We start from the raw sequence: 57,671 nt of genomic DNA, 5'->3' as shown, positions 1-57,671 counted from the left end.
GAATTACCAAAACAGTGCCACCGCTTACCACGATGAAGGCATCGCTCAGCTCATTCTTAGTGGCAAGTTCATCGGTTACCTGCCCAAACACTATGCCCAATCTTGGGTCGACAAAGGCGTATTTAAAGCCGTTATGCCTGAGAAATACTCGTATCAAATCCCCGTTGTCCTGATAAATACCAAAAACAGCAGCGGCTCAAAATTAGCGCAAGCGTTTATTGATGAAGTAAAGCGGTTTCACTCTCCAGATTTACCAGCCAATGAATAAACACAATGCAGCTATTACCCTCAATACGAAAACTATGGTAGAAGTATATTTAAAAAAATCGATTAAGGAATGAACATGGCAAACGGATGGCAATGCCCAAAATGCAACTGTACGCATTATGAAACCGATACTATTGCGACTACGGGCAGTGGCTGGTCAAAAATCTTCGACATGCAAAACCGCAAATACACCGCGGTCACCTGCAGTAAATGCACCTACACGGAGTTTTATAAAGGCTCTACGAGTACACTGGGCAACATTTTCGACCTCTTTACCAACTAAATAACACAACAGAACAACAGGGATAAATTATGACAGGGATCAAGCGATTCACATTGCTCGCAACGGTTCTTGCTGCGACAGCAGGTTGCTCAAGTACTCAAAGTGAAATAATCGAAGAAACAAGTGACGTAGTCAGGTATGCATCACGTTGTGATTTTGATGCACAACGTGACAATCAAGCAGAAGCACCGTCTATCAACAATGCAATAAAACGCGTGGCGCCTCTTTACCCAATTGAAGCTGCGCGCGAGCGTATCGAAGGTTGGGCAGAATTAGAGTACGATATCTCTGAAGACGGTGCGCCGATTAATATTAATGTCATCGCCTCCGATTCAACAAAGCTATTCAATAAAGCCGCAAGCAAATCATTAAGCCAATGGCGTTATGAAAATGGCCCCCAAAAATGCAGGAAAATGACATTAGAGTTTGCTCTTGCAAAATAGTAAAAAGCCGCATAGTGCGGCTTTTTTAATCGTGTTCAGCTGAAAGAGAGCAGCTTCACATCCACTATCATCACAGAGTTAGGTCCGACTTTGCCGCCATTACCGTTAATACCCCATGCCAGTTCTGGCGGAATAATGAACTCATAACGCGCGCCAGTTGGCATAAGTTGTAGTGCTTCTTGTAAGCCATCAATGGCTTCGGCAATCTCATATTCTTCTGGTAGGCCATGGCGGTAGGTATCATCCACCAAAGTACCATCAGCGAGCGTGATACGTTGATGCACGCACACAGTGTCATCCCAGGTAGGTGCCTGACCATCACTCCCTTTAACCACACGATACATAAGTCCAGATGGAAGTACGATGACATCCTCTTTATTCGCATACTTGCGAATAAATTCACTGCTGAGGTTTTTGTTAAAACCGGCACTACCCTTTGCTGATTTACGTCGCTCTTGCTTATTCATAACTGATTTCCACATTCACTATTTTGCCAACAAGCGCACACCATAAATGCCGCCTGCAATTGACTGAGATTTTGCCGCAAAACGCACGGTAAGCTCTTTGCTACTAGCCATACCTTGCGTCAATGGATAATCCACCATGTAAAATCCTGAGCTTGACGCGGCATTAGCATGTGGCAAAGACTCTTTTACCAGCAGCTCACCATTTACAAGGATTGCAAAATGGCGGTCGACATCGCCTTTAAAATAGCGGATGCGTAAGGTGTTTGCGGTCAGAGATTCATTACTCAGTTGATACGAAAACCAACCGTGTGCGTCGCGCCAATGCTGGCCATTATTGACTCCCGCACGGGTGTTTTCACCCGCGAAATTATGTTCAACTTCAGGTTGTTGTTCGCCAGGGTTTACGGCATCGACCGTAATAGCAGCAAGTTGTGCTTCGCGCTTTGCTTGCTCATTAGCGCTTCGTACAAAGTCTGCCAAGTTTGCAGAATCAATTTGTGGCCAATACACCTGATAGCGCGCATCATGGATACGAAAAAACGGTACTAAACGTGTTGGCTTGCCTGCTAATGCCTTATCAACAATAGCTAGATTATCGGTCGCAACAAATGCCAACGAGTCACTAGGCTCTCGTACTAAAGCAGCGATGAAGTCTGCAGGTTTATCAAGCATCATTGGCAAGGCCTCAGGCGGACAAGTTGGGCCTGCAGCGATATGCCCCATACGGCTGTCATCAGCGATGAAATCAAGTTGCTCGTTTTTAAAGGCCGTCACGGGCGTTGCTAATACAACGGGACCATAGAGCACTGAATAATAGTCTTGACCATCCGGTAATTGCTCAGAGTAGAGTGTTGTATCGAGCGTAAAACTCAACTCATCCCCTTGGTGCCAAACACGGTTCACACTCAAGTAGCCATTTTCATCTGCCTCAGCGTTAATGCGGCTCCCGTTGACTTGCAAGGTCACTGGCGTATTTAACCACTTGGGCTGGCGTACTTTTACAGTGAACGATTGTGTATTTTCAAGGTGTTTAATGCGCAGCGTGACATGTGTGTCATCGGGGAATTCAGTGACTTGCTCAATAACTGCCCCTTTTTGCTCCCATGTGACTTCGCTTGGCATAAATAGGTTAACAGCGAGCTCTGTATTTGTGTGAGTAAAGACTAACTCACCATATTTACTATGATTTTCGATGCCTGAACCGACGCAGCACCACATTGAATCATGCACCGATGAATACATGCGATAATGCCCAGGGCGCATCGATGTAAAATACACCAATCCGCCATGCTCGGGATGCTGCGAGGACAAAATATGGTTGTAAGTGGCACGCTCGTAATAATCTATGTAGCGAGTATCGCCAGTTTGCAAAAACAGCAACTTAGATAACTTCATCATGTTGTAGGTATTGCAGGTTTCAGGCCCTTCGATGTCTTCAATCATCGGTGAAAAATCGTCACTGCCATGGAAGTGCTCACGCACACTGTTACCACCGATAGACACGCTGCGCTTTTGTGTGACCGTTTGCCAAAAAAACTCTGCGGCTTGTTGCCATGCTTTATTATCGGTTTGTTGCGCTACTTTGAGCGCACCGATGATTTTGGGGATTTGGGTGTTGGCATGTAGGCCTGTTAATTCATCTTTTCGCTGAGTCAACGGTTTAACAATGCGCTTGTGGGTGAAACGCTCGGCTAAACGTAAATAGCGTTGGTCGCCACTGATACGTGCCATATCAGCAAATACGTCGTTCAGTCCACCATGCTCTGAATACAACATGGTTTGCACTTGCTCATCAGTCAGGTTTTCTGTGATGCCTAACATCCACTCACCTAGCGCGAGCAGCATGCCTCTAGCCTGTTCTTTCCCGGCGATTTCGTATGCATCGCGCAAACCGTGAAAAGTTTTATCTATGTTATATAACGGCACCCAACGCTCGTTGAGACTAAATAAGTCTGAGCGCACATCACCCTTTGCGATTTCTTGCCACATGGCCAAACCATTGGGAATACCACTGAGGTAGCCATTATTTATTTCCTGCGCAAGCTGTAGCTGCGCCAACATATAATCTAGGCGCTGCGCAAGCGCTTCATCACCGGTGGTGGCAAAGGCCAAACTAAGTGCTGTTAGATAATGACCACCAATATGACCATCAAGGCCCGTATTTTCCCAATTACCATAAGACCCAGATTGAGTTTGCAAGCCCGCTTCTCGCAAGTAAGGAGCAAGCAATTTATCTGGCTCAAGCGCGAGTAAATATTGCACGTTAACCTGTTGTGCATGCGCAAACGGCCCCGCGGTCAAACGCACGTCCGCATAAGCAAATGCCTGCATCGATTGTGGTTGCGCCACATTGATAGATGGCGCCTTTGGGTTTTCTGCGTGTTGGCACCCAACCATGATTGCCGAGATTGTGAGCGCAGCAAGGCTGAACGCCCATTTTTTAAAATGTCGCACTGTAAAAGCCTCTAGTTGTTTTGTAGCTGGCCGGAATGAGGGTTCTGGCCAGCTAAATTGCGGGTACCCTTAGCTCGGTAGGCGCTGAGCGCTTACCATATCGGTGTAATAATCGTCTGAAATTTTGTATTTGAAGAGAATAAAACCCAACATGGCGTGGAACACACCTGGGATTACCGTGAGCATCAGCGCTAAACCATTTAGGGTATAGGCTGTTTGCTCAATGTTTGGCTGGTATTGGTAGTACTCGAGTAATAAACCACCCACTAAACCCGCCAAACCAGCACCGGCCTTTTGGCAAAATGAAATACCACCGAATGACAAACCTGATGCTCTCACTCCGTCTTTTATTTCACCATAATCAACGGCTTCAGCAATCGCTGACCAAAATACAGGCGCATGCAAATCGACCACAAATGACAACAAGATATATAAAATAAATGCCAACATGATGTCGCCAGGTTGCACCGCGAAATACATTGCGACAGAGATGAAAAGCACTGCGATTTGCGACCAACGGAATAACTTAATTTTACAAAAACGCTTGGTGATCCATGTGCTGGCGACCATGGCGACAATAGACGCAGCAATCCCTGCGCTGGTAAAGGTGCCCGCTAAGTCTTCTGCGCCAAGATAATACTTGGCGTAATACATCGCCACACTGCCGCGGATTGCGTAACCTAAGGTACCGAGTACGCAAGCCGTACACAGCAGCAACCACTGGTCGTTTTTAAGTAACACTTTCAATTGTGCGCCAATGCTTTGTTGTTCTACCTTGTGCTCTAAACGCTCTTTGGTGGTGGCAAAACAGAACAGGAATAACGCCATGCCACAGACAGAAACAAAGGCCATAGCAAGCTGATAACCATAGGCAGTATCACCATTGCCCCAATATTTAGCGAGAAGCGGCACAGAAAACACAATAGCGACATTGGCGATTTTGGCGAAGAACATACGGTAACCATTCGCTGACAGCCGCTCTTTGGGGTCTGCCGTTAAGACGCCTATGTAGGATATATAAGGAATAGCCACCCCTGTAAACATGAGGGTTGCTAGAAGGTAAGTCGCGTAAGCCCACGCCAATTTCATGTTGTAATCAAAATCAGGAGTGGTAAACAACAGCATGACTGATAAACCATACGGCACACTTAAAAACAGGAACCAATGGCGGAACTGCCCCCAACGCGTTTTTACCTTATCGGTTATTACGCCCATAAGTGGGTCGGTAAAGGCGTCTACAAAGCGAGCGACGAGAAATAAGATCCCCATGTCAACCGGCTTTAACCCAAAAACATCGGTGTAAAAAAAGGACATAAAGTAGAACAAGGCAGCAACCATGACGTTTACCGCCATATCACCAGCACCAAATCCTACTTTCTCTATTGTTGAAAGCTTCTGTGTGTTGTTCATAATTCACTGCCCAAGACCTAATGCGCATGCCTTTGGTCTAAAGTAATTATAGTTATGTGAGTGCAACCGCAGCGCGGGAAAGTAAACACTCTTATTTTTAGGTAATGCTATTTATTACTCATGAATAATATTATCATACAAATAAATTAGCAACTGCTGCGAGCAAATTATCATGCCGCGAATGTCGACCTAGTTACAGCAAAAACGTCATACGCCCGTTGTAGTATGCGCGAGTACTAAACGTGTTGAAATTGAACAAACACAGACCAATAAAGGTACAAGGTCTAGTTATTCAAATTCAAATAAGCACACACTCGTTTTGCACTGCAATAGTTAATCAGGAGATAAATCTGCACTATTGCTGTGCATAGGCTTTGTTTTCTCTGATGTAAATGCTGGATTTACCTGCATTTTTGGCTTAGAACATACTATAATATGACTGGCTTAATTATTGCTACATTCATTTATTTAGACACAAAATCGACTCATGCAAACACCGATTAGAGGGCTACGCGCATTTTGTTTCGCAGCCCGATGCTTAAGTTTTAAACAGGCTGCTGAACAGCTTTATCTTACGCCTTCAGCTGTCAGCCACCAAATCAAGCAACTCGAAGAACAGCTAGGCTTTGCCCTGTTCCAGCGCCGCACTCGTGCGATTATCTTAACCAATGAAGGTAAAAACTTCTTTGATGCCATTGAGCCCATCATTACTGATTTAGAACAGACCATTCGAACTTTCAGTCACAAAGACAATAACGTGACAATTAGCATCACCTTACCTGAATTTTTCGCCAGTGAATTATTAATGCCGAAGCTGGGCGATTGGACCAGCGCCAACCCAGATGTGAATTTAGAAGTGGATACGTTGCGCACAAGGACGCAAAAGGTCAGAAGCACCGATTTGTCGATTGTGTTATCACACGATAAACCGGTGAGTGGCATCGCGACCGAGCTATTTTCTCTCGAATACGTGCCTGCTTGTAATAAAGAGCTGTACGAGCAATGGCACGATAAAAGCGCCGAAGCGCTGAGTGAACTGCCGCTAATCGTGCATCAATCTCGTCCGTGGTCATGGCACCAATGGGCTGAATACCATTACGATGGTGATTTCGCTCCTAAGCAAATCATTCAGCTCGACAGTATGTTTGGTGTGGCCCGTGCTGCACAGCAAGGAATGGGCATCGCCCTTATTCCTATGCCTATCAGTCGTAGCTGGTTAAATGAGGGGTTATTATGGCCTTTGGTAAACAAGCCACTGTGGACCAAGGACAAATACTACCTTGTTGAACATGAAGTCGCAGAACAAAATTCTCCCCTTGCAGACTTCACAAGCTGGGTGGTGAATACTTTTAGAAGTTAACTTTTATTAATAAGTTCAAAAAGTTAACTCTTAGCTAATTTATAGACAAATTTTTTTCACGTAACGCTGAGATTTATATCGTTTGTAGAGTAAAAGCTTTAATCCTAAAGTTAATACCGAAGCAAACACACAACCCAAGAGGATAGCAACGTGAAAACGCTCAAATTAGCATTAGCTTTATATTCAGCCACTTATTTTACAAGTAGTTTTGCCGGCGACTACAAACTAGCCGTTATCAACGATGAACTTACATCTGACGCTGTTGTGTCAGGTCAATACGCTCAAGCACTGCAGCTTGGCCAAAACGCGTCACAAAATGTAGCGAGCGCGTTTGAAACATCGGTAAACCAGTGTGCAGCGAATATCCAGCTTGGTAAAGCGGATGAAGCGATTTCACTGTGCAATACCGCACTGCAACTAATTAAAGAAGTAAGAGTAGACAGCACAAAACGCCGTGAAATGACCGCATATGCTTACAGCAACCGTGGTATCGCCTACTCACTTAAAAACGAATTTGACGCTGCGTTATCTGATTTCAGCACGGCTTATGGTACCAACAAAAACACCATCACTCGTGCTAACTATAAACTCGCTAAAACGAGTGCAAAGTAATAACAATAACGTAGCACCATAACCTTCTCATAGTGTGTTGTTCCTGCTAAGGAACCCTAAAGCGCCTTTTATAGGCGCTTTTTATTTTAGCTTCCTCTTAAAATATGCACGCGACCATGGTTCAACAATCCTTAGCCATAAACAAATAAAACGCGGCCAACTTCTCTATAGGTCAATTTTTTTCATCTAACGATGCGATTTATATCGTTTGTAGAGTAAAAGCTTTAAATCTAAAGTTAATACCGAAGTCAACGCACAACTAATACCAATCCACTTAAGGTTGTGATCCTATATAGCGACATTGAACTCGCTGGATTGAGCAGATATTTATGCGGGTTGGTATAACAAGGGGAAACACGGTGAAAACGCTCAAATTAGCTCTGGTATTATTCTCTGCCACAACTTGTACACACGCATTCGCAGGCGACTACAAACTTGCGGTGATCAACGATGAACTTACATCGAACGCTGTTGTTTCTGGCCAATATGCGCAAGCGCTTAACCTTGCTCATGACCAAGTTCAAAGCGTAGAAAGCGCGTTTGAAACCTCAGTAAACCAATGTGCGGCCAATATTCAACTCGGTAATGCAGACGAAGCAATCTCACTTTGTAGCACTGCTTTGAAATTAATTAAAGATGTAAAACTAGACGGTACTAAACGCCGTGAAATGAGTGCCTATGCATACAGTAATCGCGGTATTGCTCACTCACTTAAAAACGAATTTGATGCTGCGTTTTCTGACTTTAGCACTGCATTTGGTAAGAATAGAAACACCATTACCCGTGCAAATTACAAGCTAGCTAAAAACAGCCTACAACAGGCCAATGCGAACGTAGCGCCATAACTTTTCTCATAGTGTGTTGTTCCTGCTAAAAGGAACCCCAAAGCGTCCTATTAGGGCGCTTTTTTTATGCCTGAATAGTTTGAAGCATGAATTTTTACGCTAGGTACAATTTAGTACAAAAAACAATTCAGTGAATTAAGTCTTTATACACAACAAGTTATATTAAACTGTATTATTTTTAGTGACGAAAAAGCCCTTTAAATACACTGACCACCATTATTTATACTTCTCACTGTGCATATTACGCGCTAAATTACCCTACAACTAATATGGATATATTTTTTAAATCGAGTATTCATGCGATTTTATATCACCTTTTTTGCGGTGTTCTCTTTTCTGTTTGTGAGCGTTGGAAATGCGCAGATACTTATCGGTGTATCTAGCGAGAATGGTGAATCACTAAAATATTCGCAGCATGCTTTTGTGGGCCACCTTCAGTCAGCTTACAATTGCGTTGTAGATCAATTGAGTAATGATTATTCAGTCACCACTGTGCCACAAGCTCGATTAATCAAGATGTTAGAAAACAACGAAATCGACATCGCTATGCCTCTGCTTTTGTTACCCGAGAGAGATTCATTCGCGCAGCGTTCAGAAACAATATATGAAGTGGATTACGAATTGATCACTCAACCTCACCGGTTGCAACTCGATGTCGACACATTACGGACTAGGGTGATTCAGCAAGGTATAGTGTACAAAAGAGGCACAGGCGCACGCACGCTGCTATTTCGTTATTTAGGTCTCAACACCGACACCAACCACTTCAGTGAACATCAAGTCAATACTTGGGAGCAAGCTGTCAGTTTAGTGAAGCTCAATAGAGCGGCAATTACCGCTATTCCCTCAGTTATTGCTAAAGACATTCCCATCGAGCATTTTTATGGCCTAGAACGCATAAAAATGCCCACACCAGAATTAGGCTTTTACATGTCTAAGCGTTTTTCACAAACCGCATTGGCAAACAATATTAACGCTCTCGCCAAACAGTGCGCTCAGCAAAGCTAATTCGTGCGAGATTGTGCTGCGTTCCCTAATTTATCGCCCCTTTGTTAGACGCAACAAGCTAAAGCAGGAAACGAGCGTCAATGGAGCGCCAAGTGTTTCGATAGATCAGATGCGCTTATGCTGTGTTGGTACACGAAAATTACAGCGTCGCAATGCGAATACTTTTTACATAAATCAACTCACATGCACCACTGCCTGTGTCTTGACGAGACTGTGAACTTCTCCAATACCAATTATCACGCGTGGAATTTACATTAACCAAGCTCCCTGATATTTCGACGATATCTCCCTTTCGAATTTCGTCGATGAGACCTTCGACATACTCGTTTGCAGGGATAAGGTGCATGTTTGCACTGTGAGTTTCAATTTCTCTCCTAGGTATTGGAAATAACTCTACCCGCCACCTATAAAATCGCCCTGATTGGGAAATGCTTATGTCTTCGAGAATCGTCTCATCAGACATTCGGCCCCAACCCAACGCCAAATCTGTGGGAGAAAGATCTGCTTCGCGACCCGAAGAATAATTTTTCTTAGCTAATACCTTAGCTTTGATATCAAACTGCGCAACTTCCGTAATATCGTACTCGCCAAAGCTAAAACGAGTGGGCGAGTCCATTTTTTCCTGTTGCGGTGTTGCTGGAGCCATTACACTAGGCCCAAGCGATACCTCTGATGAGCGATTGTAAAAAGTCCAGATCACACCCATTATCACAAGTAATAGCGCTACCTTTTTCATATCTATTACCTACAGGTTAAATCATATATTTGCTATAGAGCGATTCGTTGTTGGTTAAACGTTGCCATGTTGCCAAACTAAAACGCAACTCTCCCAACAAGCGAAGGCAAAGCACATACATAACGTGACGTATGTTCTTTACTTAAGCGCCTCACCACACTTATTACAAAACTTAGCAGGTGAGAATAAGCCCTGACTGACGTTGGTTTTGCCACAGGCATCACAAAATTTTGTAGAGCGAATGTTTACAAAGGAAGTAAATACGACCATTGGCACAATAAGGTATAAGTGCTGGCCACCAAAACCCATTAGATAAGCAAACCCAATAAACGATGCGCCTGTAACAATGATAAAAGGTATCCAAAGCTTTTTCTTACGTCCCGCATTGTTACTGACGAAAAAGATAAAATAACTTATTAGTCCTAAAACGACCCAAACACCTATAAACATAGGGAACAATTCTTCAGAATTCACAACGACTCCTTGTATGTAAAGTCCCCTAATGGGGAGAATAATGCCCAGCTAAAATTGGGTAGCTCAGCTGATTTTAGTAATGCCCACCTAGTAGGCTTGTTATATTTTTTAAGGCTCTTCACAAAGCTTAATTCGCGGCTCCGTCACAAGAATATGCTCAAGTTCTTTATCTATTTTATCTAATGGCTTTGTGGTGTCGAGCTGACCAAGAAATTGACGAATGAATGATTTAAAATAGAAAAAAGGAACCTCAACAACTGGGAATACGTGCCATGTGACATCTTTACCTAGAGGAAGGTTTTCCGTTTCATACTCCTCTGCTTGCTCACACATTGAAGCGCAGCCAACCCATAGCAAATAGTCGTCACGTTTACACATGACACACCAACCCCAATCTTCAGGGATGACTTCTTCTACTTCGTACCCAAGCGCACTGAATTTAGCTCGAAGCCACTCACTTAATTCTTTACCAAAACAGTGAGGGTTAGTGTCACTATCTTCGCCTTTGTGGATAGTGAATAAATCCGATGTAAACCAATACCCTCGCTCCATGCGGTCTCACTCCTAAATGAATAACAGCTAATCAGCTCACATTTCTAACAAAGCGATGAACGCGAAATTGAAAAGTAGCGAACTCATCGTTTTTAATTCAATTATAGTGATAAATTATCAAGGGGTTTACTCTCTTGCAACCAATATAGGGTCACGTAAAACGTAACACAGAAAACTGTGACTACGTATTGGCTTATGTTAATCCAGCGTCTTAGCAAATCGCCTAGAGGCAAAATACACGCCAAATACCGTAAATGCACCAAGCCATAAGGAGTCTTTCCATAACGTGGTGAGTTCAGCGCTACGCAGTACTAAGCCACGGATCAAACGCATAAAGTGCGTTGCAGGCAGCACTTCTGAGATCCATTGCGCCGCGACAGGCATGCCTTCGTAGGGAAACATAAAGCCAGACAACAAAATAGAGGGGAGTAATACGAACAAGGTCATTTGCATGGCTTGCAATTGGCTTTGCGCAATTGTCGATATTAGCAAGCCAAGTGTTAAACTCGCGGAAATAAACAGCAATGAGCCAAGCATGATTTCATGTGGCTTGCCATTGATGGGCACATCGAACATCACATAACCTAAACCCAATACAATAACGACTTGGATTAACCCCACGAAAATATAGGGGACGATTTTGGCAATCATTAATTCTATTGGGCGCACTGGGGTGTTAATAAGCAGCTCAAGATTGCCCCGTTCTCGCTCGCGTACAATGGCGATACTGGTAAATAGCACCATGGTCATACTGAGGATCACGGCCAGCAGGCCTGGCACGATATTCACCGCAGTTCGCCGGCTCGGGTTGTAATACAAGGCGATTTCAAACGTGCTGGTAGAGCTTAACTCGCTCATGCGGCTATTCGCTGATTTAGTGTCTAGCGAAAATGGCATATTCTGCAAACCGGATATCGCTCCGCCAATCACACTGTCGGTGCCATCCACCATCCAATGTGCCAACACTCGCCCTTGTTCTAGTCGCTGATTGACATCGTGAGGGATCACCAACACAGCGCGGACTTCACCAGCTTGAATAGCCGCTTTTGCCTGCTCTGGTGTGTCAAATGTCTTGGTAAAATCCACTATCTGTGAGGCTCTAACGGTTTGGGTGAGCAAGCGCCCAGTCTGGTTGTTGCTGTGGTCAACTAAAGCAACGGGGATATGACGCACATCGGTATTAATGGCAAAGCCAAACAGCATCAATTGCACCAGCGGAATGATTACTATCATGGCAAAGGTGAGGCGATCGCGCGAAAGCTGCTTGACCTCTTTGAACATCACGGCACGAATACGGGCAACAGAAATCATTCTCGACCCTCCCCTGTTACGCTTACGAATACATCCTCTAACGTCGGCCTTGCGAGTGTCAATTCAGCGTTTTGCAGTTCAGGAAATTCAGTTTGTAGCCACCGCACAGGGTCGCTAACTTGGCTGTAAACCAGCACTCGCAAACGCACACCTAATTGCGCCGCGGAGCGAACATGGCTATTGGCAATGAGCTTGGCTTTTAAAGATCTTAACCCACTGGTTTTCACTTCAACGATGTTCACGCCCATGTTTTGCATCAGTTCTTCTGGGGTGCCATCGGCGCGAATTAGCCCTGACTCCATAATCGCCAAGCGATGGCACCGCTCCGCTTCATCCATATAATGCGTGGTCACCAAAATGGTGGTGCCTTGCTCTGACAAATCGAACAATTTCTCCCAAAAATCGCGGCGGTTTTCTGGATCTACAGCGGAGGTGGGCTCATCCAAAAATAGCAGTTCAGGCTTATTGATGGTGGCGCAGGCCAAGGACAAACGTTGCTTTTGGCCACCACTCATACCGCCAACCATCTGCTTCTGTAGCGAGTGCAGCCCATAGGTTTTCATTTGCAGGGCGCAACGAGCTTTAAGTTCGGCGCCGCCCAGGCCATAAATCTGCCCCATAAACAGCAGGTTTTCTTCCACCGTTAAATCTTCGTACAGTGAGAATTTTTGCGTCATATAGCCTATGCGTAATCGCAGCGCGTCAGCGTCTTGGGGGATGCGAAGCCCGAGCACTTCTACGTTACCCGAAGTCGCTGAGAGTAAACCCGTTAGCACCCGAATTGTGGTTGATTTGCCACAACCATTAGGCCCTAAGAAGCCGTAAATATTACCTTTCTCTACATTCAGTGAAATATCGTCAATGGCTTTAAAGTCACCGAATTTCTTGGTGACATTGTGCGCTTTAATGACTAATTCGCTCATAGCGCAGTCAACTTAACTTGCACAGGAATGCCTGCTGGCAGTGATTGCGTGCTCTGGGGAAGATCGATTTCAGTTAAGTAAACCAAACGCGAACGGTCACTTTCGCTCATACTGCGATAAGGTGTAAAGGCCGGCTCAACAGACACCCAACGTACCGTGCCGGTTACTGCACCTTGCACACCATCAATCATAATAGTGACTTTTTTACCTGGGGCGATTTTTGCTTTGTACGGCTCGGGCACATATATGCGTGCATAAGGGGTGGTATTTGCTTGTAAAATGGCCACGACAGCGTGTTCACTCACGCGTTCACCCAGATTGTGTGGCAATGAATCTAATATACCGTCACGCGATGCCCGTATCGTTAAATCCGCCAATACGTTTTGCTCGAATGCCACTGTTTGCTGCGCTGCTTTGAGGGATTCTTTGGCTTGCTCGATGTCTTCAATACGCGAACCACTTATCAACTTTTTCACATTCTGCTGCGCCACCACAACAGCCGCTTTGGCTGCATCGTTGGCCACAATTGCATTGTCGAGTTCAACCTGAGACGCCAATGATTTGGCCACGAGTTCCTGAGCACGTTTTAACTGTAACAAGGCTTCATCAGCTGTGGCTTTGGCCGACTCTAACGTGGCCCGCGCAGCTTCGATATCTTCAATGCGCTCGCCATTGAGTAATTTTTGCAAGTACGCCTGAGCTTGCTGCTCAACAGCCTTGGCTTTGTTAAGTGTCGCCAGCTGTTTGGTATTATCAAGCTCGACCAACACATCGCCTTCTTTAACCTGCGTGCCTTCGTGTACTGGCAAGGCAGTGATCACTTCATTGGCAGTGGCTAAAAGCGTAACCCTGTCGCGCTCCAAAATACCAAATGCGGAGTCCTCTTTAGTGTCAGTACAACCAATCACTGTAGCAAGTAAGCCAATAAATAGCGGTATATATTTAAATTTCATAAAATTAGCCTAGCGTATAAATGCAAATAGGGACAACGGACATTTAGGTTTAGTTTAAATTAAATTTAATTTAAACTAGTGGCGGTTATATTTCAATCAGTTTGGTTACACTACTATGCCAAAGCAAGAAACGTCATCTCGAAAAGATGGTGCCCTCACCCATCAACGTATTTTAAATACCGCGGGAAGGCTCTTTGCTATTCAAGGACTTGGGGCGACAAAAAACAAAGACATTGCCACCGAAGCACAAGTGGATTTGGCCCTCATTAATTACCATTTTGGCGGTCGCGAGGGTTTGTATCAACAAGCCCTCAAAGAAGCACATGCGCATATTATTAAGCTCGAAGACTTGTTAAATATCACCGAGCAAACCGACTCCCCCGAGGCACAGCTCAAAAGTGTGATTGACTTACTCACCACTGCGGTGTTGTCACCCAGCGACTGGCATTTTAAGTTGTTAGCAAGGGAGCTATTGTCACCGAGCGCCAGCTTAAAAGTCCTTGCTGATGAAGAAGGCTTGCCGAAAATAAACATCATCAAAACCATTCTCAGCAATTTAACGGGTATTCCTGCCCAAAGCCCTGCGATATTCCCCTGTGTAATAAGCGTAATGGCGCCGTGTTTAATGATTTTGGTGGCGGGTGACAACTTACCCGGACCACTGCAAGCCATCCGCGCTATGGAACAACAACAACTCTCTAACTACCTATTTAACTATGCATTAGGCGGACTTAACGCCGTTAAAAATATGCAAGATTAATCGCCTCTTCCCGCCTGCTTTGCTTAAACACTTAATCTTTAACATGCGACCAGACATAGCGCTGGGCGAATGTTGTGCCTTGTGAGCATAATTTTTAGCCTGCTAAATGGCGTCGCTATTTAAGTTGATTGGTAATAGACACAAAAAAAGAAGGCGATGAGGGTTGCTCATGGCCTTCTTTGTCGTGTGGTATACAGCTGTTAATCAGCTAACACTGAGAGTTGTTAGAAAGAGTATCTCAAACCCAGCGCGAACGTGCGGCTGAATAAAGAGTTCCCTGAATTATGCGTATAAGGATATTCATAGTACGTCTGGTACGTCTCTTCAGTCAGGTTGGTACCATCAAACGTCACCATGAAATCTTCCGTCACGTCGTAGCTAAGCTGGAAGTCCAAGCTTTGCTCTGGACGACGATACACGCCCAACGGGTTAGCAAACTGCGCGGCTTCATAGTTGTTCAAGAAGTTATCACGCCATACGTAACCTAGACGCATGTCGAAGCCTTCTCGCTCGTAAATGAGTACGGTTGAGTATGACTCTTTCGACACGCCAAACATCTCACGCGAATCATACCCTGTGAATTCACCTTCGCTGTTGTAAGTCGGTAAGTCTTGGTTCGAATCAAGTAACGTTGCACTTGCTTGAATACCAAATCCCTTTAACCAATCAGGCACACTCTGGGGGAAGTAAACTAAACCAAATTCCCAGCCGTCGAGCGTACCGTTTGATGAGTTATCTGGCTGACTCAAGATATAAGGATATGGCGCGTCATCATCTGGACCTTGGTATTGAACAATACGGTTTGAACCGTAGACGAAACCTTCAATATCACGTTTAAACCAAGTCCCATAAAGTGAGCTGTCTTCGGCGAAGTACCACTCAAGTGTCAGGTCAAAGTTTTTAGACTCAACTGGGTCTAAGTCTGGGTTACCGCCATTGGCCGTACCATAACCTATGTCTGTCACATCTTCATAGTAATAGATGAACGAGTTGAGCTGCGCGAAATCAGGACGACGGATTGTCTCTGTGTATGCTGCACGAGCGATTAAATCCTCACCTAAATGATAACGAACAACAACACTCGGTAGCCAAGCTGTTGAGCTGTTTTCTGCTGTGCTGACCGCCGTTGGTACTTGATCAATATCGAAGAAAGTCATGTCTGCTGTTGCATCTTCATAACGCACACCGATTTGACCGTCGAAATCGCGTCCAAATAGGGTCGTAGCAAAGTCACCTTGGATATACGCAGAATATGCTTTTTCTTCGATATCAAACGTCGTTTCTAGCACCAGTTCATCTTCTGGGAAGCCATACAGACCGCGGAAGTAATCACGATTGTTATAGATGTAATGGCCATTGGCCACGGCCCATGTTGACGGCCAATCTGCTTGACCATCGAAGAAGCCTTCAGTGATTGACGTTAAGCCTTCATCAAGCGTACTTAACGGCTGACCAAGGTAGCCATCAACGCCACGTGTTGCATCTGTTGCGCCACGGTTGTCATAACGCACACCGAAAGAAATCTTCTCAAAGCCAAAGCTATCAACATATAGCTCACCATCCAAGGTGAAGGTTAATGCATCACCTTTTGAACTGCCACCGTTGTCGTACAGTTGAGCGACATTCCACTGTGTGGTATCTGTTAAATCCGCTTCGTTTACTTCTGTTTCTGGGTTATCGAGGTATTCCAATGAAGGTAGACCGTCGTTGTCATTGAAGTCAACGTTCAAGCCATACGCGACACGGTCGGTGCGCATTGCGAAAAACTGTGTTTCAAACTCACTGTCTTGGTAATAGATTTCAGACGCAAGTTTGAAGTCATCCGTGATATTCCATTCACCGCCTAAGGCGTACACATAACTGTCGGTTTTACTGACCGTTAAATCACCACTATTAAAGCCATAAGGTGCTGAAACATAACGTTCTTTAATGATGTTCGTACCATCAAACAACAGTGGTGGATTTTCTGGGTCCACATTGCCCCACCAATCTACGAAGGTGAAATGTAAAGAGTTGAATGATTCATTTCGATAACCGTTATAAAAGGCTTCGAAGGTGTATTGTGAGTCGTTATTTGGGCGCCATTGCAAAGAAATATTAGCTGCTGGACGCTCACGGTTACCTGTGTAGTCGTTACCGAATACGGCATCACGCGAGAGGTAATATTCAGTGGGCACACCATTGATATCAAGGGTAGAACCCGCTTGATACGGAAGGCCATTTTCCAGGCCTGGTTGCCAGATTAGCTCTTCGCTTACGCGACCATCCGTTGTAGGAATACGCTCTAATTGACCAAAGCCATCAGCTGGGTTCAAGGTCATAAATGGCACCATCGCACCGGAGGCAATATTTTGGTCTCGATAATTAGTTTCAGCATAAGAAACGTTTACGAGTGCACCAAACTCACCAAAATCAGATTCCCAACGGTTACTCGCCAAAAGTGATACATTCGGATCAAATTCTTCTGCCTGTTCTTGATAAATACCACGTGCCGCGGCAACAACTTTTGCACCTTCGAAGTTAAACGGACGCTGAGTATGAATGTCGATTTGACCAGCGATACCACTACCTACTTGCGAAGCAGAGCGAGTTTTAAACACATCCACACTTTCCAGCAGTGCAGCTGGGATATCAGCGAGTGCGACATTACGACCCGCCGCCGTAAAAATTTGGCGACCATTCACTGTGGTCGTGACATCCGTTAAACCGCGAATAGAAACGGTATTGACTTCACCAGCGCCACGGTCAGTTACCTGAATACCCGTTACACGTTGCAGTGCTTCTACCACGTTGTTATCTGGGAACTTACCGATATCTTCAGCAACAATCGCATCCACTACTTGGTATGCTTGGCGCTTAACATTGAGTGCTTTGTTTAAGCTTCCACGTATCCCTGATACGACGATCACTTCAACGTTTTCTTCTGACTCTTGTGCAGCTTGCTCATTCTCAACGTCTGCAGCAAAACTGTAATTACAGCTTAATGCTAACAGGACTGCGCTCGCTAGTTGCGTTCTCTTGTGCATGTGTTGTTCTCCGCTTCGTTGTCATGATAGGCCTGCATTCGTATGCAAAGAGAGAAACTAAAAAAGTTCCTGTACTCTAACATTCTCTTCTTGCAATAGCTGCACGCACTGCGATCCGCACAGCCAAGCCTAATGGCGTTAATTTATTATTAGTCTTATCCGGACTATAATCGTATTGTATGATTTATTATCAGTCAACACCAAACAGTTAACAAATTGTACGATTAAACTCAAAGCGCATTACACCGGCCGAATTTCCTACACTCTACCAGTAATAAAAATTCACTATAAAGCCCCAAAAGCGCAACAAGATTGGCTTTTCCCGGCTAACTCACAAATATAATTTCGCATATTCACACGACAATTTCTCCTCTTAATCAATACATAAAAATTTTACAAGTAGTTTACACGGGCAAAAAACATGCTACTTTATGTATTACAATAATACCTAAAAGCAATTATGAGAGACACGATATGAGAATTATTCCCTCTTTATTGGCTACTAGCATCGCGTTGGCACTCACTGCGTGTGATGATGGTGGCTCACAGAGTTTCGGCATGGGCACACCGGTTGAAGCTGCGCCTGAGATACCGCCTGTAGAATATGAAGACCCTACTTTGGCAGGCGAAGTAAGCTTTAGTGATGTGACCGTTCACGATCCATCCGTTATGCGCGACGCAGAGGGAACTTATTATGTCTATGGCTCTCACCTTGCTGCGGCAAAAAGCACCGACTTACTTAACTGGCAGCTCGTGGCAACAGATGTAAACGATGAAAATCCGCTCTTTAACACTTATGCCGCAGAAGCGGCGGAAGGTATTGAATGGGTCGGCGGTCATGTTGGCTCGTGGGCAGCGGATGTAATTCAGCTAAATGATGGTCGCTACTATTTCTATTATGATCATTGCGCCCTACCCGATACTGGCAATTGCGTTTCACGCTCTTTATTTGGGTTTGGCGGTGGCAGACTCCCCAGAGGGCCCATTCACGAACTTGGGGTTAATCCTTAAAACAGGCCATGTCGGCGATGAAAACCCAGGCATCAATGGCGAAGACTACAATGGCAATGTTCACCCCAATGCCATTGACCCAGATGTATTCTTTGATAAAGAGGGCCGCTTGTGGATGGTCTATGGTTCGTATTCAGGCGGTATCTGGATCATGGAAATGAACCCTGAAACCGGTATGGCACTGCCAGACCAAGGCTATGGTAAAAAGTTGATGGGTGGTTATTACAGCGCCATTGAAGGGCCATACATGCTGTACAGTCCACAAACTGATTATTACTACTTGTTTACATCATTTGGTGGCTTCGCACAGAACGACGGTTACAACATGCGAATTTCACGCTCAAAAAATCCAGATGGTCCATTTGAAGATTATCAAGGTCAAGACATGATTGGCGCCGCGGGTAATTGGGATTCTATTAGCCCGTACGGCGTAAAAATTATGGGTGGGTTTGAGTTTAACCATAACGTCGGCGAAGAAGGTTTTGACCACGGTTACATGGCGCCTGGCCACAACTCTGCTTACTACGATGAAACGACGGGTAACCATTACCTTATCTTCCATACCCGCTTCCCTAATATGGGTGAGGGTCACTCAGTACGCGTACATGAAATGTTCACCACTGATGACGGCTGGCTCGTTGCATCTCCACACCGCTATGCACCAATCGCAGGCGCGAACTTAGTAGATGAAATTGATGCCTATGGCACCTATCAATTCATTAATCATGGGTTGGATATTAACCGTACAACCAAACAATCAAGCTACTTACGTCTTGAAGAAGACAACGTGATCTCGGGCGATTACAGTGGCTCTTGGAAAATAGACGAAAACAGTAACATCACCCTCAACATTGACGATTTAGGCACCTTTAAAGGCGTTGCCAAGTGGCAATACAACAATGTCACAGGCCGCTTAACGCCCACATTCAGTGTGCTTTCGGCAAAAGGCGGTGCAGCATGGGGCTCTGAGCTAAATGACCCAGGTTTAAGCCAAGTAATGGCAAACATTAACGACGCCCTCGTGTTGCCACAAAGCACACAATCTGACCTCACATTGGCATCGGTCGGCGCCTTGGGCGCTAGTATCAGTTGGGTGAGTGATAAACCTGAAGTGATCAATGCTGTGGGCCAATTAAATAGGCCTAACGCAGGAGAGGCAGATGCCACAGTGACACTGACGGCCACAATTGAGCTGCAAGGCCAAGTACAAACCAAGACCTTTACAGTAACCGTGCCGGCGCGCAAACCTTATAACCGTGTTGCACACTACAGTTTCAGCGATAGCTTAACAGACAGCTTGGGCTACCAAGATGCAGGACAAGCAACGGCTGAGCGCCCAGACAATATCACAGGCACGGCGAATTTCACCGCGGGCTACGATGGCCAAGCACTGCAACTAAACGGTAGCAATGGCGTGCGCCTACCGGATGGCTTAATTGATAACTTTGAGTATACGGTATCAATGTGGCTAAACCCAACGCAACTTACGCAATTCACCACGGCCTTTTTTGGTGCTAAAGACCCAGCAAACTGGCTCAGTCTTGTGCCTTGGAGCTGGGATGGCAATACCATGCTATGGAGTGGCTCAGAAGTTTGGATTGATGGCTCTGCAGGTATGCAAATTCCTGCAGGTTCTTGGTCACACGTAGCCTTTTCAGTCAAACAAGGTTCACTGCAAGTGTATGTAAATGGTGAGCAAAAGTACTCTGGTGGCAACTTCCAAGACTTGTTCTCAAGCGGTGATGGCTTATTTGCGCTTGGCGTGAACCATTGGGATATTCCTTACAACGGCTTAATTGACGATGTAAAGGTGTATGAAGGCGCACTCAGTGCAGCTGAGATTAAGAACCTTGACGTAGCGCCACTGCCGGCCAGTGCACTACTCGCTTCAGCAACTGAGCTGCTTAGTTTAGGAGACACCTCATCGGTACGTGAAAACTTACGTTTACCGCGTACTGGTGCCTACGCAAGTGCAGTGCAATGGCAGTCATCAAACGCGGATGTAGTATCCACACAAGGTGAAGTGACGCGCCCAGAAGCAGGTGAGCCGGATGCGGTTGTTACATTGACAGCAACGATTACGCTTGATGGCGAAACAGCAACAAAATCATTTGAAGTCGTAGTTCGTGCCAAAGGTTTACCGGCACCGCGTGTGGCTTACAGCTTCGATAATGATACATTACTCGATAATGAAGATAAGTACCCTGCAGGCACAACCACGGGGCCACAGTTGGGTAGCGCAGGACCTGAGGCCATGTTTGCCGACGGTGTCAGCGGCCGAGCTTTGCACTTAGACGGCAGCTATGGTGTTGAGTTACCAGACAATCTTCTACGCGATAATAGCTACTCTGTATCGCTGTGGGTCAACCCAGAAGAGCTCACTCAGTTCACCACGACCTTCTTTGGTTATGCCACAACCGAGAGCTGGATCAGCTTAGTGCTCAAAGGCACAGATGGTGTTGGCAATAACTCTATGGTGTGGTCAGGCACCAACTGGTATGACGCAGGTATGGGCCAACAGGCACCTATCAATACTTGGTCGCACATTGTCTTTGTAAACAATGGCAACACACTCAATATCTATTTCAACGGTGAAGAGGTGTACAGCGGCAATAACTTCCCTGATGTGTTTACGCCTGCAAGCTTCACTGGCTTTGCAATTGGCGTGAACTTCTGGGACCTGCCATACAAAGGTCTTGTGGATGAGTTGATGATTTTCGACGATGCATTATCTGCACGCGATGCCCAACAGCTTTACTCTCAGACTATGCAATAGCCAATAAGTAATATAATATCAATTTATATTAAATTTAGGTCGCCAACTTCGGTTGGCGCCTTGCTATGAGGGACAAGCTATGAAAAAAATAACAGCATTAGCCTCTGCGCTGGCACTGTGCAGTAGTGCAGCCGTTGCTAACAACCCACTGTTCGACGACGTGTTTACCGCCGACCCTGCGGCGCTTGTGCACAACGACACCGTGTATCTGTATACCGGTCACGATGAAGCCCCCAACAATGACCGCTTCTTTGAAATGCACGACTGGTTGGTCTTTTCTTCCACTGATATGGTGAATTGGCAAAAGCACGGCCCAATCATGAAAGCAACAGACTTCAAATGGGCAACAGGTGACGCATGGGCATCGCACATGGTGGAAAAAGACGGTACGTTTTATTTCTACACCACAGTACGCCACAACGAAGATAAACCAGGCTTTGCGATTGGCGTAGCCACATCACAATCGCCTACCGGGCCTTTCAAAGATGCGATTGGTCATGCGCTTGTGACCAATGACATGACCACGCACACTCCCAATGACTGGGATGACATCGACCCCGCTATTTTCATCGAAGAAAACGGCGATGCGTACATGTTTTTCGGCAACCTAATGCCAAAATACGTGAAGCTCAAAGACAACATGGTCGAACTCGATGGTGAGATTAAAACCATTGATGTACCCAATTTCACAGAAGCACTTTGGGTACACAAAAAAGACGACAACTATTATTTGTCTTATGCGTGTGAGTTCCCAGAGAAAATTTGCTATGCCATGAGTAAAAGCATTGAAGGGCCATGGGAATACAAAGGAATTCTCAACGAAATCGCTGGCAACTCTGAAACAAACCACCAATCGATTATAGAATTCAAAGGTCAAAGCTACTTTATTTACCACACCGGTGCCGTGCCGCCAAAAGACGGTAAGCCAAGTGGTGGACGTTTTCGCCGTTCCGTGGCTATCGAACCACTTTACTACAATGAAGACGGCAGCCTTAAACGCGTCATTATGACCACTGAAGGTGTACAAGCCGTTAAATAAAGACATCGTAATAGACACTAAAAAAGAGCTGAAACTCAGCTCTTTTTTAGTTGGCTTTGACTCAATGTCGCGTTAGTAACAGGAGTGCATACCAGCATTGTTAATTGTGTGCAGTATCAGCCTTCTCGGGTAAATCATTCTTAAGCAGAATAAAGGCTAAAAAGATAAAACCGAGCGGCGGCAGAAACCCTAAAATAGCACCTAAAATTCCCACAGCGATGGGGTTTTTCGTTTTACGGCGGCCATAGTAGTAGCACATAGGCCCAACCATGAACACAACGCTGAACGCTATAAGTTGACCAATAATGGTGGCATTGATAGACATGTTAACCTTCCCTGTGAGTAACTAACACAATAAATATGTATTTCTAGTTTAAACGCTCGTTAATAGACAGGAGTGTATACGAGCATTGTTAATTGTTCACAGTTTCAGCCTTCTCGGGTAAATCATTTTTAAGCAGAATAAAGGCTAAAAAGATAAAACCGAACGGCGGCAGAAACCCTAAAATAACACCTAAAATTCCCACAGCAATGGGGTGTTGTGTTTTACGGCGGCCATAGTAGTAACACATTGGCCCAATGATGAACAAAGCGCTGAAAAAGATTAGTTCACCAATAATGGTGGCATTGATAGACATGTTAACTTTCCCTGTGAGTGACCAACACAATTAATATGTATTTCTGGTTTAAGGTACAATAATAACGCTATTTTGTGGTTGTTTTCTACTATGAAATTTTGCCGGCTCGCCTGTAACCTAATAGGTTGAGTTTAAAAGGCACCGCAGACGTATTTGTGACTTGTATAGCCTGCTATTGACGGTCGAAATGGGTTAAAAGAGCCGCGGCGCAGCTCTGATTTGGGTTGGAAATGAACCTCTGTTACCTATGACTGATCAGCCGTTCCAGCATCCAAGCTGAATTTCAACTTTGTCATTTTCGTTGCTGTCCCAAGGTGAATTATTCACGGTTGCTGCAACACTCACATTTTGTATATCTACCCCTGATATTTTCCAAAATGCATAGTTTTGAGTGGTACTGTATACGCCTGCCAACGCATCACCATTAACAGTAAGTTCACTCACTTGCAGCGAACCTGTGGTTCTTCTGTCAATAATGCCCAACAGGATGGTGTCTTCACAGCCACTGGCTGCAACGGATTTTGAAGCTGATGCTTCTTTATTATTAGCTGAATTGGTCACAGTCGAACGAATAGTTTGGCCGTCATAATTCACCGACAAGAGATAATCGACGCCGCTTATAAAGGGACTAAATATGAGAATTACTTGCGAGGTATGAGGCGTTGCTTATTTTCCGCCAGCGATATCGATGAATGAGCCTGTGATATAGGAAGCGGCATCTGACAATAGATAAGCAATAGCACTTGCAACTTCCTCGGGTGTGCCACCGCGTTGAAGAGGAATTTGCGGCGCTATACGCTTAACTCGCTCCGGCTCTCCGCCATCCGCATGCATATCGGTTTGAATAAACCCAGGACGTACCCCATTCACCCGTATTTTTGATGCAGCCAGCTCCAAGGACAGCCCCTTAGTTAAGGAGTCCATCGCACCTTTTGACGCCGCGTAGTCAATGTATTCAAACGGCGCTCCTGTTCTTGCTGCTGCAGAAGAAACATTCACTACTGCGCCCCCGTGATTATTTTGTTTTACGAATTCACGGCAACACAAAAAGCAGCTGGTCACATTCGAGTGCATGATAGTGTTGAAGCGTTCAACATCCATATCCACCAATTTGCTTTGAGGAAATAGGCGACCCGCGTTATTGACCAAATGAGTCACTTCACCAAAAAGATCTTGGGTGTCTTTGAATAAGTTTGCCACTTGTGATTGGTTCGATACATCCGCTTTACAAGCGAAAGCGCGACCACCAGCCTTGGTTATGTAATTAACGACGGCATCAGCACTCTTTTGGTCGCTACGATAGTTAACACATACTGCGTAACCTTGATGCGCGAGTAACTTAGCGGTTGCGGCGCCGATGCCCCGACCGCCTCCCGTTACAATAACAACTTTATCTATGGACATTCCTTACACCTGTGTATTTCGCATAACACTCAAAAGCCGCTTATTCTGGGGTATGGCAAACCGCTTCAACATTATTGCCATCAGGATCAATTAAAAACGCGCCATAATAATGTTCGTGATACATGGGCCGCACACCAGGGGCGCCATTGTCCTGGCCACCAGCGTGCATGCCCGCATTATAAAACTGCTCCACCAAAACCCGTGAGTGTGCCGAAAACGCAGTGTGACGGGGCGTGTATGGCTCTTTGGTTTCAATTACCCAAAATATCGGCTGATTCTTTTGGTCCTAACGCGCACATACGTTGCGTTGGAAATTCTTCATTCCAAGATGCAACAAATTCCATTTGGATTTCATAACCTAGCGGTGCAAAGACAGCTTCATAAAAGGCCTTTGTGGCTGAGTAATTAGTAGCATAGGTGCTGAGGTGGTCAATCATACATTCTCCAAATTTCAATACAGTAAGCAACAACCTTGCTCTTACACTGTCTGACAACGTTCGTTGCTATTGAGAGCAATGACAAAGACTGTATCTGATAATTCCCTCGGTGAGCAAATTTCATTACAGATGCCCTTAGGCATTGATATGCACTGAAATACTAATGCGAGATTAGTGGAAAAAAATATGACTATTCCTTTGATTAAGTTCGAATATTAGCAGCGTTCTCTGTTTATTAGTAATACTCAAATAAATACCAACTAGAGAAGGCAAAGCTTTGTTTACTGTACTGAAAAGAGGAAATATTTGTAATCTTGTATACACTTTAGGAATAATTTTACCTCACATCAACTGGACTTATAAATGGTACAAAATTCATCGCGATATACTCACCTCAATAATCGCAGTGGCTTTACATTAATTGAACTCATGGTTGTTATTTCTATCATCGGGATACTCGCGCTCATAGCCTTACCGAGCTACAAACGCTATGTAAACGAAGCGAAAGCAGCAGAAATATTGCATAGAATTCATGCAATTAGTTCAGCCTACTCTTATGTCAGTGCGAGAAATCCTGAAATTTTAAATAACCATGTTGAGCTATCAAGCTCTGATTTCGGGCTTGCCCCTTCCTATTTATCTGGCCTAGCCAACCAATTCTCACAACGGCATAACATAGAGTTCTCTGCGCAATTAGTTAACCATTCCGGATATTTCCAGTTTACTGGAGGTCAAGCGTTCCCTGTTTTATTTTTAAGGGCTACTGATCAAAATGGAATTGAAGTACTTAATGCAGTAGACCACGTTGCAGAGTTCAAGCATGCATTTGTTACTCCAGATATAATGATGATTGCGCTAGTCTCACCCTATGAGCTACACCACAACGTAAACCAACCTCCTAATCCAGCCATTGGACAAACCAGTTCTCAAACTGCGGCGCAAACTACTGACCAAAGCACTGGGCAGACTACTGACCAAACAACAGGGCAGACTACCGACCAAACCACCGATCAAACCACAGGACAAACTACAGGACAAACTACAGGACAAACTACAGGACAAACTACCGACCAAACCACAGGACAAGCAACAGATCAAACGGCTGCACAGACAACAGACCAAACGACTGGACAACCAACTACCCAGCAACAAGGGAGCACAGCTGGAAACCAACTCAATTGGCCTCCTGGTTGGGTCAAGCATCCGGAAAACCACCAAAATCAACAGCATGGCCATCACTAAGACTTTTTGGAGAGCAATACAATGATTTCAACAACTAAGCGGTGGGAAGAAAATATAGCGAATGCGATGAATGAGGCCCAGGGAGAAGGTCGGCAAAGGGGCAGTTCCGTCTCAATCTACATCCCTAATTGGGTGTCCTATGTCATCTGTGTTTTATTCGGCTTTATGGTCGCCAAAACGTTCTTTATGGGAGTTGATAGTCATCCCGTAACAAATGACAGAGATTATCAAACGGGTAGTTCAGTCGCGCTATTAATGGTCGCTGAGGACGTAGAACATTACCGAATTACCTACGGAGAACTGCCAGACACAGTGCCCAGCGCCATTGCCTCGGTTATGGATATATCCTATGAAAAAATCACTAATAACCATTTTCGTCTGAGTATTCCTCACGGAAATTCAAGCATCACATTCGATGCCAGAGACGACAAAATAATCATGGATTAACAATGTTCGACAGCACCGAAAATCAAAGAAATCAAATGGCCTTTGTATGGCTACAGCGCTTTTGTAATGATCATGCAGTCATAGATGGAACACTCACCGAGCACGAGTTTGATGACCAATCGCCCTTATCGGCATGGCAAAGCGCAGAGTCAATAATCGGTGTAGATGCTGTCACACTTACCGCAATGATAGCGAAGCACTATGATTTAGACACTGTAAAAATAAAAGTGAATATGAATGAGGAGTTGCTCCATTACGTACCGCGCAAATTTGCTCAGCAGTACACTATTTTTCCACTCGATCTTAGCGATGGGCAACTTACAGTCGCCTCCCCTCACCCATTTGATAGAGACATGGAGTCAATGCTGGAATTTTTAACCACATTTCATGTCAAAACGCGACTCGCATCCCCAGAAATAATCAATGAATGGATAGAGAAGTATTACCACAACGATCTAGACTCTAAAAAAGATATCGTTATTAAATCCTCACTAGACTCAAATAAGAAAAATCATCAATCCACCGATTCTGCGATCGTAAAAATAGTCTCCGAAATGTTTCTAGAAGCCTTTTTGATGAAAGCAAGTGATATTCATATCGAGCCTTATCAAAACGGTGGCATTGTACGTTATCGCATTGACGGCATGCTTCGCGTTATTTCTGAGGTTCCTGCGCCCATCTTGGTACCAATAATTCAACGTATAAAAGCCATAGCTCGACTTAACCTTGCAAAAAAAATGATCCCCCAAGATGGCAGTGTGAGCCTCGAAATGCGCGGTCATGACGTTGACTTACGAGTCTCTACTTTGCCAGTACAAGGTGGAGAAAAAGTGGTTATTCGGCTGCTTATCAAGTCGGTTGTCAATTCCATTGAAGAGATTGGACTTCAATCAAAAGAATTAGAATCATTAAAGCGTTTACTGTTAAATAGCGAAGGTATATTTGTGATCACTGGACCAACAGGTTCCGGTAAAACAAGTACTTTATATGCGGCTCTCAAGGAGCTTAACGCCCCTGAAAAGTGTCTCGTTACAGTCGAAGACCCTGTTGAATATGAAATTGACGGTATTGCTCAAGTAAGTATAAACCCTGCACAAAACCTCACGTTTTCTGCGGCGCTAAAAAGTATCCTTCGACAAGACCCTGATGTCATATTGATGGGTGAAATTCGTGATGAAGAAACAGCTGACATGACATTTCGTGCTGCAATTACTGGCCACTTCGTTATGACCACATTACACACAAGTGATGCCATCACCACAATCCCCAGATTGATGGGGTTAGGAGTACCCCCGCCCATTGTTGCAGACACACTTAAAGGAGTTGCTGCGCAACGACTTGTCAGAAAGCTTTGTTCGTCTTGTAGCACAGTAGGACCATTAGCAAATGATACACAAGGGCAACGCTTCAACACTGTCTTTCCCAAGTTACAAATCAAATCTGCCGTCGGGTGCGAAAAATGCAAACAAACCGGTTACAAGGGACGAATGCCTTTGTTTGAAATAATTACGATGACTCACCAACTGGCGGACGCGATTAGGGCAGGTGAAGACACATCTACGTTACGAAAAATAGCAGCAAAAACAGGATCTCGAACGCTTTATGAGGTAGCAATTGAAGCAATTTGCAATGGACACACGTCAGCAGAAGAAGTGAACAGAGTACTAGGAGAGGCCTTTTGGCAAGCGCTTCACTAGGTGCCCACCTTAAGCGCCTTTTGAATCTGGCACTGACTGTTTGATTTGTTCCTTTATTGATTACAATGAGTAAGCTACTATTTCACTCGTTAATCTACTTGATAAATCCGTTGGCAACACGATGCATGATATTACCACCTTGGCTATAACCGTATTTATGGGATTTTTTGCCATGATGAATCCCATAGCCAATACCGCCGTATTTGTTGGCATGACCGCGAACCAAACACCTGTTCAGCGCAGAAAAACCACATTTAAAGCCCTTACTACAACATTTTTTATCATCACAGCGTTTTGTTTATTGGGTAAAGGAATATTTGAAGTCTTTGGGATCACCCTACCAGCACTGCGATTATCAGGCGGTATTTTAGTGTTTATCGTCGGCTATCATATGTTGCAAGGGCAGTCGTCGAAGTTACATGCTCACACCGCAGAGGCAACGAATGATGAAGATGAAGACAAAGACATCGCCATCTCACCGCTCGCATTACCTATTTTGGCCGGCCCAGGTACAATAGCCACGGCCATGAACTATTCGGCCTCAGGGGGCATTATCCACATAATAGTGACCATAGTTACCTTTGCAGTGCTATGCCTAATCACCTGTGTTTGTTTTTTAAACGGTGCCAAGCTTGTAGAAAAAGTCGGTGCGGATGGCATCAGTATCACTACACGGTTAATGGGACTGATTCTTACAATTATTGGAACGCAAATGTTCATACAGGGCATACACGACGCTTATGAACTATTCCAGCATGCCAGAGTCAGCGCCTAGCACCCACCTTGTAGATAAATAATAAAACTAAATGCCTTCGTCCTGCTGGTATTTATACAATCCCGTTAACGCATTGTATAAACCAGCAGCCATAGTGAAATCATGATCAGCATCATCGAATGCGTCTAATAACAGTACTAAATCAACTGAACGGTTTCTGGCGATGGTGTTCGCCAGGTCGTCATACACCTCACGCATTTCACCCCCTTCACTGCCAATATTAAGGTATAAAAAGCTGCCTGTTTGCTGAGCGGAAGTAACATAGTGTTTGGCCGATTGTGCAGTCTCACGGGCTCCCCACCATACTGCAGGACTAAACGCTAAGTGTGCTTGAAATAAGGTTGGGCGCGAATGGTAAGCATGAATAACAAACAAACCCGCGATGGAGTGGCCCGCAATCGATTTGGTGTCATTCGTCCTATATTTGGCGTTTATGCTAGGAATAAGTTCAGCTTCGAAATAGTTAAGTAAGCTATTAGCTCCGCCACCCGCTCCCACCGGGCCTCTTGGGTCTAAGTTCACGGTCGGCGCAAAATCATCTAAGCGATTTTTGGGCTCTATTCCGACCACAATGTGTTCATAACCACCATTGGAGTCAGCTAAACGCTGCACCATACTGCTCACTAACTCAATGTTTAGATTGCCATCTAGTACATAAATAACGGGATAGCGCTTTGTTTTATCAACAGCGTATGACGCTGGCAATTTAACAACTACCTCAGGCGGTCCACTTAATTCTTTTTGGATGGCTTGTTCATCTGCTGCCAAAGATGCAAAAGACAAGAGTAACGATAGGCAAGACACGAGTATTTTCAAAATCTAAATTCCTTTTCTGGATAGGATGAGACAAAACCTAACAAGGTAGTCACGTAATAAAAACATTACCCTAAAAAGAAATAAAGTCTAACTTTTTCAAATTGTTACAAGTTAAATAAATGTAAACAGCGAGACTAAATTTACTCAAGCCTTGTGCCGTTTAATTGCAGTAAGTCCCATTTATTGCCGTATAAATCTTGGAATACCACGACCGTACCGTATTGTTCAATACGTGGCTCTTCATTGAATATCACATCGTTGTCTTTCATTCGTTGGTAGTCTCGCCAAAAGTCATTGGTTTGTAGAAACAAAAACACACGGCCACCACTTTGATTACCCACGACTTGCGTTTGTTCGGGTGAATTTGCTTGAGCTAACAGAAGGTTTGTACCATTTGAATTAGGTGGAGACACTTGCACCCAACGCTTTCCACCACCCAAGTCGGTGTCTTCAATCAGAGTAAACCCTAATTTCTGCGTATAAAACGCAATGGCGTCATCGTAATTTTCAACAACGAGAGCAACATTCCCTATTCGTTGTTCCACACGCTCTTGTGAGTGTTCCAAATTAGGTGATTTGTCTTTCAATCTCTGTACCTTCATCTACTAACAGTAATAAGTCATACGAGCATGACACTGTGAAATTGAGCTCTGCGCCAAAAAAGCTATGTCTCTTGTGATTGAGCCGCACTGTAACAACGTGGATGCAATAGACAATGATTGGCTCGCTTAAACAACCAGTATTTAATAAAACAAAAGCCACTAATTTTAGTGGCTTTTGTCAGTGTATATTCTCGAACAGTTCTGTGACTAGTCCTTTGCACTAATGCTCATGGTCTTCCTCATGCTCTTTAGCCCAAGTAACATGGGTTAGGTGGCGCGTGCCATCCGGGTCTATGCGAATAAAAGTTTCCGAATTCCCGCGGCGACCGAGTGAATAACCCCAGCCAATCTCGCTGTTGCTGTTACCTATGTCTGACTTATTACAGCCCTTGCCTTTTGGCGCGTTACAACCCCCATCACCACCGCCACTGTTACCGCCTCCTATATAAGAATCATAACTATCGGTGTGCGTATACATGCTGACGAGTTGCTCATAGTCATGGGCGTTAGGATACGCATAAGGTGGGTCTTGATAATCCATGCAGGTGTATAGGGAGGTGTTGTTGAAGTCTTCGTCCTGATGATCCAAGCCGACGTTATGGCCCAACTCTTGGCAGGTGACGCTTTGCTTCCAAACATCATTGTTGTAGTAACCAGACGCAAAATAGGTGTCGTTGAGCTTGGTATAGCCTCTGGTGATATGCCCTTGAGCATCCAGAGAAATTCCAGCGATCCCTAACCAGCCGGTTTGACCATACGCCAAATTGCATATTCTCACCATACCATCGGGAGCATTACATTTACGCCGGGTTCGGCTGCTGCTATCCCCGGATAAATCCTCAATCATATTGAGCTTTGAGGAATCTGACCAATCACTTACAGCCTGACTCACGTAGCCATCCCAATCCGGTGTCGTACTGTTGATTATAATAAGATCGAATGAACTTGTGGTTCTTGCCCAGTGATAGTCGCCCCAAGAATGATCAGCAATTGCACTACCAGACAAGGCCAAAAAGAAGCTGGATACAGCCATTATTTTAGACTTCATAACACCACCTTTTTAATAAAGATGCTTCAGCAAATACGGTACTTGTATTTGCAACGAACAACTAAAGTCTAGTACACATGCTTGGGTATCTCTAACAATGAAGGCGCTTACATCGCCATGCCACCTTAACGATTTCGAAATCAGGATAAACTGGCCCGCGTAGTCACTTTATAACAACTAATTAATACAATTAGTTACCAGCACATGCCTTGCAAGCTTGGCATTTCAACCTGAAAAAATTATTTCTAAATTTAAATTAGCGTAAATCCCAGCGCGGTATTTACAGCGTCTTTAATCACATCAAAAGCCGCGTTTAGCGCTTGCTCAATGGCCAAAGCACTTAATCCAGTAAGCGTAATCAGCACAGTTTCACTGGTATTCTTTTGAATGGCAAAATGCAATGATGCTTCTTCTTCATCAATTTCACCCGCAATAATTAAGGCCTGAATTTTCGACAGAGATTGCGCCAACTTGTGCGCTTCTGCCTCACCATACTCTCTGATATTTGGCCATTTATCTGACAAAACGCCGCGCATCGCACCCAACATATCCCCTGCCAACTCGGCTGCATTTATGGACATTCGATTATTCCTTATCAATTACGTTTTTTAGCTAGTTCCAACTTCAAAATCGCGGTGAAACTTGAATTAAATGCTGATCTTAACGGGGTTATTTCGTCGGCTGACAAACACTTAAGCCCACCACTGGATTTGGATTTTTTCTCTTTAATGCGATGCAACAGCTCTAGGTTACTTAAACTGTTTGCGAGCAAAGTGAGTTGTTCGGTAGTGAGCTCATTTTTAGGTATGGCCTCGGCCCTGATTTTGATGGAGCTTAAATCCACTTGTGCATCACTGTAAAAAGCGGCATTGGCGCTGTAGGCACACTCAGGTAATCCTTCACTTGTTTGGAGCCCTATAAGAAATGTTTCAAATTTTCGCTGTAATGCCGTGACATTCTTATCCGTAATTTCATCATATGAGGCGACAGACTTTACTGCGCAACCAACAGAAAAGCTCGTCACGGCGAAAAGTAGCAGTAACTTTAAAAAGTGAGAACCATTGAATATTTTCACGGACTGCCTCCTGCATCGGGTGTGAATAAAGTATCACCCCTCCTCATCACCACTTGAATAGGGATGTGGTTAATTTTTCTAATATTTTTATTAAGTTAACAAGCAACTAACGCTAAAACAATGCCAACTTACAATGGCGGGTGTGTATCCCACAGGAAACAACACAAAAAAGGAGCTCAAAGGCTCCTTTTCTAAATTTATACACTCGCTCACTTTACTAGATGCTGGTGTGTTTACGAATTAGGTTATGGTAGACGTGATGCAAACTATCGAGTTGCTCCCGCGATACCGATTCGTTTTGCAGTAATTGCTGGATACTTTGGTCCAGCTCAAACAGGATTTCGCGAATATGGGTATCGGCAACGAGGCTTTGCATCCATGTAATGGCCGCTATACGAGTACCTTTCGTTACCGGTGTAACACGGTGCAAGCTACTCGACGGGTAGGTTACTGCATCGCCGGCTTGCGGCTTAACCCGCTGTTCTCCGAACTCGGTTTGGATCACCAACTCTCCCCCCTCATACTCATCAGGCTCTGATAAAAACAACGTCATCGACATGTCAGAGCGCAGTACATCTGTTGAGTTGGGAACACGCATTATCGCTGCATCAACATGAAAGCCATACGTTTCACCTTGAGCATAACGATTAAAACACGGTGGAAAGATTTTGTGTGGCAGCACCGCCGATACCAATTTCGGGTTTTCACCGTATTTGGCCAACAGTAAGTTGGTCAATTGACGAACCACCTCGTCGTTGGCATCCGCCTGTGCATTATTTTTAACCGCAGCGGCCATTCCCATCGCCGTGCCTTTGCCATCTAACCAGGGCACTTGACCGAGGTGCTCACGAAAGGTGTGCACTTCTGCTTTTGTTAGCAATTGCTCGATCAAGACCATGATTAATTTCCCTTAAAATTCGTAAGTAACGGTTGCGCGAATAGACTGACGGTCGCCAATGTACATAAACTTAGGCGCACGATATGTAGAGGTGTAGTACTCTTTGTCGAATACGTTACCAAAGTTCACACGCGTCGTCAGGTTTTCGCTAAAGTTGTAAGTCGCGAATAGGTTATAAACCGTGTACGAAGGCACTTCTGGGCCTGTTGAACCCGTGTCAGGTTGGCCACCCGTCATACGTCCTTTGTAAGTGACGTCGCCACCAAAAGCAAAATCTTCTGTTAACTGGTAACGCGCTTGAGCATACAGGCTTTCTTTAGCAAATAATGCCAAGGGTAAACCCACACTTTCTGGATTCGACGCAGACTCTAGAATTTCAGAGTCCATCTTCGCTGCACTGATTTGGATGCTGAGCTCGTCAGTTAGCTGGCCATTCACGGCAATTTCAACGCCTTTCACTTCGTGCTTACCCGTGTTTAGCGCGCCCGTTACTTCATAACCACTGCCCGCACCTTCCATGATGTCGTCTTTGGTTAGGCGAAATGCTGCGAGCTGCACAAACAGGCTCTCGTCATTCAGCGACATCTTGGTACCAAACTCAAGGTTGCGCACCGTTTCTGGTTCCGCATTAGCACTGCCCTCTGAATCTGTACATACGCCACCGTAACCACAGTTGCCGCCCACATCAGATTCACCGCCATTGATATTTGTTGCACTACCGTATGACGCGTATAAGTTGATGTCGTCGACCACTTCATACACCAGACCTAAGTGACCATTGGTCAGGGTGTCTGAAAATTCATACAGGGCTTCACCATTGCGGCCATTGGTTAAATTGCTGTAATCGTAGTTATCGATACGAATACCGGCGAAAAGCATCAAGTCTTTGGTCACTTGCATCGTGTCCATGAACGACAGTGCCGATACTTCATAGCTATAGTCTGAGCTAAAATCGCCTTTTACTGCTTGCGAGCGGTCGATAATGTTGTTTAGGTTCGTTGCTGTATTGCCATCAGCGTCAATCGCACAGAAGTTTTGGCCAACACCGCCACGCCCTGCTGTCCAACAATTTGGCGCTGAAACACTGCCAATATCAGTATAACGACCATTGAGTACCGAATAGTCAGCGTATTCACCGCTAACAAGGAACTTGTGTTCGACTGAACCTGTTTTCAATTCTGCGAAAAGATTCAATTGCGTGGCAAAGTGTTCTACATCTTGATAATTCGAGTGCGAACCGAACGTGAAGGTACCAAAGCCATTAACGCGATCATTCGCGTCTTCTTCAGTGAAGTAGCCAGTGGTGCCGCCTGCACTCGTTGCTAGGTAGCCATTATCCGTCTTACCGTAGCGAGTGATGCTGTAGATTTTCCACGTGTCATTGATTTCATATTCAACACGCAATGTACCCGAAGCTGCTTCTGAATTAAGGAAGTCTCCCTCTTGTGCATAAACCGGGATATCTTCAATGATTTCGCCATTAACCATAGTAGAACCTAGGTCAGGCACATCTTCAGCGTTGAGGTAATAGAAGTCAGTCCAGATTTTCAGATCTTCGAGGTTGTCATACAAACCAGAAGCCAAAATACCTTGTCGTTCGCGCTCAGCTCCATCACGTTTAGGGGCATCTTCTTTCGCCGTCATGATGTTGATACGCGTGGCAAAGTTGTCAGTCAGAGGGGTGTTCACATCCACAGCTGCACGCACGTAGTTGTCGCTACCTACACCCACATCAACTCGGCCAAAGTCATAACCCAGCGATGCTTTTTTGGTGATACTGTTTACCGCACCACCCGATGAACCGCGACCAGCAAAGGTTGCGCTCGGGCCTTTAGTAATTTCGATTTGCTCTACCGAGAAGCTTTCTCGCGTATTCATACCTGGGTCGCGAAGACCGTCTACAAACACGTCTGAGCGTGCTTCGTGTCCACGAATAATGTATCGGTCGCCGAATGCATTACCATTTTCACCCGTACCTAGGGTGACACCAGCTTGCGTAGACAGCACCTCTTTTAAATCCGAGCGGCCAGACTCTTCGATTTGGTCTTTGGTCAGTACGGTGATAGTAGTGGGCATATCCACTAAATCTACTAGGCGACGTGCATCACCCGATTTTTTAACGTTGTAGATAGAATTACGCACACCATGGATTTCGATGAGTTCGATGGCTTCTTTCTCTTTTTCAACTGCCGTTTTCGCATTGGTTTGAGAGTTTGCGTCATTCGCATGCGCAGCGGAAATGGTTAAAGCTAGCGTGCTCAGTAAAGCTGTTGAGCCGAATACATTGTTCTTTGACATTATGATTCTCTAGTATTCACAGAAGGTTGTGACGCATTGTAAATTAAAAAAATAAAATGTAAATACAGTTGAGAATCATTATCACTACGATTTATATTAGACTATCTAATATCTGTTTTAAGTAGTGCTTAATTTTGTATTAGCGACTATCTGTTAGGAATCTTCCAAATTGCTATACATACAAAGCCAATAGCAGGAATTTTTACCCAACCTCTTCTAAACTTTTATCAATATGTGAGGTGCAAACAACTGAAAAACATGCCAGAAAAAGAAACACTGCTTGAAATTATTCGAATTCAATCCGCCATCGCTAAACAAGGCTTAGATTTCGCCCAGGTGATGGATCAGGTCGTTACCCATAGCCTTAATCTCACTAGCTCAGATGGCGCTGCGATAGAGTTAGCAGAAGACGGTGATATGGTCTATCGCGCCGCATCGGGTATCGCCAAAGACTTTTTAGGCCTGCGTTTAGACCAGCAAAGAAGTTTGTCTGGCTTGTGCGTACGTACTCGACAAAGTCAGCACTGCCAAGACACAGAAACAGATGAGCGCGTCGATAGAAACGCAACAAGAGCATTAGGCGTGCGCTCGATGATAGTTATTCCATTGTTTTACGATGACGCTGCCGTCGGTGTGCTCAAAGTGATGTCACACAGAGAAAACAACTATTGCGACGATGATGTTGAGGTATTAAACCTGCTCAGTGATGTTATCGCGTCTGCGTTATATTTCGCTCATCAGCACACCAGCAACGATTTATATTATTTGGCTACGCACGACAGCCTCTGCGGACTTCCAAATCGCGCGTTGTTTATGGATAGGTTTCATAAACTGCATCTAAACCGCTTACATGACAACGAGTTGTGCGCTATTTTCATGGTGGATATGAATGGCTTAAAGACGATGAATGACCAACATGGTCATCAATTTGGCGATGCGGCAATAATCGAAACAGCGAACCGCTTGCTGTCGGCAACGCGTGCTTCTGATACGGTTGCCCGCATCGGTGGTGATGAATTTGCATTAATTGTTGCGCCTTTACCAGAGCCACTCTTTATCAATCAGGTGATACAGCGCATTCAAGACAAAATGAATCAACCTTATATACATCAAGCACTTAATTTTGATTTGAGTGTCAGTATCGGTTACGCGGTCTATGATGACGATGCTTCCACCATTCAAGACCTAATGCACATAGCGGATCAGAGAATGTACATCAATAAGCGCGCGCACTACCACCAGATTCAGTAGCACGTGTTGCACGCTCACTGTATTACTTTTGGTAGCGCGCTAAAAACATCGCCACAGTTTGCTCAACGATAAACGCGATATCGCCACCCGCGGCGTTGTCTATGTTGTATAACTTTGGATAGAAAATGAAAGATTTAAGCTGGTAAATAAACTGCTGCGCAGCAAATTCAGTGTGCTCAATCGCCAGTACACCCGCATTCACCGCGTCGCGTAAAAACACTTCAAAGTAGCGCATACAACCAATCTTATTCGCTGCCATCAACTGCGAAAACTCGGGGTTGGTGATCATCTCAATAAAAGTGACGCGAGCAATTTTCAACAGTGATTCAGAGGTTTGCAGGCGCGCTTCACTCATAGCAATGGCTTTAAGTTGCTCAGCAATATCTTTGTTGGCATAGAAGTGTAACTCGTCACCTTGGTCTACTTGCGACATCATGTGCTCTAACACACAGGACAACAGCTCTTCTTTAGTTGCAAAGTGGTTATAGATTGTGCGCTTAGAGACTTCGGCCTGTTGTGCCAGCACGTCCATGCTCGTGCCTTGTACACCATCGCGTGCAAACAACATTTCCGCTGCATTGATAATTTGTAATCGTTTACGTTCTGACTGTTTCATATTCTTCTCCACTGCGCCCTAGTTTATCCGTGTTTACAATTTTTTGCACTACACAGTTTACTTTTTTATCTTAAAGTGTAAACTGCACCGTGTAGTTTACTTTTGGGTATTCACTATGAAAAAGAGATGGGTTGCATTAGCAACAGCGATAATTCTTTCGTTAGGAGGGTGTGTAATGGTTTCGGGACTTGACGCAACAGTCGACTCACAAGGCTATCAATCTAGCCAATACAGTAATGGCCGCTTCAAAAATGATAAGCCAGTCAATCAAAAAACAGGTAAAGAACGTGCCGAGCTGTTTTGGCGTTTTTTCACCGAGACGAAGAAAAATGCTCAGCCAATCGCCGACTTACCCGTTCACACCATCACGCGTGCTGATTTGGATGCACTGAGCAACAACCAAACCCATGTTATCAAGCTCGGGCATTCATCTGTGCTGGTAAAAACGCAGGGGCGCTACTTGTTGCTAGACCCAGTGTTTGCAGAGCGTGCATCCCCCTTCTCGTTTATGGGCCCAAAGCGTTTTCATGACACGCCGATTGATATTAATGAATTGCCGCACATTGATTATGTGTTGATTTCACACAATCACTATGACCACCTTGATAAAGAAGCGGTGAAGGCATTGGCCGCAAAAACAGGTGCATTTTTGGTGCCTTTAGGAGTGGAAGGCGATTTACAGAAATGGGGCATAGATGCTAAGCAAATTGAGTCATTTGATTGGTGGCAAAGTCGCCGCGATCTGGGCTTGGATTTGAGTTTCACATTTGCACCAACGCAACATTTTTCAGGTCGTGGACTCGGTGATGCCAACGCCACTTTATGGGGGTCATGGGCGATTAATAGCGACAATGAGAAGCTCTATTTTAGTGGTGACTCCGGTTATTTCGACGGCTTTAAGGCTATTGGTGAACGCTTAGGTCCGTTTGATTTAACCTTCATTGAAACAGGCGCTTACGATAAAGATTGGGCCGATATTCACATGACGCCGGAGCAAAGTGTGCAAGCGCATTTAGATGTACGCGGCAAGCACATGATGCCAATTCACAATGGTACATTCGATTTGGCATTTCACGCATGGTATGAGCCACTCGAGCGAGTCACTGTCGCTGCGAACAAAGAGCAGGTGAACTTGCTAACCCCAGAGGTGGGTGTGGTTGTCACATTGGGCGTAACACACAATAACGAGTATTGGTGGAAGCAGTTTATCCCAGCTGTCTAATCACCATAAAAAAAGCCACTGCATTGCAGTGGCTTTTGTTCTTTTGGGCAACAATAATTTACTTAATTTGGCTCGCGTAAATGGAACACTTGGCAACGCGTCGCCAACTCCGGTTGCTGCGCGAAATTGGTGTTTTCAGCCAAGCCACAATCGCTTAGGCCTAACGTTTGCTTGGTATAACGATTGATAAGCATCACACCGCCACCTGTCACTGGATTGATGCGCCACTGCGCCGTTTTCTCGCTACATGCCGCCATTTCAACATTCGCGCCTGGCACTACAGCATTGCTCGCTACAGCCACACAGGTATCGCTTTGTAAGTTGTTTTTCAAGCTGACATAGCCGGTATCGGTTGGTACAAAATGCCATTTCTGTGCATCACTGTGCGTGTAGGCTTGTTGCTCCACATTCACGCCCGCTTTTGCGCTGCTATCGGCTACAGCAAGGGTTTTGCCGCTTTGCTGATTCAACACCACAACTTCACCCACTGGCTGTAGTTGCCATTGATTACAGGCGCTTTGCTCGTTGCTTTGCAGTACAGCTTGGTTTTGTGCACTTGAGCAGCCTGCTATTGCAAGTGGCTTGCCTGAGTAGCGGTTAGTGATCGTCACATTACCGTCAGACGCAGGAGCAACCTGCCATTGCTGGCAATAAGTGTTACGCCAAGCAGCAGACTGCGCTTTGGCATTGTCGGCCACTGCGCATTGCGCCACTTCGAGGAATTTAGAATCTTCGCGATTCGCTAAACGAATATAACCATCAGTCGTTGCATCGAGTACCCACTGGCCATTCGTACCAGTACATTGACGCTGCACCGCTTTAGGGTCTTGCGGGTCTGATGCGATGTCCAAACATAAGTTGGTTGTCGCATTGACTAGATGATAGCGTTGACCTTGAACACGCGTCACAAGAGGCCCATATTCACCAGAAGGTGGTGCCACTTCTACACCTGGAGTAATTGGTTTACCAAAGTGTGGGGTGCCGTCGTCATTCCAATCGAACTTCTGCGCGCGCAATGAACGTGTCGCGCTACAGCCGTGCTCTACCGAGTCATTACCATGGTATACGAGCCAATCCTCACTACCATCTGGCGAGGTAAAGAAACCGTTATGGCCGGGTCCAAAGACTTCTTCTGTGCGGCTAAACACAGGTTCATCAAACTTTTTCCAATGGTCGATATTCATTGGGTCATCGCCCACTAACTCAAGCAAGCCTAACTTGTAATCCGGCGTATTACAGAAACTCGCTGAGTAAGTCATAAAGGTACGGCCATTGTGTTGAAGGATTTCCGCCCCCTCAGTTACCTTACGACCACTGATCTCCCAATCCAACTCTGGACGGGTAAGCACCACATGTTGCGTGTCTTTTTTCAACGTCCACGGGTTTTCCATTTCGGCAATAATATTGAGCTGCTGATCGCCCTGCCACTGTGAGTAAATCACATATAATCTGCCGTCTTTTTCAAGGTAGTTACCATCGATGTTCCATACATTGGGCATTAACGCACCCTTGTATTCGTATGGACCCATCGGGTCGTCGCCTGCACTTTCAAGCACATTTAAGTGCTGATGATCGAGGGTGCCATCTTGGCCCGCTGTGTACATCATGTACCAACGATACCCATCAGGTCCTTTCAGACGATGAAATTCAAATGCCCAGAAATTACAACAACGTTTAGGGTCGGTATCTGACCACACATTGATTGGCGTCGCATCAGCAAGGCCAGCAAGCGTTGGCGATTTACGCATCACTAGTTCTGAAGTCCACGTCGTCGTGGTGAGGTAATAATTGCCATCCCAGTACTCTAACCATGGATCGGCACCATTTGGAAACAGTGGGTTAGTGAAAATACCATTATCTTGAATTGGCGCAGCCTGTGTTGGCACGACCTGCGCAGATGTTTGCGACGCATCTTCGTTGGTTGACGCACAGCCACCCAGCAAAAGGCTGCCTAATACTGCAGTGCTGAGTAAGCTTGTTCGTAGCTTTGTTGTTGCTTTAATCATAGGAAACTCATTGTGTGAATAAAAAAACACCGCCGCTAAATGCCCGTCGCGGCGGTGATTATGTGTTTACTTAACACCAAATTGGTAGACGATACGTGTTGAGTACACGCTGCCCGGATGCAATACCGTCGATAAAAAATGCGACTGATTTGGTGAATCCGGATTGTGCTGTGGCTCCAAACAAAAACCACTGCGGAAATTGTGCTTAAGCCCAGGCTGAGCTGTGCTGCCATCTAAAAAGTTACCAGAATAAAACTGGATTGATGGCTCTTCTGTCAGAACAGTCAAAGTGCGCCCAGATTCTGGTTCATACACCTTAGCCGCTTCAATTAGTTGCCCATCAGCAACGTCTTTGAGCACAAAGTTATGGTCATAGCCCTGACCCAATTTAAGTTGTTCATCCTTGGTATCAATATCTTTACCAATCGCTTTCATCTTACGAAAATCAAATGCGGTGCCTGCAACAGACGTGATCTCTCCTGTTGGGATCAAACCACCGTCAACGGGTGTCATCGCCTCAGCATTGATTTGTAATTGATGGTCTAAGATATCGCCCTTACCCGCCAAGTTGAAGTAGCTGTGCTGGGTCATATTCACTATGGTGGGTTTATCTGTAGTCGCGACAAATTGCATGTCCAATGAGTTGTTGTTAGTTAATGTGTAGGTTACTTCGGTGGCAAGGTTACCTGGATAGCCTTGGTCGCCATCAGGGCTCAACAACGTCAGCTTCACACCCGCGCTATTAGCTGTGGTGAAAGGCTGCATTTGCCATACTTTTTTATCGAAACCTTGGACACCGCCGTGAAGGTGGTTGTCACCATCATTCTTGGCCAATTGATACTCTGTGCCGTTTAAAGTGAATTTACCATTTGCGATACGGTTACCGTAGCGGCCTATGATTGCACCAAAGTACGTTGTTGACGCCACATAATCAGCAACATTATCAAAACCCAGAACAATATTGCCGCTCTTGCCTTTGGCATCGGGTGTCGCAATGCGGGTAATAATGCCACCGTAGCTGATCACATCGACCTCAACCCCATTGGCATTGGTCAGAGTGACTTTATTAATCGGGGTACTGTCTGCGAGGGTATCGAACTGCTGCATCGTAGCCGTAGGCACTGAGTTCATAGCATCTCCTTGGTGAGCAAAGGCATTGGGCACTACAAATGACATCAACACGCCGACCATGGCGAATCTTGGCGCATAATTTTTGGCTTTGCTCAGTGAGTTTCTAAATTGTGTGAGGCTGTTAAAGCGCTCGCTCATAGCTGTGTTAGATAACATTGTAGTCGCCTTTTATATTTATTTTATACTTTTATATTACAAATATAGTAAGGTATGCAAGGTTATCGCGGTGAAAAGTTGCAAAGAAGCGACTAATCACCGGCAAATTGCTTAATTTGTTGGCACGTGAATTTAAGGTTGAATCTTACCGTTTTTGACCATAATGCAATCCATACCTCCGGCAATTGCAGCACGTCTGCCGATGTCAGTGTCTTCAAACACCACGCAACGCGTTGGATCTACACCGAGTTGTAATGCCACACTCACGAATGTTTCTGGGTGCGGTTTACCATGGGTAACGTCACTGGCAGTGACTAGCGCACCGAGTCGTGGCAATAAGCCATGTTTTGCCAGTAACTCCTCTGCATGGGAACGCTCTGCGCCCGTGCCTACACCGATAGGCATCTTGCCATGGTAGTGCTCGAACACTGCGAATGTCTCTGCAATAGGCGTTGGGTCGTGATCCATAGCCAGCCAAAATTGGTGCTTTCGAATGGCAATCTCATCAGGGTCATGGTTCAACCCATATTGATCATTCAGTAGTGCCACGGTTGCTTTGGTTGGCACACCACCGAGCGAGTGCATGTACTCATAGTCAAACGGGTAGCCGTATTCAATGCAAACCTGCTCCCATGCTTTTAAATGCGAGCCCATTGAGTCAACTAGGGTGCCATCCATATCAAAGATAATGGCGTCATAGGCGCTGAGGTCTTTCATCACTACTCCTGTTTTTAAATGCAAAAAGCCAAGGGAAAACCCTTGGCTTATTCGTTCATTCGCTTGGCTTACAGGCCATTTTTAAGCGCATAGTAAGCAGCGTTATGACGTAGCTCGGTCTTCAAACCACGAATGGTTGTTGCATCATCAATAACCACAGTTTCAACACCCGCCATTTCCGCGAAATCAACGATCATATCCGTTGTTACCGCTTGGCTATACGCCGTGTGGTGCGCGCCACCAGCATGGATCCATGCGGCTGATGCAACTGATAAATTCGGTTTTGGCTCCCACAATGCAGATGCCACAGGTAAGTGCGGCAGTGCCGCAGGCGGCTCTACTGTATCAACTTCATTGATAATGATACGGAAACGATTACCTAGGTCAATTGGCGATACGTTAATAGCAGGACCCGGCTTGCCCGTAAACAATAAACGCGCCACATCACAACGCATGCCAATGGTGTGTAGGTGAACATCAAGCGTTGGTTTTTGTGCCGCAATTGACGGACACACTTCTAACATGTGCGCCCCCAAAACTTGGTCCGTGCTACCCATGTTGTAGGTGTAGTCTTCCATAAACGAACAACCACCTTCACGGCCTTCACCCATCACTTTCATGATGCGTACCATTGCAGCTGTTTTCCAGTCGCCCTCACCACCATAACCGTAGCCTTTGGCCATTAAGCGCTGTGTTGCCAAACCCGGAAGACCGGTTAGGCCAGATAGGTTTTCAAAACAGTTTGTGAATGCTTTAAAACCGCCTTCATCTAGGAAACGTTGCATACCTAGCTCAAGGCGTGCTTCGTTTTTCAGCATGTTCACTTTGTAATCGTCTGCCAAAGTCTCTGCCGGGATGTGGTAGTCGTTTTTGTACACTTCAAGCTGTGCCGCAACGTCTTCATCACTGACTTGGTCAACGATTTTCGCAAGGTCGCCCAAACCAAAGGCATGTACTTCATAACCAAAAGTGATTTGCGCTGATACTTTGTTACCCTCAGTTACGGCAACTTGGCGCATGTTGTCGCCAAAACGCGCCACTTTTAGGTTTTGGCTTTCGTTCCAACCCATTGCTGCACGGCACCAATCATCGATTTGCGCTTGCACTTCAGGGCGCTGCCAGTGACCCGCCACCACTTTGCGCTCTTTGCGCATCACGGTGCCGATAAAACCAAACTCACGATCGCCATGTGCACTTTGGTGTGTGTTCATGTAGTTCATGTTGATTTCAGACCAAGGCAATGCCGCATTAAATTGCGTATGCAGGTGCAACCACGGCTTACGCAACTCATTCAATCCAGCAATCCACATCTTCGCAGGTGAGAAAGTGTGCATCCATAGGATCAAACCAATACAGTCTGGGTTGCTGTTTGCTTGTTGGCATACAGCGTGGATTTCTTCTGGTGATTTAACCGTTGGTTTGCACACCAATTTAACTGGTAAGTTTGCAGCTTCGTTTAGGCCAGCAACAATTGCGTCGCTATCGCGAGCAACTTCTTCCAACACCTTAGGACCATAAAGATGTTGTGAGCCAGTGACAAACCATACTTCTTTCGTCATTGTCGTCATGTGAGTATCCTCTTTATATTGCCACGGCGGCGTTACTTGCTCTGGCCGTAATAGGCATTTTTACCGTGTTTACGTAAATAGTGCTTATCCATGACCGACTGCTTCAGCACGTCGCTGCGCGGGTCAAGGGTGCGTGTTAGGTATGCCATGCGGGCGATTTCTTCTAATAGGGCCGCATGATAAACAGATTGCGACGCATCTTTACCCCAGGTAAAAGGCGCATGTCCGGCAACCACCACCATAGGTGCAGCCATCGGGTCTCTGTCTAAGTAGGCATCAGTAATTTGAATGCCTGTTTCAAGTTCGTAGTCACCGTTTACTTGCTCGTCAGTTAGTTCGCGAGTACAAGTAATGTCGCCGTGAACATAATCGGCGTGCGTGGTGCCTAAACAAGGAATGCTTTGCTTTGCTTGCGCCCATGCTGTGGCATAGGTCGAGTGCGTGTGTGTCACCCCGCCAATCGCATCAAAATGACGATATAAATGCACATGGGTTTTGGTGTCTGATGATGGGCGCATAGAACCTTCAACGATGTTGTTGTCTAAATCAACAATCACCATGTCATCCGCCTTCATTTGGTCATACGATACACCGCTAGGTTTAATTGCAATCACACCTTTGTCACGATCGATTTGCGACACGTTACCGAAGGTATAAATCACTAAGCCACGGTTTTGCAGCTCCATGTTTGCTTCATATACTTCGCGTTTAAGTTCTACAAAGCTCATGCCGTACCTCTATCAACATAGGCGCCAAGCGCTTGATATTTAGCGTAAAGTTCATCGTATATCGCGACACGTTCTGGGTTAGGTTGGTATTGCTGACAAACAGGTGACGCCATCACTCGTTGCGCACTGGCTACATCGCTGTGCGCACCCGCTGCAACTGCGGCCATGATTGCCGCACCGAGAGCACAGCTTTGCTCACTCTCTAATACATCAATTGGGCAATTCCAAACGTCTGCGCAGGTTTGCATTACGTATTCTGATTTCTTAGAGATACCGCCAATCACAACAACCGATTCAATTGGTACGCCTTCATCACGAAAACGTTCTGTGATTGCACGCGCACCGAAGGCGGTTGCTTCAACCAACGCTTTGAACAGTTTTGGGGCATCAGTACCCATCTTCAGACCCGTGAGTGCCATTGCAACGGTTTGATCGGCATCAGGAGTACGACGACCGTTCACCCAATCAAGGGCGGTGACATCTTTTTCATTCACCGGTAGCGATGCGGCTGCACGAGAAAGTTCGACCAACATGTTGTCTTCGATATTCTCGAGCAACGTCTGCTCTTCCGCGCTCAACCCAGTTTGTTGTTTCAGTGGCCATGCAAGTAAGTTTTTGAACCATGCATATAAATCCCCAAATGCTGACTGGCCTGCCTCAAGGCCAATCATTTCTGGGATCACAGAGCCATCAACTTGACCACAGATACCACGAACGCAGGTATCGCCTAACTGCTCTTTGCTTGTAACGGTAATATCGCAGGTCGATGTACCCATGACTTTTGTCAACACACCCGGACGGACATTGGCCGCAACCGCGCCCATGTGACAATCAAACGCACCAAAGCCAACAACAATGCCCTGCGGTAGGCCCAAACGCTCAGCCCATTCGGCGGTCAGCTTGCCAGCTACTTGGTCGCTCGGCTGTGTCGCGCCATTGAGCTTTTCCACAAGACCATCTAGGAGTGGGTCAATTGATGTGAAAAACTCATTCGGCGGGAATCCACCCCATGCTTCATTCCACATCATTTTATGACCTGTTGCGCATCGACCTAACTCAAGTTGACGTGGATGAGTGGTGCCACACATCAAAGCCGTGATCCAGTCGCAATGTTCTATCCAAGTGTATGTCGCAGCTTTTACTGCGGGGTCTTGGCGAAATACATGAAGGGCTTTAGCGAAATACCATTCTGATGAATAAATGCCGCCCATGTAGGCGAGATAATTGACGTCATTGTTGGTCGCGGCCGCGGTGATCTCCGCTGCTTCTTGCACCGCTGTATGGTCTTTCCACAACACGAACATCGCGTTAGGGTTGTGCTCAAACTCTGGGGTCAATGCCAACGGTGTACCCTCAGCATTGATAGCGACAGGTGTTGACCCAGTTGTATCAAATGCCATCCCGATGACTTTATCAGCAGCACCTGCAGGCGCTTGGTTCCAAAGACCATTCACTACTTGCTCTAAGCTGTCGATGTAATCCTGTGGATGCTGGCGGAATTGGTTTTTGCTTGGCTCGCAATAGAGACCCTGCGCCCAGCGCGGGTAGTTCACCATGTTAGTTGCGATCTCTTCACCAGTTTCTACATCAACCAGCAGAGCTCGAACCGAATCAGACCCGTAGTCCAACCCTAACGTGTATCGAGACATAAGTACCTTCAATGATTTCTTATAAATTATTCATCACTTTTAATTGTATGATAATATCAATAATGTAATATTGCAAAGGTAATATATAAATACAAATTAACTTCATTAAAGCGCACGCAATGCAACGCATTGATCCACACTCAGGACAGGAACTCGTTATGACCAGCCAGTTAGAACAGCTTAAAAAAATGACTACCGTGGTTGCCGATACCGGCGACTTTGAAGCAATTAAGGTTTACCAACCGCAAGACGCAACAACCAACCCTTCTTTGTTGCTTAAGGCGATGCAAATTGAAAAGTATCAGCCATTAGGCGCCGAAGCTGTCGCGTGGGCGAAAGGTCAAGGTAAAAACAATGCGCAAACCGTAAAACTAGCAGCCGACAAATTATCGGTGTTGATTGGCAGCAAATTAATGCAGCAAGTGCCTGGCCTAGTTTCTACAGAAGTGGATGCACGTTTGTCTTTTGATACCCAAGCAACGATTGAAAAAGCTGAGCAACTAATTGCCCTGTATCAGGAGCAAGATATCGATACCTCACGTGTACTGATTAAAATCGCCTCAACGTGGGAAGGTATACAAGCAGCAAAATACCTTGAAGAAAAAGGCATCCGCTGTAACCTCACGCTGCTATTTTCATTCGCTCAAGCACGCGCCTGCGCAGAAGTGGGTGCCTATTTGATTTCTCCGTTTGTTGGTCGCATTCTTGATTGGTACAAAAACGACCAACCTGAGCAAGACTTCAGTGGCGCCAATGATCGAGGCGTGCAATCAGTCACGAGTATCTACAACTACTTCAAAGAGCATGGCTACAGCACCGTAGTAATGGGCGCGAGTTTCCGCAATATCAGTGAGATTCAACAGCTAGCTGGCTGTGACCGTTTAACCATCAGCCCTGCGCTGTTGGAGGAATTAGCCAATAACAATGAACCTCTCACGCAAGTGCTACACGCGACAAATGAAGTTAAAGCGGTGCCACAAGCCCTTAGTGAGCAGGCTTTCCGCTGGCAAATGAACGAAGATGCGATGGCGACACAAAAATTGGCTGAAGGTATTCGCCAATTTGCAGTAGACCAAGAAAAACTTGAAGCAATGTTGGCTGAACTTATCTAATAAAACGTCGTCTACCTAAATAGACAGTACACGATCCCAATATACAAAAAGCCCGAGAGTTAGCGCCTCGGGCTTTTTTATATGTAATGAGGACGATTCACGTCGCCCTCACCAAACTGAAGCTAGGCCTGAACTAAGCCAATAACGCTTTAGCCTTAGTCACAACGTTTTCAACGGTGAAACCGAAGTGTTCCAGCAGAACATTACCCGGCGCAGATTCACCAAAGCTTTGCATACCCACTACATCACCATTGTCACCAATGTACTTGTACCAAAAGTCACTGTGCGCCGCTTCAATTGCGACTTTAGCAACACCTTTTGGCAATACGCTTTGGCGGTATTCTTGTGATTGTGCGTCAAAAGCTGTCGTACTTGGCATTGATACCACGCGCACGGCCTTACCCTGCTCGGTCAACGCTGCAGCTGAATCAAGGGCCAGATTTACTTCAGAGCCTGTCGCAATCAAGATGACTTCTGGGTTGCCTTCACAATCTTTAAGAACATAACCCCCCTTGGCGATATCTTTCACTTGCTGCTCACTACGCGCTACCGCTTGTGTACCTTGGCGTGAGAATACTAACGCTGATGGGCCATCTTGACGGACGAGCGCTTGGCGCCACGCTTCTGCTGACTCGGTTTCATCACACGGACGCCATGTTGCTAAATTAGGCGTCATACGTATATTAGCAAGTTGCTCAATCGGTTGGTGCGTTGGGCCATCTTCACCTTGGCCAATTGAATCGTGAGTGTACACGAACACACTTTTGGCTTTCATTAGCGCGGCCATACGCACTGCATTGCGCGCGTATTCCATAAACATTAAGAACGTAGCGCCAAATGGAACAAAGCCACCGTGCAAAGCAATCCCATTCATAATGGCGCTCATACCAAACTCACGTACGCCGTAGAATACGTAGTTACCATCATCATGTTCTTGAATGCCCTTTGCTTGTGGCCATAGAGTTAAGTTAGAGCCTGCTAAATCCGCAGAACCTCCGATAATTTCACTCAGTTCATTAGCAAAGAAAGTAATCGCGTTTTGTGATGATTTACGCGTAGCGATATTCTGCATGTTTTCTTGGCACTGGCGAATGTAGGCATCCGCTTTATCATTAAAATCAGCCGGTAATTCACCATTAATGCGGCGAGTATATTGTGCCGCTAATTCTGGGTGGGCTTTCTCGTATGCAGCAAAAAGGCTCTGCCACTGTGATTGTTGCTCACGACCGCGCGCTTGCGCACTCCACTGATTGTAAATTTCGCTTGGCATTTCAAATGGCGCATGCGGCCAATTAAGTTGCTCACGCACAGCCGCAATTTCTTCATCGCCCAGTGGAGCACCATGGCAATCGTGTGAGCCAGATTTGTTTGGCGAACCAAAACCGATGATGGTCTTGCAGCAAATTAACGTTGGTTTATCTGACTGAGCTTGTGCCGCACTGATGGCATCGCTAATGGCCTGCATATCATGACCGTCAACATCGCGAATCACTTGCCAGCCGTAAGCTTCAAAGCGTGCCGGTGTATCATCAGAGAACCAGCCTTCTACTTCACCATCGATAGAAATACCGTTGTCGTCCCAAAACGCGATCAATTTACCAAGGCCCAAAGTACCCGCTAGTGAACATGCTTCATGCGAGATCCCTTCCATCAAACAGCCATCACCCATAAAGCAATAGGTGAAGTGATCGACAATGTCGAAGTTTGGTTTGTTGAACTGCGCAGCCAGTGTCTTTTCAGCAATCGCCATACCTACTGCGTTAGCGATACCTGCACCTAGCGGGCCCGTCGTTGTTTCCACACCGGGTGTGTAACCGTACTCTGGGTGACCCGGCGTTTTTGAATGCAGTTGACGGAAGTTGCGTAAGTCGTCCATGCTAACGTCATACCCACTTAAGTGCAGTAGTGCATACTGCAGCATTGAGCCATGACCATTTGAAAGCACGAAGCGGTCACGGTTAGCCCAAGTAGGATCACTCGGATTGTGGCGATAAAAATTTTGCCAAAGCACAGCGGCGATATCAGCCATCCCCATTGGCGCACCTGGGTGGCCTGATTTTGCTTTTTGCACCGCGTCAACGGCAAGAATGCGCACCGCGTGCGCTGATTGTGATGTTGGAAGCGTCATAAGTCGTATTACTTTATCTGTTAATATTATACTACAAACACATATTACAACTGATACTGTAAATAGCAAGCTTTGCAGCTATTGTCTCTTCGAAGGGGTCGATACACCGCTAGAAATTAATGACTATAAAATACTAACGTGTTGAAGTGGGTTGTTTTTACAACTCAAAAATTGAACAATGAAGTGGGTTAGTTGTGCGAACAAGGATGAATATGAAAAAGCTGGGTTTTATAGGCGCTTTGGTGTTGGTAGTCGTTTTAACTCTCATTTATTTCATGGTTAATAGGGAAACTCCTGCACACGAACAGGCACAAATACAAAAAAGCGCAGCATCTTCCTCGGAATTAAAGCCAACAGTGAGCAGTGCATCGCCTAATGTTCAAAACAACGAATTTGAACCGCCCCCCAAGCCAGAAATTTTTGTTTCTTCCGAGCGTTGTGAGCAACTTCAAAGCAGCTATTACGAGCAACACAGAGGTAGAAACAACGAATACCTTGCCATTGCATCACAACTTCGAAAGCAAGGTGACAGTGTTGATAATATTACCCTTGCCCTTTTACACAGCGGCGTTGATTGGGTAACAACTGACCTCTGGCGAATTCGTACGCAGAATCGCGAAGCGACAATCAAACACCAACACGCTATCAAGCGCTTTATAGAATCAAACATTCCAGAAAACGCCACCACGGATGAACAGCAACAGCTCACCCAGCTGTTGCAATCTCAATTAAGAACACTTGATATAATCGTTGCTAACGCCACCAGCCGCTGGGGAATACGCCGCATTTAAACCTCGACTATATATACAATGCTACAATTGAAATGCGTGATATCCAATTAGCGTCATTCTCGGATACTCCGACCACCGTGTTAGTTGATAGCGCTTTACGTATCCTTGAAGGGATTGACTCACAGCTGGTTAATTCTCCGGCGCTCTCCCCCATTCATCACCTTGTCGGTACAATGCTTTTAACCGGCAGAACTGACGCCGTAACAATGCTTGCACAGCGCTACCCGCAGGCATTTAAAAATGATTCTTTGTTTATCAATCGGTTTCAGCAAGTGACTATTGAGTCTTTAACCTTCTATACCTCGGCTCGCAAAGACAAAAACCAAGTCACTCAATTACTTGACGCAGTTGACCTCAATCGTATACACCGCTATTTGCCAGACGACTCGCATGCGAAAATGAAACTTAACACCGCGCTATTTGCAAACGAAGGCATTAAGTTGAATGTCAGCCCATTCTCATCGGTGCCGCTCGAGTCGCCCCCACTGCAAATTACACTTGAGAGTAATCATCAATTTAGCGAACAAGAGCAAGGTGAGTTCGATACCTGCAAATCGCAACAACGATGGTTGGCTGAGCGCACAAAAACGCCCCATCAGTGGCAACAGTATGCTGAATCACCTTTTATCGACAACGTCATCAATTCTCCTGAGTTTCACGCCTGTGAAAACACCCAAGCTGTTGATGGAAAAGCGGTTGTTATGAGTGTCGCCAGTAAGATAATGGGCGAAGGCAAAGGTATTGAGCAATGGCAAAATCTCACCATGGATGATATCGATGTGTCGTCACTGTCCGATGACGAACGCACTGGGTTGGCACTCGTTGCAACGTCGTTAGCAAGTATCAATGAGGAAATATTGCCGACTCAGATTGTCAATCGCTTAGCAAACATGGGACTGACTCCCTCTTTTGATTCTACGGCTGTGTTGTCTGAATTTGTAAACCAGCGTGAGCTGACCATGTGGCTTGAGAATGTAACCGAACTGCGACCGGACAGCGCCTTAAAACTCGCTAACGTCATCGCCCGAAAAGGGTCGCTGGCGGATTATAAATTAATTGAGCCGTTTATTGTGCGACCAGACTCACAACAGCTAAGATCCGCTCTATTACTTGCTCCAACGCGACCCATTCGTGATGGACAACCGTCAACGCTCAAGTGCGCAATTCTTAAAATACCTTCTTGAAACAGGTTACTCGGTACAAAATCACCATGAAAGACAAATGATTAAGCTGCAAGTATCAGATGCACAAACATATCAGAAAATTGTCGAGCAATTTCCTGAACTCACTGTCAGCAACCCAAATAATTACTTCGCTCTTAAGTGTGACAATCAGATATAGGCGCTGTGTCTAATAGTGCCAACGCTGTGCTGTATTTTACTAGTTAATGAATACGCAGTAGTTAATAATTTCACTTTTAAAGTGGTTGTTATTCATACTAAAAAATAAAACAATAGAAGCTAGTGGCAAGTGGCTTACAGGGATGAAAATGAAAAAACGAATCGCTTTGACGTTAGTAATAATATCAGCAACCTGCGCTTATTTTTGGCAGAGTACTGCCGATTCAAAGCAATCTCACACAGCGTTTAACACAAAGCCGCAAGCATCAACTACCCACACCACAATCGCCAATCCAAAAGCGACCAAAAAAACCTTCACTCCAACACCCGCGCCTAAGCCTCTTGAAGATTTTGAGCAATGCCAAAATGTATTTAAAGAGTCGTTTAACACCGCGCAACAAAAACATAAGCAATACCTTGACCAAGCAGACGCTGCGCTTAAACATGGCGCAAGCATTGATGAAGTCACCCGCGCACTCATTGCAGCTGATGTCAATTTGCAAATTTGGGAAAGCTGGCGTAAGCAAGTACAACTGCGTAGTGCACTTAAACAGAAATGGGCATCAATTGAGCGCTTAGTGGGCAATCACAAGGAGATGTTGCGCAGCAGCGGCGCAGACCAGAAAAAACTTGAGCGGCTAGACAATCAATTAGCGACTTTAAAAGAGCGGACCGAGCTGCCAAAGCAAGCTGGCATTGGTGTTTTAAACTATCATTTATTCTCCCTCAATCGTGCAGCGCTGGATTATCCTAAATTCAGAAAACAACTCCATGAAAACCCTGTTACTTCGTTGCTCGTAGAGCGCGTAACCGAGTTGGTTGCACATGTGCCAGCTGAGTTGCTCAATGATGCGCAACTGAGCCCAGTGAACATGCTTGTGGCTGAGCTACTATCAACGGGAAAAACCGAAGCTGCCGCTGTACTGATGCAAAAATACCCACAATCATTTCGTCATGAGTCACTGTTTGTTAGCCCCATTCAACAACAGGTGCTCAAGCATTTTCAAACCTTCCCATCAGCCTCGCAAGACGCTGTCATTATGGAGCAACTTATTGCCGCAAGTGGTCTTGATGGACAAACCAAATACCTAATACAACATGCCTCTTTACCAAATGGCGTTAATTTAGATACGCTGAAAGCTCAAGGGATTACAGTTTCAGTATTACCTTCGGAAGCAGTTCCGACCAATGACCTCACAATCCAGTTGTCTATCAGTGGCTCAGCGCAGTTGGACAGCTCTTTGCAAGCACAGCTTGATGCCTGCCTAGCGCCGCGAAAATGGCTCGCAGAGCGTTCATTGTCAGTCTCTCAGTGGAATGAATTTGAGGACAGCGATTTTGTAAAAAAGGTGAAGGCCTCCGCTGAATACAAAGCATGCTTTGATTCCAAACAGGTCTCTGGGCACACGCTGCAGCAAAGTACACACGACATTTTAATAAACCAAAACAAGACGATTGCGCAATTAAGGCGTCTTGAACTAGATAACCTTACTCTCTCGAAGCTATCCGAAGCTGAACGCTCTGCTGTCGGTCTTGCGCTTACTCAATATGGTTTACGCGAAGGTTTCAGTAATGAAGCGATAATCAATAAACTGGCTGCAGCAAACCTGACCCCTAATCCACACAACAGTGAGGCTTTTTCTGCCTATGTAGGTAAAGAAGCGCTGAATGTGTGGCTAAAACAATTCACCCAGTTGTCCGCAGCGGATGCACTTGGCCTGGCCAACACCATTGCAAAAAAAGGGGATCTCGCACAATACCAGCTTGTAGAGCCGTATTTGGATATTCAAAGCAATACTATTGACCCTTTGTACGCTCATTTAGCCAGTGTCCCATACATGCATCGATTTCCGATTTATAAGAACGTGCCCAAAGACCAAGCCGGGCCATTTTTAACTTACCTAATGAATAGCGGCGCGCAGGTCCAAAGCCATCACTTGCGACAAATGATGAAATGGCAAATTGATGCGCCTGAACAGTATCAAGCCTTGATAGCAATTTATCCCGAGCTGACAGTGACTCAGCCAGATGCGTATTTTGCTGTTCGGTGCCAATAACAAGAAAAAGGACTAAACGTGAAAAAACATTTGCTTTGGATAACACCCGTTACGCTAGGTGTGGGCTATTTTTTGTTTCAGCCCGAATCTATTTCTTTAGAAACCCCCATGAATACTCAAGATGTGTTGATTGTAGATAAACCAACCGCTCACAAAGAAGAACCACCTGAGAAAAAGCCCAAATTTGAACTTGTTCCACTTCCCACTCAAAAACCAGAGCAATCGGCATGTTGGGATGTGCAAGATAAACAAAGGGACATATATCTACGCGCACCTAAACGAATTCTGGTCCCAACTGCATGGAGGTTATATGCCCAAGGTCATGATAAACAAGAGATAGCAAAGGCAATGACTGCTCGCAGTCAACAACTGGAATTTGCGGCCGATTGGCTAAGAACAGTGATAGTTACTGAAGACGTTATTACCCATCAACATGCGTTAAAAGCTTACATTTTCAGAGCCTTTGATATGGACAATAAGCCGACATCAAACAATCTGAGTGATAAACGGGTGGACATGTATAAGACCGGTGAGGACATCCTTAAAACTATCGATGAAATCGTCACACAATATAGCGCAAGGCAACAAGTAAGCGCTTCTCCCCCACAGCTTGGACAAATGTGGAGCGAGGTGAATTTCTCAGGGGTTGAGGCAGCATTGGCTGATCGCGCCACTGGCGCTGATATAATGTATGCGATAGATGAGGCATTAAAAAACATTCCAGAAGAATTGCTTAATTCCTCAATCTCTCCCATTAACCGACTGTTCGTTGCTTTATTACGTTCTCAACATGCTGATACTGCACTAGCACTAGCAAGACGCTACCCAAAAGCGGTTTACGAGCAAAGTGGTGTGCTCGCTTTTTCAACCTACGAGGTATTGAGCTTCGTAGCTGGACATCATGACCTAACGCAAAACTCTGAACAAATTTCAGAGCTAGTAGCTCTCAGTGGCCTCTCAGATAGAAACTGGGCGAGCCAAAAACTGTTTCACGGTGACGTCCCACAAACAGCAGCGAGGAAACTTAAAGAGATCGGTATTCACATTAGTATCGATGACTTTGAGGCTCTGCTAGACGCAGACGAAGAATTAGTTGCAGAGTTTGGTGAGTTACCCACATTGAGTGCGCAAGATAATGCGATGCTCGAGGCGTGCGACGGGAATCAGAGCTGGCTGAATAAAAGAACAAAAACACCCGAGCAATGGCTCTCATATCAGCAAGATGAGTTTACGCAACGTGTTGTGAAGTCGCCAGAATTCGCCGAATGCACATCCTCTACTACACACTCAAAATCGCAAGGGACTATTTCAGCGCTAAATAAGAAACACGATGACTTGGCTTAGAGAGCACGTGAGTGCGGACCAAATTAAACGTGCTGACTTAGGAGGCGCTGATGTGTCAGCACTGTCAAACAGAGAGAAAAGCTTTATTGCGTTAGCAATGGGTACTCACGCTTCTAAAAATGACCAAGTAACACAAGAACAAATCATCACCCTACTGGAAAATCAAGGCATAAGGTTCGATATCCATGATAGCGAATTAGTGGCTCACTTTGCAGGATTTACGGCGCTGACGCCTTGGTTAGAACACGCTGATGACTTCACACCACAGGTAGCTCGGGAACTTGCAAATGTGTTTGCAAGGAGAGGCATCGCTGAGCAGTATGAAGCGATACAAAAGTATTTAGAGCCCTCCGACTCTGAGTTAGATCCTCTTTACTATCTGATCCAAGGATTTACTCCACTTCGAATGACCATGGGTGATGGCACTTCGTTGCACTCTGGCAATTATGTCGCGATAGCACAGCGCATCAAAGAGCAAGGGTATGAGGTCAAAGAGCATCATCGCAGAGCATTGTTTGAGAGAAGTGTTGAAAAAGCAAGTGCTGCTAATAGCATAATGTCACTGTTTCCTGAATTAACACCTGTTTCAGATGACGAGTATTTTTCGGTGAAGTGTGAAGAACAAGTGCAAATAGAGCTTCTGTAACAATGAAAAAAGCCGACGTTAGCGTCGGCTTTAAATGCTCAAGGAAATGAAACCTTACTTAAGCATATAGGCACGCATTGTTAACTGCTCAGCGGTACTTGTACCGTAGTCAGCCATTTCAATGCGTAGATGAACAAAGTCGCCCGCAGGTGCGTCGTTTGGTACAACAGCAACCCACTGCCCATCGACTTGTTTAATTTCTGCATCCACCCAGCTTTCAGGTGCGAACTTAGTGAATACAGGGCAGTAGATGTATGCTGGAATATCACTCAATGCACATTCTTGACCATAGCCATATTGCAATTTCACATCTGCCAGTGACACTTCACCTACACCATCTAGCACACCAGAAAGTTTAATATGCGCAGGCTCGCCCGCAGTCATGCTGTTGTGAATATCGACTGGCACATCAACGACTGGCATCAGGATTGGTTGCACACCTTGCACTGTTTCGTCAGTCATGAATGTATACGTGCCTTGATACAACGACCCCATTGCATCATTCACTGGTGAACGCTCGCCTACACCACGTAAATAAGAACGCATTGTTAAGCTCACTTCGTTCGAGCCATGGTCCAGCAGTCGAGTGCCTTGATAAGGCGATGTAGGTTGACCATTAAGTGTTAGGCCGTATGGAACTTCCCGCATAACCAAGAATACCGTCTGCTGCAGCATCACCGAACGCTGCCATGTTAAATGACAACACATTGGTATCACGGCTAACAATTGATACACCACTCGTCCCCAAGCCACCTAAACGCTGCGTTTTGAACCACGAAGTCGTTTCTTCACCCGGGTCATAATACGAACGCCATCAAAGTAACCACCCGCGCTACGAAGCTGATAGTTTGGCATCACAATATTTGTCCATGCATTCTTGGGCGTTGCACTGAGTATTCGTCACGCTCTGTTGGCAGCATGATAAGTTGCGAACTACCTGTTGAGTAGAACTCACCTGTGCTGTTGGTCATGCCCATCACGTCAGTCCAAGCTGGACGCTCATCGCCTTGAGAGTGATATTTACTCTCAATCTTACGCATTTTGTGCTCTTGCAGCACAATTTGACCTGCTTCAATGCGACCATCGGTAATGTGGTTAATCGAGTAAGCATAAGGCGGCGAA

The 57,671-nt window shown here is 45.5% G+C and carries 54 protein-coding genes and 1 pseudogene (1 of these 55 running past the window's edge); 23 read left to right on the top strand and 32 right to left on the bottom strand.

Annotated elements, in window-relative coordinates; all coding sequences use genetic code 11:
- From ACH19P_RS15665 to ACH19P_RS15655, 3 genes are all read left to right on the top strand, one after another.
- A protein-coding gene (locus ACH19P_RS15665; RefSeq protein WP_462159534.1) for a LysR family transcriptional regulator crosses the window boundary here: on the top strand, positions 1-268 show its end. It extends 647 nt beyond the left edge of the window; the window shows 268 of its 915 coding nt (coding positions 648-915); its start codon lies beyond the left edge, outside the window; its stop codon occupies positions 266-268.
- 75 nt (positions 269-343) lie between these two features.
- Positions 344-550 (top strand): zinc ribbon domain-containing protein, encoded by a 207-nt coding sequence (locus ACH19P_RS15660; RefSeq protein WP_462159533.1) that lies wholly within the window; start codon positions 344-346, stop codon positions 548-550.
- Between the two features lie 29 nt (positions 551-579).
- Positions 580-993 carry an energy transducer TonB gene (locus tag ACH19P_RS15655; protein ID WP_462159532.1) on the top strand — a complete coding sequence of 138 codons (414 nt, stop codon included), beginning with the start codon at positions 580-582 and terminating at the stop codon, positions 991-993.
- Positions 994-1,028: 35 nt separating this feature from the next.
- Here the strand turns inward: ACH19P_RS15655 and ACH19P_RS15650 are convergent, their stop codons facing one another.
- From ACH19P_RS15650 to ACH19P_RS15640, 3 genes are all read right to left on the bottom strand, one after another.
- Complete coding sequence (locus ACH19P_RS15650; protein WP_462159531.1) at positions 1,029-1,460, bottom strand: FKBP-type peptidyl-prolyl cis-trans isomerase; 432 nt, start codon at positions 1,458-1,460, stop codon at positions 1,029-1,031.
- A gap of 18 nt (positions 1,461-1,478) precedes the next feature.
- Positions 1,479-3,914 (bottom strand): beta-L-arabinofuranosidase domain-containing protein, encoded by a 2,436-nt coding sequence (locus tag ACH19P_RS15645; RefSeq protein WP_462159530.1) that lies wholly within the window; start codon positions 3,912-3,914, stop codon positions 1,479-1,481.
- Between the two features lie 69 nt (positions 3,915-3,983).
- Positions 3,984-5,324 carry an MFS transporter gene (locus tag ACH19P_RS15640; RefSeq protein ID WP_462159529.1) on the bottom strand — a complete coding sequence of 447 codons (1,341 nt, stop codon included), beginning with the start codon at positions 5,322-5,324 and terminating at the stop codon, positions 3,984-3,986.
- Between the two features lie 487 nt (positions 5,325-5,811).
- On the opposite strand from ACH19P_RS15640, the gene ACH19P_RS15635 reads away from it, so the two are divergent.
- From ACH19P_RS15635 to ACH19P_RS15620, 4 genes are all read left to right on the top strand, one after another.
- Positions 5,812-6,684, top strand: coding sequence for a LysR family transcriptional regulator (locus ACH19P_RS15635; protein WP_462159528.1), 873 nt, complete (start codon positions 5,812-5,814; stop codon positions 6,682-6,684).
- Positions 6,685-6,834: 150 nt separating this feature from the next.
- The gene (locus tag ACH19P_RS15630) at positions 6,835-7,296 is read left to right on the top strand and encodes a tetratricopeptide repeat protein (protein WP_347393359.1); all 462 of its coding nucleotides are present in this window, start codon (positions 6,835-6,837) and stop codon (positions 7,294-7,296) included.
- A 359-nt stretch (positions 7,297-7,655) separates the two neighbouring features.
- Positions 7,656-8,141: a hypothetical protein gene (locus ACH19P_RS15625; RefSeq protein ID WP_462159527.1), complete on the top strand. Its 486-nt coding sequence runs from the start codon at positions 7,656-7,658 to the stop codon at positions 8,139-8,141.
- Positions 8,142-8,438: 297 nt separating this feature from the next.
- Positions 8,439-9,149, top strand: coding sequence for a hypothetical protein (locus ACH19P_RS15620; protein ID WP_462159526.1), 711 nt, complete (start codon positions 8,439-8,441; stop codon positions 9,147-9,149).
- 139 nt (positions 9,150-9,288) lie between these two features.
- Here ACH19P_RS15620 and ACH19P_RS15615 read toward each other — a convergent pair whose 3' ends face one another.
- From ACH19P_RS15615 to ACH19P_RS15590, 6 genes are all read right to left on the bottom strand, one after another.
- Positions 9,289-9,885, bottom strand: coding sequence for a hypothetical protein (locus tag ACH19P_RS15615; RefSeq protein ID WP_462159525.1), 597 nt, complete (start codon positions 9,883-9,885; stop codon positions 9,289-9,291).
- Between the two features lie 138 nt (positions 9,886-10,023).
- Positions 10,024-10,359 (bottom strand): hypothetical protein, encoded by a 336-nt coding sequence (locus ACH19P_RS15610; RefSeq protein WP_462159524.1) that lies wholly within the window; start codon positions 10,357-10,359, stop codon positions 10,024-10,026.
- A 108-nt stretch (positions 10,360-10,467) separates the two neighbouring features.
- Positions 10,468-10,911, bottom strand: a complete 444-nt coding sequence (locus ACH19P_RS15605; protein ID WP_462159523.1) for a hypothetical protein — start codon at positions 10,909-10,911, stop codon at positions 10,468-10,470.
- Between the two features lie 198 nt (positions 10,912-11,109).
- Entirely contained in the window at positions 11,110-12,222 is a 1,113-nt protein-coding gene (locus tag ACH19P_RS15600) for an ABC transporter permease (protein ID WP_462159522.1), read from the bottom strand.
- Positions 12,219-13,145 (bottom strand): ABC transporter ATP-binding protein, encoded by a 927-nt coding sequence (locus ACH19P_RS15595; protein ID WP_462159521.1) that lies wholly within the window; start codon positions 13,143-13,145, stop codon positions 12,219-12,221. Before ACH19P_RS15595 ends, ACH19P_RS15600 begins: the two co-directional genes overlap by 4 nt.
- On the bottom strand, positions 13,142-14,098 hold the full coding sequence (locus ACH19P_RS15590) for an HlyD family secretion protein (protein ID WP_462159520.1): 957 nt from the start codon (positions 14,096-14,098) through the stop codon (positions 13,142-13,144). Before ACH19P_RS15590 ends, ACH19P_RS15595 begins: the two co-directional genes overlap by 4 nt.
- Positions 14,099-14,213: 115 nt before the next feature.
- Here ACH19P_RS15590 and ACH19P_RS15585 point away from each other — a divergent pair, with 115 nt between their 5' ends.
- Complete coding sequence (locus ACH19P_RS15585; protein WP_462159519.1) at positions 14,214-14,858, top strand: TetR/AcrR family transcriptional regulator; 645 nt, start codon at positions 14,214-14,216, stop codon at positions 14,856-14,858.
- A gap of 224 nt (positions 14,859-15,082) precedes the next feature.
- Here ACH19P_RS15585 and ACH19P_RS15580 read toward each other — a convergent pair whose 3' ends face one another.
- On the bottom strand, positions 15,083-17,884 hold the full coding sequence (locus ACH19P_RS15580) for a TonB-dependent receptor (protein ID WP_462159518.1): 2,802 nt from the start codon (positions 17,882-17,884) through the stop codon (positions 15,083-15,085).
- Between the two features lie 474 nt (positions 17,885-18,358).
- Between ACH19P_RS15580 and ACH19P_RS15575 the strand changes: the two genes are divergently transcribed.
- The 3 genes from ACH19P_RS15575 to ACH19P_RS15565 all read left to right on the top strand — a co-directional run bounded on the left by ACH19P_RS15575 (position 18,359) and on the right by ACH19P_RS15565 (position 22,710).
- Entirely contained in the window at positions 18,359-18,895 is a 537-nt protein-coding gene (locus tag ACH19P_RS15575) for a hypothetical protein (protein WP_462159517.1), read from the top strand.
- On the top strand, positions 18,846-21,671 hold the full coding sequence (locus tag ACH19P_RS15570; protein ID WP_462159516.1) for a LamG-like jellyroll fold domain-containing protein: 2,826 nt from the start codon (positions 18,846-18,848) through the stop codon (positions 21,669-21,671). Before ACH19P_RS15575 ends, ACH19P_RS15570 begins: the two co-directional genes overlap by 50 nt.
- A gap of 79 nt (positions 21,672-21,750) precedes the next feature.
- A complete protein-coding gene (locus tag ACH19P_RS15565; RefSeq protein WP_462159515.1) occupies positions 21,751-22,710 on the top strand; it encodes a glycoside hydrolase family 43 protein in 960 nt (319 codons plus the stop codon).
- Positions 22,711-22,810: 100 nt separating this feature from the next.
- On the opposite strand, the gene ACH19P_RS15560 is transcribed toward ACH19P_RS15565, so the two are convergent.
- From ACH19P_RS15560 to ACH19P_RS15540, 5 genes are all read right to left on the bottom strand, one after another.
- Positions 22,811-23,035, bottom strand: coding sequence for a hypothetical protein (locus ACH19P_RS15560; protein ID WP_462159514.1), 225 nt, complete (start codon positions 23,033-23,035; stop codon positions 22,811-22,813).
- Positions 23,036-23,123: 88 nt separating this feature from the next.
- A complete protein-coding gene (locus ACH19P_RS15555) occupies positions 23,124-23,348 on the bottom strand; it encodes a hypothetical protein (RefSeq protein ID WP_462159513.1) in 225 nt (74 codons plus the stop codon).
- A 255-nt stretch (positions 23,349-23,603) separates the two neighbouring features.
- Positions 23,604-23,948 (bottom strand): hypothetical protein, encoded by a 345-nt coding sequence (locus tag ACH19P_RS15550; RefSeq protein ID WP_462159512.1) that lies wholly within the window; start codon positions 23,946-23,948, stop codon positions 23,604-23,606.
- Between the two features lie 66 nt (positions 23,949-24,014).
- The gene (locus ACH19P_RS15545; protein ID WP_462160185.1) at positions 24,015-24,746 is read right to left on the bottom strand and encodes a glucose 1-dehydrogenase; all 732 of its coding nucleotides are present in this window, start codon (positions 24,744-24,746) and stop codon (positions 24,015-24,017) included.
- Between the two features lie 257 nt (positions 24,747-25,003).
- Positions 25,004-25,189, bottom strand: a complete 186-nt coding sequence (locus tag ACH19P_RS15540; protein ID WP_462159511.1) for a hypothetical protein — start codon at positions 25,187-25,189, stop codon at positions 25,004-25,006.
- Between the two features lie 363 nt (positions 25,190-25,552).
- Here ACH19P_RS15540 and ACH19P_RS15535 point away from each other — a divergent pair.
- The 4 genes and pseudogenes from ACH19P_RS15535 to ACH19P_RS15520 all read left to right on the top strand — a co-directional run.
- A pseudogene (locus ACH19P_RS15535) lies at positions 25,553-25,688 on the top strand (type IV pilin protein); the annotation flags it as partial.
- Positions 25,689-26,452: 764 nt separating this feature from the next.
- The gene (locus ACH19P_RS15530) at positions 26,453-26,878 is read left to right on the top strand and encodes a hypothetical protein (RefSeq protein ID WP_462159510.1); all 426 of its coding nucleotides are present in this window, start codon (positions 26,453-26,455) and stop codon (positions 26,876-26,878) included.
- Positions 26,879-26,880: 2 nt separating this feature from the next.
- The gene (locus ACH19P_RS15525; RefSeq protein WP_462159509.1) at positions 26,881-28,575 is read left to right on the top strand and encodes a GspE/PulE family protein; all 1,695 of its coding nucleotides are present in this window, start codon (positions 26,881-26,883) and stop codon (positions 28,573-28,575) included.
- A gap of 121 nt (positions 28,576-28,696) precedes the next feature.
- Positions 28,697-29,350, top strand: a complete 654-nt coding sequence (locus tag ACH19P_RS15520) for a MarC family protein (RefSeq protein ID WP_462159508.1) — start codon at positions 28,697-28,699, stop codon at positions 29,348-29,350.
- Positions 29,351-29,377: 27 nt separating this feature from the next.
- On the opposite strand, the gene ACH19P_RS15515 is transcribed toward ACH19P_RS15520, so the two are convergent.
- The 7 genes from ACH19P_RS15515 to ACH19P_RS15485 all read right to left on the bottom strand — a co-directional run bounded on the left by ACH19P_RS15515 (position 29,378) and on the right by ACH19P_RS15485 (position 36,087).
- Positions 29,378-30,166, bottom strand: coding sequence for an alpha/beta hydrolase (locus ACH19P_RS15515; RefSeq protein WP_462159507.1), 789 nt, complete (start codon positions 30,164-30,166; stop codon positions 29,378-29,380).
- A 140-nt stretch (positions 30,167-30,306) separates the two neighbouring features.
- The gene (locus ACH19P_RS15510; protein ID WP_462159506.1) at positions 30,307-30,753 is read right to left on the bottom strand and encodes a VOC family protein; all 447 of its coding nucleotides are present in this window, start codon (positions 30,751-30,753) and stop codon (positions 30,307-30,309) included.
- A gap of 235 nt (positions 30,754-30,988) precedes the next feature.
- Positions 30,989-31,816, bottom strand: a complete 828-nt coding sequence (locus tag ACH19P_RS15505; RefSeq protein WP_462159505.1) for a hypothetical protein — start codon at positions 31,814-31,816, stop codon at positions 30,989-30,991.
- A gap of 251 nt (positions 31,817-32,067) precedes the next feature.
- Complete coding sequence (locus tag ACH19P_RS15500; RefSeq protein WP_462159504.1) at positions 32,068-32,397, bottom strand: hypothetical protein; 330 nt, start codon at positions 32,395-32,397, stop codon at positions 32,068-32,070.
- Positions 32,398-32,411: 14 nt separating this feature from the next.
- Positions 32,412-32,891 carry a hypothetical protein gene (locus ACH19P_RS15495; RefSeq protein ID WP_462159503.1) on the bottom strand — a complete coding sequence of 160 codons (480 nt, stop codon included), beginning with the start codon at positions 32,889-32,891 and terminating at the stop codon, positions 32,412-32,414.
- A gap of 217 nt (positions 32,892-33,108) precedes the next feature.
- On the bottom strand, positions 33,109-33,789 hold the full coding sequence (locus tag ACH19P_RS15490; RefSeq protein WP_462159502.1) for a Fe2+-dependent dioxygenase: 681 nt from the start codon (positions 33,787-33,789) through the stop codon (positions 33,109-33,111).
- Positions 33,790-33,801: 12 nt separating this feature from the next.
- Positions 33,802-36,087 (bottom strand): TonB-dependent receptor, encoded by a 2,286-nt coding sequence (locus ACH19P_RS15485; RefSeq protein WP_462159501.1) that lies wholly within the window; start codon positions 36,085-36,087, stop codon positions 33,802-33,804.
- A 258-nt stretch (positions 36,088-36,345) separates the two neighbouring features.
- Here ACH19P_RS15485 and ACH19P_RS15480 point away from each other — a divergent pair, with 258 nt between their 5' ends.
- Positions 36,346-37,338, top strand: coding sequence for a GGDEF domain-containing protein (locus ACH19P_RS15480; RefSeq protein ID WP_462159500.1), 993 nt, complete (start codon positions 36,346-36,348; stop codon positions 37,336-37,338).
- Between the two features lie 22 nt (positions 37,339-37,360).
- Here the strand turns inward: ACH19P_RS15480 and ACH19P_RS15475 are convergent, their stop codons facing one another.
- A complete protein-coding gene (locus tag ACH19P_RS15475; protein ID WP_462159499.1) occupies positions 37,361-37,954 on the bottom strand; it encodes a TetR/AcrR family transcriptional regulator in 594 nt (197 codons plus the stop codon).
- 115 nt (positions 37,955-38,069) lie between these two features.
- Here ACH19P_RS15475 and ACH19P_RS15470 point away from each other — a divergent pair, with 115 nt between their 5' ends.
- Positions 38,070-39,176: an MBL fold metallo-hydrolase gene (locus tag ACH19P_RS15470; RefSeq protein ID WP_462159498.1), complete on the top strand. Its 1,107-nt coding sequence runs from the start codon at positions 38,070-38,072 to the stop codon at positions 39,174-39,176.
- A gap of 62 nt (positions 39,177-39,238) precedes the next feature.
- Here ACH19P_RS15470 and ACH19P_RS15465 read toward each other — a convergent pair whose 3' ends face one another.
- The 6 genes from ACH19P_RS15465 to ACH19P_RS15440 form a co-directional block, all read right to left on the bottom strand.
- Positions 39,239-41,182, bottom strand: a complete 1,944-nt coding sequence (locus ACH19P_RS15465) for an RICIN domain-containing protein (protein ID WP_462159497.1) — start codon at positions 41,180-41,182, stop codon at positions 39,239-39,241.
- 66 nt (positions 41,183-41,248) lie between these two features.
- Positions 41,249-42,469: an aldose epimerase family protein gene (locus ACH19P_RS15460; RefSeq protein WP_462159496.1), complete on the bottom strand. Its 1,221-nt coding sequence runs from the start codon at positions 42,467-42,469 to the stop codon at positions 41,249-41,251.
- Between the two features lie 132 nt (positions 42,470-42,601).
- Complete coding sequence (locus ACH19P_RS15455) at positions 42,602-43,186, bottom strand: beta-phosphoglucomutase family hydrolase (protein WP_462159495.1); 585 nt, start codon at positions 43,184-43,186, stop codon at positions 42,602-42,604.
- A gap of 68 nt (positions 43,187-43,254) precedes the next feature.
- On the bottom strand, positions 43,255-44,754 hold the full coding sequence (gene araA, locus ACH19P_RS15450) for an L-arabinose isomerase (protein WP_462159494.1): 1,500 nt from the start codon (positions 44,752-44,754) through the stop codon (positions 43,255-43,257).
- A gap of 32 nt (positions 44,755-44,786) precedes the next feature.
- The gene (locus ACH19P_RS15445) at positions 44,787-45,482 is read right to left on the bottom strand and encodes an L-ribulose-5-phosphate 4-epimerase (protein ID WP_462159493.1); all 696 of its coding nucleotides are present in this window, start codon (positions 45,480-45,482) and stop codon (positions 44,787-44,789) included.
- The gene (locus tag ACH19P_RS15440) at positions 45,479-47,131 is read right to left on the bottom strand and encodes a ribulokinase (protein WP_462159492.1); all 1,653 of its coding nucleotides are present in this window, start codon (positions 47,129-47,131) and stop codon (positions 45,479-45,481) included. The genes ACH19P_RS15445 and ACH19P_RS15440 overlap by 4 nt, the downstream gene beginning before the upstream one ends.
- A 158-nt stretch (positions 47,132-47,289) precedes the next feature.
- Here ACH19P_RS15440 and tal point away from each other — a divergent pair, with 158 nt between their 5' ends.
- Positions 47,290-48,243 carry a transaldolase gene (gene tal, locus ACH19P_RS15435; RefSeq protein ID WP_462160183.1) on the top strand — a complete coding sequence of 318 codons (954 nt, stop codon included), beginning with the start codon at positions 47,290-47,292 and terminating at the stop codon, positions 48,241-48,243.
- 133 nt (positions 48,244-48,376) lie between these two features.
- Here tal and tkt read toward each other — a convergent pair whose 3' ends face one another.
- Entirely contained in the window at positions 48,377-50,371 is a 1,995-nt protein-coding gene (gene tkt / locus ACH19P_RS15430) for a transketolase (protein WP_462159491.1), read from the bottom strand.
- A 212-nt stretch (positions 50,372-50,583) separates the two neighbouring features.
- Here tkt and ACH19P_RS15425 point away from each other — a divergent pair, with 212 nt between their 5' ends.
- The 5 genes from ACH19P_RS15425 (at position 50,584) to ACH19P_RS15405 (ending at position 56,549) form a co-directional block, all read left to right on the top strand.
- Entirely contained in the window at positions 50,584-51,162 is a 579-nt protein-coding gene (locus ACH19P_RS15425; RefSeq protein ID WP_462159490.1) for a hypothetical protein, read from the top strand.
- Between the two features lie 32 nt (positions 51,163-51,194).
- Complete coding sequence (locus tag ACH19P_RS15420) at positions 51,195-52,346, top strand: hypothetical protein (RefSeq protein WP_462159489.1); 1,152 nt, start codon at positions 51,195-51,197, stop codon at positions 52,344-52,346.
- Positions 52,347-52,651: 305 nt separating this feature from the next.
- Positions 52,652-54,559, top strand: coding sequence for a hypothetical protein (locus ACH19P_RS15415; protein WP_462159488.1), 1,908 nt, complete (start codon positions 52,652-52,654; stop codon positions 54,557-54,559).
- An 18-nt stretch (positions 54,560-54,577) separates the two neighbouring features.
- A complete protein-coding gene (locus ACH19P_RS15410; protein ID WP_462159487.1) occupies positions 54,578-55,903 on the top strand; it encodes a hypothetical protein in 1,326 nt (441 codons plus the stop codon).
- Positions 55,890-56,549: a hypothetical protein gene (locus ACH19P_RS15405; protein WP_462159486.1), complete on the top strand. Its 660-nt coding sequence runs from the start codon at positions 55,890-55,892 to the stop codon at positions 56,547-56,549. The genes ACH19P_RS15410 and ACH19P_RS15405 overlap by 14 nt, the downstream gene beginning before the upstream one ends.
- A gap of 54 nt (positions 56,550-56,603) precedes the next feature.
- Here the strand turns inward: ACH19P_RS15405 and ACH19P_RS15400 are convergent, their stop codons facing one another.
- Both ACH19P_RS15400 and ACH19P_RS15395 read right to left on the bottom strand, forming a co-directional pair.
- Positions 56,604-57,302 (bottom strand): peptidase, encoded by a 699-nt coding sequence (locus ACH19P_RS15400; RefSeq protein ID WP_462159485.1) that lies wholly within the window; start codon positions 57,300-57,302, stop codon positions 56,604-56,606.
- Between the two features lie 101 nt (positions 57,303-57,403).
- The coding region (locus ACH19P_RS15395; RefSeq protein ID WP_462159484.1) for a hypothetical protein at positions 57,404-57,671 on the bottom strand (268 nt) is incomplete at its 5' end.

Source organism: Pseudoalteromonas sp. GB56, from assembly GCF_054923835.1.
The sequence above is the reverse complement of the archived record's forward strand: the minus strand, read 5'-3'. Positions and strand labels throughout refer to the sequence as shown.

Bases quoted from the DNA above. Each gene is read 5' to 3' on its own strand.
- ACH19P_RS15425 (WP_462159490.1), top strand. From the start codon at position 50,584: ATGAAAAAGCTGGGTTTTATAGGCGCTTTGGTGTTGGTAGTCGTTTTA.
- ACH19P_RS15465 (WP_462159497.1), bottom strand. From the start codon at position 41,182: ATGATTAAAGCAACAACAAAGCTACGAACAAGCTTACTCAGCACTGCA.
- ACH19P_RS15455 (WP_462159495.1), bottom strand. From the start codon at position 43,186: ATGAAAGACCTCAGCGCCTATGACGCCATTATCTTTGATATGGATGGC.
- ACH19P_RS15660 (WP_462159533.1), top strand. From the start codon at position 344: ATGGCAAACGGATGGCAATGCCCAAAATGCAACTGTACGCATTATGAA.
- ACH19P_RS15635 (WP_462159528.1), top strand. From the start codon at position 5,812: ATGCAAACACCGATTAGAGGGCTACGCGCATTTTGTTTCGCAGCCCGA.
- ACH19P_RS15530 (WP_462159510.1), top strand. From the start codon at position 26,453: ATGATTTCAACAACTAAGCGGTGGGAAGAAAATATAGCGAATGCGATG.
- ACH19P_RS15490 (WP_462159502.1), bottom strand. From the start codon at position 33,789: ATGGTCTTGATCGAGCAATTGCTAACAAAAGCAGAAGTGCACACCTTT.
- ACH19P_RS15640 (WP_462159529.1), bottom strand. From the start codon at position 5,324: ATGAACAACACACAGAAGCTTTCAACAATAGAGAAAGTAGGATTTGGT.
- ACH19P_RS15480 (WP_462159500.1), top strand. From the start codon at position 36,346: ATGCCAGAAAAAGAAACACTGCTTGAAATTATTCGAATTCAATCCGCC.
- ACH19P_RS15445 (WP_462159493.1), bottom strand. From the start codon at position 45,482: ATGAGCTTTGTAGAACTTAAACGCGAAGTATATGAAGCAAACATGGAG.
- ACH19P_RS15560 (WP_462159514.1), bottom strand. From the start codon at position 23,035: ATGTCTATCAATGCCACCATTATTGGTCAACTTATAGCGTTCAGCGTT.
- ACH19P_RS15460 (WP_462159496.1), bottom strand. From the start codon at position 42,469: ATGTTATCTAACACAGCTATGAGCGAGCGCTTTAACAGCCTCACACAA.
- ACH19P_RS15505 (WP_462159505.1), bottom strand. From the start codon at position 31,816: ATGAAGTCTAAAATAATGGCTGTATCCAGCTTCTTTTTGGCCTTGTCT.
- ACH19P_RS15600 (WP_462159522.1), bottom strand. From the start codon at position 12,222: ATGATTTCTGTTGCCCGTATTCGTGCCGTGATGTTCAAAGAGGTCAAG.
- ACH19P_RS15525 (WP_462159509.1), top strand. From the start codon at position 26,881: ATGTTCGACAGCACCGAAAATCAAAGAAATCAAATGGCCTTTGTATGG.
- ACH19P_RS15580 (WP_462159518.1), bottom strand. From the start codon at position 17,884: ATGCACAAGAGAACGCAACTAGCGAGCGCAGTCCTGTTAGCATTAAGC.
- ACH19P_RS15485 (WP_462159501.1), bottom strand. From the start codon at position 36,087: ATGTCAAAGAACAATGTATTCGGCTCAACAGCTTTACTGAGCACGCTA.
- ACH19P_RS15475 (WP_462159499.1), bottom strand. From the start codon at position 37,954: ATGAAACAGTCAGAACGTAAACGATTACAAATTATCAATGCAGCGGAA.
- ACH19P_RS15500 (WP_462159504.1), bottom strand. From the start codon at position 32,397: ATGTCCATAAATGCAGCCGAGTTGGCAGGGGATATGTTGGGTGCGATG.
- tal (WP_462160183.1), top strand. From the start codon at position 47,290: ATGACCAGCCAGTTAGAACAGCTTAAAAAAATGACTACCGTGGTTGCC.
- ACH19P_RS15565 (WP_462159515.1), top strand. From the start codon at position 21,751: ATGAAAAAAATAACAGCATTAGCCTCTGCGCTGGCACTGTGCAGTAGT.
- ACH19P_RS15405 (WP_462159486.1), top strand. From the start codon at position 55,890: ATGACTTGGCTTAGAGAGCACGTGAGTGCGGACCAAATTAAACGTGCT.
- ACH19P_RS15615 (WP_462159525.1), bottom strand. From the start codon at position 9,885: ATGAAAAAGGTAGCGCTATTACTTGTGATAATGGGTGTGATCTGGACT.
- ACH19P_RS15655 (WP_462159532.1), top strand. From the start codon at position 580: ATGACAGGGATCAAGCGATTCACATTGCTCGCAACGGTTCTTGCTGCG.
- ACH19P_RS15520 (WP_462159508.1), top strand. From the start codon at position 28,697: ATGCATGATATTACCACCTTGGCTATAACCGTATTTATGGGATTTTTT.
- ACH19P_RS15575 (WP_462159517.1), top strand. From the start codon at position 18,359: ATGAGAATTATTCCCTCTTTATTGGCTACTAGCATCGCGTTGGCACTC.
- ACH19P_RS15650 (WP_462159531.1), bottom strand. From the start codon at position 1,460: ATGAATAAGCAAGAGCGACGTAAATCAGCAAAGGGTAGTGCCGGTTTT.
- araA (WP_462159494.1), bottom strand. From the start codon at position 44,754: ATGACGACAATGACGAAAGAAGTATGGTTTGTCACTGGCTCACAACAT.
- ACH19P_RS15415 (WP_462159488.1), top strand. From the start codon at position 52,652: ATGAAAAAACGAATCGCTTTGACGTTAGTAATAATATCAGCAACCTGC.
- ACH19P_RS15595 (WP_462159521.1), bottom strand. From the start codon at position 13,145: ATGAGCGAATTAGTCATTAAAGCGCACAATGTCACCAAGAAATTCGGT.
- ACH19P_RS15540 (WP_462159511.1), bottom strand. From the start codon at position 25,189: ATGATTGACCACCTCAGCACCTATGCTACTAATTACTCAGCCACAAAG.
- ACH19P_RS15470 (WP_462159498.1), top strand. From the start codon at position 38,070: ATGAAAAAGAGATGGGTTGCATTAGCAACAGCGATAATTCTTTCGTTA.
- ACH19P_RS15440 (WP_462159492.1), bottom strand. From the start codon at position 47,131: ATGTCTCGATACACGTTAGGGTTGGACTACGGGTCTGATTCGGTTCGA.
- tkt (WP_462159491.1), bottom strand. From the start codon at position 50,371: ATGACGCTTCCAACATCACAATCAGCGCACGCGGTGCGCATTCTTGCC.
- ACH19P_RS15585 (WP_462159519.1), top strand. From the start codon at position 14,214: ATGCCAAAGCAAGAAACGTCATCTCGAAAAGATGGTGCCCTCACCCAT.
- ACH19P_RS15555 (WP_462159513.1), bottom strand. From the start codon at position 23,348: ATGTCTATCAATGCCACCATTATTGGTGAACTAATCTTTTTCAGCGCT.
- ACH19P_RS15605 (WP_462159523.1), bottom strand. From the start codon at position 10,911: ATGGAGCGAGGGTATTGGTTTACATCGGATTTATTCACTATCCACAAA.
- ACH19P_RS15420 (WP_462159489.1), top strand. From the start codon at position 51,195: ATGCGTGATATCCAATTAGCGTCATTCTCGGATACTCCGACCACCGTG.
- ACH19P_RS15590 (WP_462159520.1), bottom strand. From the start codon at position 14,098: ATGAAATTTAAATATATACCGCTATTTATTGGCTTACTTGCTACAGTG.
- ACH19P_RS15620 (WP_462159526.1), top strand. From the start codon at position 8,439: ATGCGATTTTATATCACCTTTTTTGCGGTGTTCTCTTTTCTGTTTGTG.